This window comes from Chenggangzhangella methanolivorans, from assembly GCF_019797865.1.
Taxonomy (GTDB): Bacteria; Pseudomonadota; Alphaproteobacteria; order Rhizobiales; family Methylopilaceae; genus Methylopila; species Methylopila methanolivorans.
This window is the reverse complement of record NZ_CP081869.1, coordinates 3672501-3728612: the sequence shown is the minus strand read 5'-3', so window position 1 is coordinate 3728612 and position 56112 is coordinate 3672501. Positions and strand designations below refer to the sequence as shown.

The window sequence follows — 56112 nt, the reverse complement described above, 5'->3', positions numbered from 1 at the left end:
TGTTCAATACGGTCAACACGATCCTGGCCCAGGGCGCAGCGTTCGCGGGCCTTACCATGGTCGACCGCTTCGATTGCGCCGACGTCACCAAAGAGATCAGCAGCGGCGACTTGATTGAGGTCGATCCCTCGGAGGGATACGTCAGGATCTCACTGCGCTCTCGATGAACGACAGTTGCGCGCCAACAGCGGAAGTCGAAGGGCTTCCGGGAAGCGGACGTAGGTTCAGTCGGTCTCTTCAGGGAGCGGGCTGTCTGCTGAGCAACCTTTTTGCCAATATGTGACCGGCAGCACAGCCTTCCGGTCCATCTTCCCGTCTTCGATCAAGTAGCGCCGGATCGCTTGAACGCCGGCCGTGGCGTGGATGCGGACGCCGCTCGGGGGCATGTGCAACCCGCGTACGGCATCGACGAGCAGGCTATGAGTTCCTATGCCTCTAGATGTGGAAAGAAGTGCGTTGGGGGATTCGCGACCCGCATCACACCACGGTCTGGCCGCCTGCGATGGTGAGCAGCGCGCCCGAGGTGTAGCTGGCCTCGTCGGAGGCAAGCATGACGTAGGCCGACGCGAGTTCGGCCGGCTGGCCGGGGCGACCGAACGGCGTCTTCGATCCGAATGTTTCGACTGCATCGGGCGGCATGCCCGCCGGGATGAACGGGGTCCAGATCGGACCGGGCAGGACCGCGTTCACCCGGATGCCCTTTTCGGCAAGCAGTTGCGCAAGGCCGACTGTCAAATTCGCGATGGCCCCCTTGGTGGTGGCGTAGGGCAGGAGCTGCGGAGACGGATCCTTCGAGTTCACCGAAGCGGTGTTGATGATCGAGCCGCCTGGCTTGATATGGCGCGTCGCCAGTTGGGTCAGGTGGAACGTCGCGTGGACGTTGGTGTCGAATGTCTTGGTCCACTCCTCGAGCGAGACCTCGTCGAGCGACTTGAATGGCTTCTGGTAGGCCGCATTGTTGACCAGGATGTCGAGGCCGCCGAATTCAGCGATGGCGCGCTCCACAATCTGCTCGCGGAAGCTCGCGTCGCTGATGTCGCCGGGCGCCATCACGGCCTTTCGGCCGGCCTCCTCGATAAGGCGGCGGCAAGTCGCGCCATCCTCGCCCTCGCTCGGCAGGTGCACGACCAAAAGGTCGGCGCCCTCCCGGGCGAATGCGATCGCCACCGCGAGCCCGATCCCGCTGTCGCCACCCGTAATGATCGCCTTCTTGCCCGCCAGCTTCCCCGAGCCCTTGTAGCTCTCCTCGCCATGGTCGGGCCGAGGATCCATCTTCTCGGTCAGCCCCGGGAAGGACTGCGGCTGCTTGGGAAACGGCGGCTTCGGGAAGTGCTTCATCGAATGCTCCTGTGTCTTGGAGCAAACGGTCAGCGCCCGGAATTCGTTCGGACGCCGACCAGCGAAGAGCCCATCGCCGCGGTCACGCGACCGCGGCGATGGGCCCAGGCCGAGTTTAACCGATGAACTCGATCAGGTCGCGGTTCAGCCGTTCGGGATCGGTCGCGAACAGGCCGTGAGGCTCGCCATCGTACTCGATGTAGTTCGAACCCTGGATGCCCGCGGCCGCCGCCTTGCCGCTCGGCTTGATCGGGACGGTTGCGTCCGACGCGCCATGGATGATCAGGGTCGGCTTGGTGAACGACTTCAGGTCCGGCCGGAAGTCGGTCCGCCCGAACGCATCGACGCAATCGAGCGTCGCCTTCGGGCTCGCCATCAGGCCGAGCGTAAAGGTCCAGTCGAGGAGCGCGGAGCTGACCGGACGGGAAATCACTCCGACGCCGTAAAATTGCTTGGCGAAGGTCTGGAGGAAGGCGAAGCGGTCCTTACGGATCTCGCTTTTCATGTCCTCGAAGACGCTTGCGTCGACGCCATCGGGGTTGCTGTCGTCCTTCAACAGGTACGGCACGACCGAAGCCACCAGCACGGTCTTGGCGACACGGTCGGAGCCATGGCGGGTGAGGTAGCGGGCGATCTCGCCCCCGCCCATCGAGAAGCCGACGAGGTTCGCCTCGCGGATGTCGAGCTTGTCCAGCACCGCCGCCAGGTCGTCGGCGAATGTGTCGTAGTCGTATCCGGTCGCGGGGTGTGCGGACTGGCCGAAGCCGCGGCGGTCATAGGTGATGACCCGGTAGCCCGCTTCGAGCAGCGCCAGCGTCTGGTACTCGAACATGTCGCCCGTCAGCGGCCAGCCATGGATCAGGACGACAGGCTTGCCCTCTCCGGCGTCCTTGACGTGCAGATGCGCTCCGTCGCGGCTCTCAATGTGCATGCGTTCTCCCTGGTGCGATCAGTTATGAGGGGTCATGCCCCCGCGTACTGAAGCAACGCCAACGCGCGCCGAACGGTTCTCCGTCACCGCTCCTCGGGATCGAAACCTTGCCAGCGCCGTTGGTCAGGGCATTCGCATCCTGCGCCCGGAAGGCGCACTGCATCCGCATGGAAGGAGACAGCCATGAGCCTTCAAGGCAAGAAGATCGCGATCCTGATCGCGCCGAGCGGCACGGAGGAACCCGAGTTCTCCAAGCCCAAGGAGGCCGTCGAACAGGCCGGCGGCGAAGTGACCGTCATCAGCATCGAGAAGGGCGAGGCCAAATCGGTGAACAACGACTTGGACCCGGGCGGCAGCTACGCCGTCGACAAGACCTTCTCCGAGGTCTCCGCAGACGAGTTCGACGGCCTCGTCATTCAGGGGGCTGCGTTGGGGCCGACAAGCTGCGGGCCGACGAAGACGCGATTGCGTTTATCCGAGCGTTTTTTCGAGCAGTCCAAGCCCGTCGCCGCGATCTGCCACGCGCCTTGGACCCTGGTTGAGGCTGGCGTGCTTGAGGGGCGAACCATCACGTCCTTCCCGACGCTTAAGACGGACGTCGAGAATGCGGGCGGGACGTGGGTCGACGAGGAAGTCGTGGTCGACAAGGGCCTCGTGACGAGCCGGAACCCGGACGACCTTCCAGCCTTCTGCGCCAAGCTCGTCGAGGAGTTCGCCGAGGGCAAGCACCCCGAACAGGCCCGCAGTGCCTGAGTTCGGTCGCCATTCAGCGATGCGGCCGGCGCCCCGCTCGCGACGCGGGTCTTGCGTCACGTAGGGCTGAGCAACGCGCGGAAACGTAAGCATCGAGTTGCCGCATCCGCGTGGCGGTAGAGACCGATGGAAAGAACAAACACCGGAGACACACGATGCAGGACGGCAATAAACCCAATCCCGACGATGTCGAGATCGAACGTCAAGAATCCAGCGAGAGCATCAAGACGCCAGTCGATCCGGAAGCCCAGCTCGACGAGGTTGCCCGGACGCCGAACGAGAAGGCGGCCGGCGACCATGCGGGTAAGCAGGGGTCCCATGGCGGCGCACACGAGGCGTCTCCGGACGATCCCGACGAGGCGCAGTCGCCGACCTGACGGGGGTCGCCTCCGGACGAACCCGCGGCAGGCGTCGGGAGTTGGACCATCATGGCTCTCCCACGCAGGCTAATCGACCCGAAGACCATCTACCTCGAGCCGGAGGTGCGGAACTTTGCCCGCGGCCGCGAGGCGTTGGAGCGCTTCCCGGACGCGAGGCTGATCGAGGTCGCGAGCCACGCACGCATTCCAGAGTTGTTCGCCGACGAGGCGCTCGCCGCCGACTGGCTGCGGATGAAGCGCGACGTGCTGGTGCTGGGCGTGAAGAAGGGGCTTGCCCTGCGGCCCAACGGCCGCTCAGCGGACTTCATCGCGCCGTCCACGTCGAACGGCTGCGCGATGGCGTGCTCCTATTGCTACGTTCCGCGGCGCAAGGGCTACGCGAACCCCGTGACGATCTTCGTCAACGTCGAGGCGATCTCGGCCGCGATCGCGCGGCACGCCGCGAAGCTCGGTCCGAAGCCGTTGCCCAACAGCGTCGATCCCGTCGACTGGGTTTATGACCTCGGAGAGAACGGCGACCTTTCCGCGGACGCAACGATCACCGGTACGGTGCGCGACCTCGTCGCCGCCTTCCGCGACATCCCGAACGCCAAGGGCTCGTTTGCGACGAAGCTCGTGAACCGCGAGCTGCTGGACTACGACCCGCGAGGCCGGACGCGCATCCGCTTCTCGCTGATGCCGGAGGGGCCGTCCAAGGTCGTCGACGTGCGCACATCCCCGATCGAGGAGCGGATCGCGGCAATCAACGACTTCGTCGAGGCGGGCTACGAGGTCCACGTCAACTTCAGCCCGGTAATCGTGCACGAAGGCTGGGAGCCCGAGTGGCGCGGCCTGTTCGCCGCGATCGACGACACGCTGTCGGACCGGGCCAAGGCTCAGCTCAAGTGTGAGATCATCATGCTCACGCACAACGCGGGCCTGCATGAGATCAACCTCGCCTGGCACCCCAAGGGCGAGGACTTGCTGTGGCGACCGGATCTGCAGGAGACGAAGATCAGCCAGAACGGGATGGCCAACCTGCGCTACCGGACGCCGTGGAACAAGACGTGGCTGGAGCGACTGCTGCGGTGGCGCTCCGAGATGATCCCATACTGCGAGGTGCGCTACGCCTTCTAGGCGGTCAAGTGCCCTTGGCGTCATCGGACGATTGAGTGAGCCAGCAACGGCTCGCTCGGAAGAACGCTTCGCCAAGGTTTGCCGCGTGGCCGGACCTGCCGCCCGTAACATCGACCGCCAGACAGTCCTCGCGGAACTGATAGCGCCATCGGTCTGGCGAACCGTCGGAAAGGCGCTCCCGCCTGACTGTTCCGACCGCGGCGCCGTTGCAAGTCAGCGTGAAGCAGCCACTCTCGTTCAGGATTGGAGCGAGGTGAAGCGTCATTCTGCCGACCAAGCCTTGGACGGCCGCAGGAATCGAATCCCAGCATTGGACAAAGACGCGTAGACCACCGTGCGCTCCTCAGATCGAGACCGAACAACGCCGATACGCCGAAAGGATTCGTAGGCTGGTTTGCGCACCTCATCAACCGACGAACACAGCTCCACAGCCTCGCCGTCCTCAACCGCTCGTGAACCAAACCTCCGGTCCGGGAGTTTGGGCAGCACCCAGCGCCATCGCGCCGGGAGCTTTGCAAGGAGAACCACATGCGCACCCGGATCCGACTGATGGCTTCCACGCTCGTGACGGCGGCCGCCGTCGGGCTCGGCGTCCCCGCGGCTCTGGCGGACGACATGGCGGCGCAGAACGCCAAGGTCACCATCACTCAGGCGGTCGAGGCCGCGGAGGCGAAGGGCGGCAAGGCGACTGAGGTTGAGTACAGCGACGACAACGGCGGCCGCTGGGAGGTCAAGGTCGTGGCCGACGGCGGCAACAAGCTCACCGAGTACTACGTCGACCCGAACTCGGGCCAGGTGACCGGCCAGGAGGAGCAGACGTTCGAGAAGTACTTCACGATGCTGAAGCCGGAGAACTACGCCAAAGCGCAGACCCAGCTCAAGGGCGCGATCGCAGCCGCCGAAGCCTTCGCCAAGGGCAAGGCCGTCGACGCCGAGGTCGAGCGCGACAGCGACGCCGTGAAGTACGAGATCACCGTCGCCACTGCCGACGGCAACAAAGACGTAAACGTCGACGCGATGGGCAAGGCCAGCTCGGACTGATCGTCTGATAGCGCAACGGCGGCGCCGTGCTTGGCGGCCGCCGTTGCACCCTCTCAAAACCCTCTTCCACTTTCCGGAGATCGAGCCGATGGCCAAGAAGCCTTCCCCGCGTCAGCACGCCACCCGCAACGAAACACCCTCAAACGCCAAGAAGGTCGCGATCGAGACGCTGAACGCGCGGCTTGCCGACGGCATCGACCTCGCGCTTGCGGTCAAGCAGGCGCACTGGAACCTGAAGGGCCCCCAGTTCATCGCCGTGCATCTGATGCTAGACGGCTTCCGCAAGGAGCTCGATGGCTTCAACGACGACATGGCGGAGCGCGTCGTCCAGCTCGGCGGCACGGCGCTCGGAACCACCCAGGTGGTCGCGCAGTCGTCGAAGCTCGCGGCCTACCCGACCGACGTCTATGCGGTCGCCGACCATCTCGCGGCCCTCATCGACCGCTACGCGACCTTCGCCAACGCCGTCCGCGAGAACATCGACGAGGTCGACGAGGCGGGCGAGCCGGACACCGCCGACCTGCTGACGGGCCTGTCGCGCGCGATCGACAAGCAGCTCTGGTTCATCGAGGCGCACGTGCAGGAACCGATGGGCCAGCCTCGCGACGGCGACGGCAAGGGCTCTCGCTGAGGCGCGTCCCCCGCTAGATCAGCCGACGCCCGTCGGGCCGTCGATCACCCGGCGCACCCGACGGGCCAGCTCCAGCCGCTTGTAAGGCTTGATGGGTTTCGAGGGAGTAGTGGCGAAGCGCCAGGACGCCTCGTATCGGTCGGGCGCGAGCGAGACGTGGCTCAAAGCGAAATGTACCGAGATCGGCATATTCGGCGTGTCCGCCTACCTGCCAGGCCAACGATCCCTTAAGATATCCTGAAGGAGGGAGCGCTCGTCTTGGTCGGCTCAGTAGGGGCAGGTCTGACTGAGAGGGCCGCAGCCGACATCAAGGCGAAGATCGCTAGTTAGGGCTTCGCGTTGGTCGAGGTAGAGTACCGAGGCAGAACGCCGTCGGGCCGCCTGCGGCATCCAGCTTTAAAGGGTATGGCGTCGGGCTGACGCTGCAAACCCACCGATGTCGACTTGGGTCGTCTGGCGCGCTGCGCGTCGATCCCCGCCCATGGACGCGCGCCGCACGCCTCCCGCCACCTCTGGCGAAGCATTTCTTTCGCGGCAAGAATTTCACCGGCAGAACCCGTGTTTGACATTGATTGACACCGACTCCTGCACGCCTCACGAAGGCTGATGTCCTGCCGCCAAACACGCAACGTTTCGCTGACCCCAGAGCTTGAGGGGTTCATCAATGACAGTCTCGCGTCAGGCGATTACGCCAGCGCGAGCGAAGTGGTTCGGGCAGGCCTGAGGTCGCTCCGGAGCGAAGGCCGTGTCGGTCGGCCAGCTTTGGCCGATTGGCCGAAAGCGGGGGGCGAATGCGGCGCGTTGATCCGCAGCCGCGACTGGAGCAGCACGCCGCTTGGTCCGATAAACCGCTGGTCTCTCGAACTGCGGGCGACGGTCGCCAACATCGTCAACTCGCCCGTCGCCAAGGTGCTGATGTGGGGCCCGTCCCACACCATGATCTACAACGACGCCTACATCGCGATTGTTGGGTCGAAACATCCAGAGGCGCTAGGCGGCGCTGTCGACAAGGTCTGGCCGGAAATCTGGGACTGGAACCGCACGATGCTTGAAGCGGGTTTCCGCGGAGAGCTGTCGTCCTTCCACGACCAGGCAATGACGCTCGCGAGAGACGACGAGGAGACGACGTTCTTTTTCGACCTCTTCTACACGCCGGTCTACGAAGCCGACGCCTCCATCGGCGGGGTAATGTGCACGGTCGTGGACAACACGCAGCGTCTTGCGACGGAGCGGCGTCTGGCGGAAAGCGAGGCCAATCTGCGCCGCGTCACCGACGCGTTGCCGATGCTGATCGCATATGTCGACCGCGGTCATGTCTATCGGTTCGCCAACCGCGCTTACGAGGCATGGCTCGGAGTGTCGCCTGAGGACATGGTGGGGCGGCACGTTCGCGAGATCGTGGGCGAAGCCTATTATGAGCTGCGGCGCGAGTGGATTGACCGGGCTCTTGCAGGGGAGGCGACGAGTTCCGAGGCAGACTTGCCTCATCGCGACGGCGCGCGCCACCGATCCGAAATCCGCTATGTGCCAGATATCAAGGCGGACGGCTCGGTTCCTGGCGTCTACATCCTCGTGGTCGATCTGGAAGAGCGAGCGCACCGTGAGGCGATGCTCCAGGCGAGCGACCGTCGCTTTCGAACCGCTATGGGCGCGGTCCACGGCGTTCTCTGGACCAACAGCGCCGACGGCCGGATGCTCGGCGAGCAACCTGGCTGGGCCGCCCTGACAGGGCAGTCGATCGAGGAATATCAAGGATATGGCTGGGCGGCTGCCGTCCATCCCGACGATCGGGGTCCCAGCGTCGCGAGCTGGAACGAGGCTGTCGCTGCGAAGAGCATGTATGTGTTCGAGCATCGCGTCCGGCGCCATGACGGAGCGTGGCGCACCTTCGCAATCCGGGGCCTGCCGATCCTCGACGAAGCCAATGAGATCACCGAATGGGTCGGCGTTCATACCGACATCACGCACCAGCGCGCGGCCGAGGACGCTCTACGTGATCACGCCGCAAACCTGACCCGAGAGGTTCGCCATCGCGAGCGCGCGGAGGGCCAGCTTCGGCAGCTCAACGAAACGCTCGAAGCCCGCGTCATTGCGGAAATCGAGGAGCGCCGTCAGGCGGAGGCGAAGCTTCTGCAAGCGCAGAAGATGGAGACTGTCGGCAAGCTGACCGGCGGTGTCGCGCACGATTTCAACAACCTGCTGCAGGTCGTGTCGGGCAATCTGCAACTTTTGGGAAAAGACATCGCCGGCAACGAGCGCGCGGAGCGCCGGGTTGCAAACGCCATGTCGGGTGTCGCCCGAGGCGCGAAGCTTGCCTCTCAACTGCTTGCTTTTGGACGACGCCAGGCTCTCGAGCCCAAAGTCATCAATCCCGGCCGCTTCGTGCGTGACATGGATGACATGCTGCGCCGCGCGATCGGCGAGGCGATCGAAATCGAAACCGTGTTCGCCGGCGGGCTTTGGAACACCTTCGCCGACCCGGTTCAGATCGAGAACGCCGTCCTCAACATGGCGATCAACGCGCGCGACGCGATGGACGGGCGGGGCAAGCTGACGATCGAGCTCGCCAACGCCCACCTCGACGACGCATATGCGCGGACCCACGACGAGGTCGCCGCTGGCCAGTACGTCATGCTCGCCGTGACCGACACGGGCTGCGGCATGCCCGCAGACGTCGTCGACAAGGTTTTCGAGCCGTTTTACTCGACCAAAGCCGAAGGCAAAGGATCGGGTCTTGGGCTGTCGATGGTCTACGGCTTCGTCAAACAGTCCGGCGGCCACGTGAAGATCTATTCCGAGGTCGGGCACGGCACGACAATCAAGATCTACCTGCCTCGCGCCATGGAGGCGGAAGACGTCGAGGTCGTGGTCGACGCTGGCCCGATTACCGGCGGCGCTGAAACCGTGCTGGTGGTCGAAGATGACGCCGAGGTTCGGGAGACTGCCGTTTCGATGCTGACTGACCTTGGCTACCGCGTACTCAAGGCGGTCGATGCTCAAAGCGCCCTGATCGTGATCGAAAGCGGCATTCCGATCGACATTCTGTTCACCGATGTCGTCATGCCCGGCGCCCTGAAGAGCCCCGAGCTGGCAAGGAAGGCCCGCGAGCGGCTGCCCGGAATCGCAGTGCTGTTCACCTCTGGCTACACCGAAAACTCGATCGTGCATGGCGGCAAATTGGACGTCGGCGTCGAGTTGCTGTCGAAGCCGTATACCCGCGAGGCCCTGGCCCGAAAGTTCAGACATGTATTAGCCAACCAGCGCCATCGGGGATCGGTGAAGCCTGCGTCCGCGGAGGCTCCTAAGGCGGCCGCGCCAGTGTCGCCGGCCGCGCGTCAAGGCACGATCCTACTGGTCGAGGATGATGCGTTGATCCGAATGAGCAGCGCCGAAATCCTGCAGAGCGCAGGGTATGTCGTCGTGGAAGCCGGGAGTGCCGAGGAGGCGCATCTCGCGCTCCAGACAGCGCCGATCGACGTGCTCGTGACCGATCTCAACCTCCCCGGCGCATCGGGCGAGCATCTTGCGGAGTGCGCCCGCGAGATGAAGCCGGCGGTACGGATCGTCTATGCCACAGGCGACGCCACCGCTGTAAAGCTCGACGGTGAGATCGCTCTACTGGCTAAGCCTTATGATGCGACGCAGCTCCTTGATGCGGTTGTCACGACCGAGCCTGATGCTCTGTTGACACAAGAGGATCACGATGTTGGCGCCAAGTCGACCGTAAACGATTGAGAGAAGCGAACAGCGAAATCGGCGAAAGTGGAGCCTGAAGGCCCCTCCGCTGCGGATGGAGAAGGATCAACAGGCCTCATTGCCTCGCCGACTTAATCGTTGTTTCCAGCCGCGCGCGCCGGAATCTGATCTTGCCGAACTGCCGACAAGCGGACCGATCGCGCGTCGGCTAATGGGATGGACCGGCTGCTTCCCTCGGCGGGTTAGCCTTCAAGGCTGTTGCCCGCGAAGACCTGGAGAAGCAGCCCATGCAAACGACCCGCGAAACCACAACGCCCGCGCTGACATCCGTCGGAATCGATATCGGCAAGGACGTCTTTCACGTCGTGGGTTTTGGCCCCGACGGGAAGATCGCGTTCCGGAAGAAGATCCGACGGCTTGCCCTCGTCGAGACGTTCAGGGCGCTTCCGCCCTGCATCGTCGGAATGGAGGCCTGTCTGAGCGCGCACTTTGTCAGCCGGACGCTGCGTGAGCTCGGCCATGAGCCTCGGATCATTCCGGCGATCTACGTGAAGCCCTTCGTGAAGGGCCAGAAGAATGACTACAACGACGCAGAGGCGATTGCTGAGGCGGCATTGCGGCCGAACCTAAACCTGGTTCGGGAGAAGACGCAGGATCAGCTCGATCTCCAATCCTGTCATCGAGTGCGCTCGCGGCTGGTGTCCCGCCGCACCGCGACCATCAACCAGATCCGCGCCTTCCTGATCGAACAGGGCATCGCGGTCAGGACAGGTTCGCGCTCGCTGCGCAACTCGCTGTTCGAGATCTTGAGGAACAGGGAGAGCGAGATCTCGCCGCGCATGCACGACCTGATCGTTGGGCTTTATGAGGACTGGCTCTGGTTGGACGAACGCATCGAGACCATCACCCGTGAGATCGAGCAGATCAGCCAGACCGAAGAGAACTGCCGTCGGTTGATGAGCGTGCCGGGTGTCGGGCCGCTCATCTCCACCGGCGTGGTCGCCGCGATCGGAACGGGCGAAGCCTTCGAACGCGGACGCGATTTCGGCGCCTGGCTCGGCCTTGTGCCGCGGCAGTACAGCACTGGCGGGAGGTCGATCCTCGGGCGCATCTCGAAACGCGGCAGCCGCTATCTGAGAACGCTGTTCATCCAGGCTGCGAACGTCATCCTCATGCGGCCGCAGAACTGGGAGCGGTTCAGCTTCGGATCGTGGCTGAAGGAAGCGGCGACGCGCCTTCACCGCAACAAGCTGGCGACGGCGCTGGCCAACAAGCTCGCCCGCATCGCCTGGAGCGTTCTACGTCATGACAGGGCGTTCGACGCTCACCCTGTTGAGGCTACGGCGATCTGAAGCCGTAGCCTCGTTAAGTTCGCGACCGAGAACTGCATGGAACGGATCGATCAACGCGCTCGGAGTCTGATGACCCTTAGGGAGCGTCCCCATTAACGGGGTTTCGTTTTCGAGCGCGTGCTGATTCCATCTCCTTTGAAGGAGATGGGCATGCGACGACACGAACTGTCGGACGACGAGTGGCGGATCATCGAGCCGCTGCTTCCGCGGAACTCCCGGGGCGTCGCGCGGGTGGACGACCGACGGGTGATCAACGGCATCCTGTGGCGGTTCCGGACGGGCTCGTCCTGGCGCGACGTTCCGGAACGCTACGGGCCGCGAACGACGCTCTACAACCGCTTCAGCCGATGGCGGGCGGCCGGCGTCTGGGACCGGCTTCTGGCTGCGGTGTCGGAGGCTTACGACGGCGACATCGTGATGATCGACAGTTCCTGCGTCCGGGTCCACCAGCATGGGGCCGCGGGCAAAAAGGGGGCTCCGGCGATCCTTGCATGGGACGTTCCCGCGGCGGCCTGACGACCAAGATCCACGCCCTCGTCGACGCCGAGGGCTGACCGATCCGGATCGAGCTCACCGCGGGACAGGCAGGCGACGCGCCGGTCGCCGCGACGCTGCTGGCTGACATTCGGCCGGGGGCCGCGGTCGTCGCCGACAAGGCCTACGACACCGATGGCGTCCGCGCCTTCGTGCAAGACCGCGGAGCCTGGCCCAACATCCCGCCGCGCTCGATCCGCAAGGCGACCTTCAGTTTCAGTCGCTGGGTCTACCGCCAGCGCAATCTCGTCGAGCGCTTCTTCAATCGTATCAAGCAAATGCGCGGCATCGCCACCCGTTACGACCGCAGGGCCGACAACTTCCTCGCAGCCATCAAGCTCGTCGCCGCGCGTCTCTGGGTCAACGCGTTATGAGTCCGCTTCCTAGGGTCGCTTGGCGACCTGTCCGCTAATGAGACCAAATGCGCGTGCGTATTCCCATCAAGGCCACGGCCCGCGAGCCGATCAAACAGGCCGGATACATATCAGCGACTTCCGCACCAGCACGCCTCAGTTGCGAACAGCAGCCGGTCCATACATTCGGGTCATGAGGCGAAGTTTAATGAGCCACTCCAGTATTGCCACCTGCACACCCGCTCGCGGGTCCGCCAGCTAAATCGCGGTTGCAGCGCGGTTACCGTCACGAACCTCGCGGAGAATTCAGTCCGCTCTGCTCCAGTTCACTAGGGTTCAACAACGCAAGCCGAAGCGCTCGTTGAACTGCGGCGTCGGGAAGCTCATTCTGAGCTTCCCCTTAGCAAGGCAGCGACACGGCAATTTCTCGTTTGCCAAGGTTGGGGTCGAGGGTTCGAATCCCTTCGCCCGCTCCAGTCTCTCAAACGAAGAAAGCCGCCGGTCTCCGGCGGCTTTCTTCGTTTGAGAGACTGGAGCGTCCGGTTTCAATGAGTTCCAAAGGGCCGTGGTTGCACGCGGGTTACTTGTCTGCTCCCAACTGCCGATATGAAATCGTGCTGTCGCTTTGGCGTGCCGTAGTGTGTTTCATGATCAAGAGGGGCCGCGGGACGCGGAGAACGACACACGCGCCTGAAGTTCCGACAGCTTGTCTCGAGCCTCGAGAGAGATCGCCTTGATCTCTTCCTGGTCCTCGATCCGGTCGTAGCGCCTGGGGCCCGCGGCCGGCTTACCGGGGCCGTTCGGGCTGGACGCCACGCAGATAGCCGAGCGAGACGGCGGCGCGGACCTCCGCGAGCGCGATCAACAGCGCGCGGATCGCGGCTCGTTCATCCCCGCGGGCCCTTATGATCAGCTCGCCGACGACGGCTTCAGTCCAATCTAAGCTCTCATCTTCGAACAGTTTCTCGTCAGCGTCCAGCATGGCCTCCCTGGTAGATAGGAATTTATTCTGTTAAAGCAAAAATAGAACACGGCGATTTCAGCGTGGGCGAGTTTCGCGAGATCGCGGAAGCGATCCGTGCCTTTCAGGCTCAGGCGAAGCGCGCGAGGGAGAGCACGCTAGCGCACCTTCTGGAAATGGCGGCGCTCGAGGCGGAGGAGCGGGCCAGATCATGAATGGCGCCGGTTGAAGCGCGGGGGCTTTGTCCCCGCCGGGATGTTCCAGAAAAAGCCCGGCGCGTTCCCCTGAAGCGCCGGGCTTTTCTCCGTCCGAGACGCGCGCTCGGCGATCACGCCGATCTTAGCGCCGCAGACGGCGCGTCGACCTCAACGTGGCGGCTCCGGCGCCGGAAGCGCCTCGCTGCTAGTTCCCTGGCGCCAAACAGCAGCGTGCTCGTGCATTGACCGTTTGATCCGAGGCCGAGCCGTTTCTTGCCGAACAGACAAACGCGGTACCGTCACCGCTGATGTCGGTCAGCGCATAGGTGATCAGGAAACTCGAGCCCCTGCAGCCGCCGCCCACGATGGTGTAGCCCGAGGCGCAGACGGGCGAATAAACGTCGAGAGCGCCCCCGCTCGCACTGACGGTCCGCGTGGTGAAGGCCGTCGAATAGCAGCTGAGCGCTCTCGAAAACACAGGTCCAGCCGGACCGGTCGGCCCGGTTGGACCAACGGGCCCAGCCGGCCCTTGGGCCCCGTCCGCGCCTGCAGCGCCCTGGGGGCCCGTTGCGCCGTCCGCGCCTGCGGGACCGGCAGGTCCCTCAGCACCCTGAGGGCCAGTCGGGCCGGCGGCTCCCGTCGGACCAGTTTCGCCCGCAGGTCCCGTGTCGCCCTTGGTTCCCTTTGCGCCCTCGCGAGCGAACAGCGACCAAAACTCCGATTTGGCGCCCGGCTTTTCGCCTTTGTTGGTCTTTTTGTTTTCGACTGCGATCCAAGACGAGCCGTCGAAGTATACGACGTCATTTTCAGTATAGGTTTTCGAGCTAAGCCAGTTGTCGCGCGGGTTGATGCCGCGAGGCCCACAGTTGGCCACCACCGCCCTGGCGGTTTGGCTTCCTTGCGTTAGCGTCACGATGCAGTCAGCGGGCAGGTAGACGACCGAAAACTCGAATTTTCCTTTGCCGTCGGCCTTTTGATTGTATTGATCATCAAGCGTGACCCTGGCGCCCGCGGAGGTCTTGCCCGTCACAACGAGCCGACCGTTCGCGATCTCTGCCGAGACGACGTCGATCGCCGCGTGCGCCTGTCCAACAAACGCCAAGCTCGCCGCTGCGAGCATGCCTATCTGCAGACCGCGCATCTTCAATTCCCCACTGTTCGTACGACAGCGAGGATGACTCAGACGATTATTTTGAAAGTCAGTAGAAACACGTAGATCTACAAGTATTTATCTACCAGCGACGGCGCCGCCACCCATCGAACTTTAGTTGCAATGAGAGATGCGGCTGCGCTCGCACAGCCTTCATCTCGGCATCGCAGGTCTCGAGGTTGTCGAGTATGCTCCTCAGGATCTCGGTCTGGGCGAAGCGCGCGCCTGTCGACGCCGGGCAATGAGACCTCCAAACTCGCTTATGGATGAACCTGACGGCTCCCCTCTCCGGCCTGTTGCACGCGCCAATCGACGATCAGTCTCGTGCTCGCCGGGGGCCGTCGCCCGCTCGCGGCCTGCGCCGCCGCGGTCACGGAGCGCCGCGCGAGCGTGAACGACACCACGCCGTTCGGCGCGGCGCGGTCGATCCAGAGCGCCGAGCCGTAGGCCGCCAGAATGTCCTGCACGATGACGAGCCCGAGGCCTGCAGAGCTTTCGCGGTCGCCTGCGGTGAGGCTCGGGGGCGCGGCGTCCGAACCGAAGCCCGGACCATCGTCCTCCACCACGATGCGGGCGGAGGTGTCGGAGACCTCGATTCGGAGAGACACAGCGCCCTTCGCCCATTTGCGAGCGTTGTCGAGCAGGTTGCCCAGGATCTCGCCGAAGTCGTCCGGATCCATCTGCAGCATCAGCCTGTCCGGCGGGACGTAGCGCCATTCAAGCTCTTCGCCGCGTGGCAGACGGGTCATGACCCGCACGAGCCGCTCGGCCGTCTTCGAGGCGTCCACATAGGCGCCGAGCGCGGCCGTCGCGCCGTGGGTGCGCGCGCGGGCGAGCTCGCGTTCGACATGGGTCTGGATCGATGTGATCTGCTCGCGCAGGCGCTTCGCCGACTCGCCTTGCCCTTCGCTTTCGAGACGCCGGCATTCGGCGGAAAACACCGCGATCGGCGTCTTCAATCCGTGGGCGAGCGACCCTGCGCGCTCGCGAGCCTTCTTGACCAGTTCTTCCTGCCCATCGAGCAGACGATTGAGATCGATGGTCAGGGGCTCGACCTCGGCCGGCACCGCCAGATTGAGGCGCGCGGACTCGCCCTCGCGGACAGCGTTCAGCTCGGCGCGCAGCCGCGCCAGCGGCGACAGGATCACATGAAGCTGGAGGCCGGCTGCTGCGACAAGCACCAGCGCGATCAAGGCGAGGACGTAGAACATGTCCCATAGGAAGGCGGCCCGCGCCGCGACGATCTGGTCGTGGTCGAGCGCGACCGCGAGCGAGAGAGTTCGTGCCGAGCCCGGCGGCCCGACCGTGATCTCGCGCTCGGCGACATAGAGCTCCCGGCCGCCGGGCGTCTCGACCTCGTACCAGGGCGAGCCGTCGTGCATCGGCGCGTGGCGGGCGAGGTCGACCTGGCCGTCGCCGAGCGAGGGCGAGCGCAGCACGGGATGACCGCCCTCCGACACCTGCCAATAGGCGCCGCTGTCGAACCGGCCGTAGCGGGAGTCGCGCTCGGGCTGGGAGATCTTAAGCTCGCCGTCGGGCGCGACCGTGATGTCGCGCGCAAGGTCGGACCAGCGAACGTCGAGGTCGCGGCCGAGCGTCTCGAGCATGTGACGCTCGAAGACGATCACGGAGCGCGGGCCTGCGACCGAGCACGCGACATGCGACGGCCGCGAGCAGCATGCGACAGCGAGCGTTTGCTGTCCGCATTTCGCGACGGCCCGAGCACATGCGCCTTCCGGCACGCCTTGGCCGCGACGGGTCGCGATGGCGTCGGAGCCGATCTTCTTGCGGATGCGGGCGATCAGCACCTCGACCGCATTGCTGTCCGGCTCCCGCTCGGACCCGTAGACATGCTCGACGAGCTCGGATTGCGAGACCACGCAGCCTTTGTGATGGGCGAGGTAATTGATCGTCCGGAACTCGAGCGACGACAGGTCGACCGGCCGGCCCTCGCGCACGACCGAGAGCCGCCGTGTGTCGATCCGCAGGCCGCCCGCCTCGATCACCGAGGTCGCGTGCCCCGCGGCGCGGCGGACGAGCGCGCCGACCCGGGCGATCAGCTCCTCGATCTGGAACGGTTTGGGCAAATAATCGTCGGCGCCGGCGTCGATGCCCTCGACGCGCTCCATCCAGGCGCCGCGCGCGGTGAGGATGAGCACGGGCGTGGTCACGCCTTCGGCGCGGAGGCGCCGGAGCACGCTGAGACCGTCGAGCTTCGGCAGGCCGAGATCGAGGACAACGCAGCAGTAATTCTCTGTCCCGGCCTTGAACCAGCCGGCTTCGCCGTCGCCTGCGACCTCGCAGACATAGCCCGCCATTTCGAGAGCGCGCGCCACGTCTTCGGCGATCGACCGCTCATCCTCGACGACAAGAACACGCATGCACGGGCCTTTTCGCGCCGGCGGCGCTGCTGGCCAGAGCAACGTCGTCTGAAGCCGCAAGCGGCGGAAGACCCGAACACTAGCAAGCGCAAGCTGACGGCAGGCTGACAGGCGCCGTCAGGCGCGCAAGGGGCGGCGGGGGCTAGTCTCAGCGCATCGGTTGACGCGGCGCCGCCCGCTCCGCGTCAAGGCCACGAGATCGGCGCGGCTTCCCGCCCCTCGCCGACGCCGCTCTCGTGGCCTCCCGTGGCGTCGAGCATCGACATGCGGTCATCTTTCAATCGCGTTCAGCCGACAGACTCGCCGCCCGGCGGAGCTGCGCCCGCGTATCCTCGCCCGGCGCCATGTTCCTCGCACCGTGGCGGAATGCGGCCGTCTCCGGCGCGTCTCTCTTCGGGGGAACGATCACAGTCTCCGGCCATTCCACGGAGAGCGTCAGCCTGCGGGGACAGGCGCTCGAGAGGCAAACCGCTTGACCATCGCGTATCTCAACCGCGTCGCCACCGCGACGCCACGGAACGACGTCCACGACGCCTTCGTCGACTTCGCCGAACGACAGATCTCCGACCCACGGGTCGGCCGCGTGTTCCACCGCATGGCCGAGCGCGGCCAGATCGACCATCGCTGGTCGTCGCTCCGCCCGAAACGCGACGACGGCGACGGCGTGCTGGACCTCGACGGCTTCTACGAGCTCGGCCGCTTCCCCTCGACCGCGGCCCGCATGCGCCGCTACGAGGCTGACGCGCCCTCGCTTGCAGCCGAGGCCTTCGGGCGGCTCGGCCTCGGCGAAGAGGCGACGAGCCTCACCCATCTCATCGTCGTCTCCTGCACCGGATTTTCCGCTCCCGGCGTCGACTTCGACCTGATCGCGCGGTTCGGGCTCAATCCCTCGATCGAGCGCACCACGGTGGGCTTCATGGGCTGCTACGCGGCGATCAACGGGCTGAAGCTCGCCCGACACATCGTGCGTTCCGAGCCCGAGGCGCGAGTGGCGGTCGTGTGCCTCGAGCTCTGCACGCTGCATCTCAACGAGACGCCCAGCATCGAGCAGCTTCTGTCGTTCCTCGTCTTCGGCGACGGCTGCGCCGCCGCGCTCGTGAGCGCCGAACCGACCGGCGTTTCGCTCGACAGCTTCCACGCCGCGATGGCGCCGGGGACCGCGGAGGAGATCCGCTGGAACATCCGGGACCTCGGCTTTGACATGTTCCTGTCCGGCCAGGTGCCGAGCGAACTCGGCCGCACGCTCCGCGCGGGCGCCGAGGCGATCCTCGCAGGCCGGCGGATCGAGGAGGTCGACCTCTGGGCCGTCCATCCGGGCGGACGCTCGGTGCTCGACGCGGTGGAGACGGGGCTGTCGCTGAAGGAGGACGCGCTCGCGGCCTCCCGGCGCGTGCTCCGAGGCAACGGCAACATGTCCTCCGCCACGGTGCTGTTCGTGCTCGCCGAGATCATGCGCGAGGCCGAACCCGGCCAGACCGGCTGCGCGCTCGCCTTCGGGCCGGGGCTCGTGGCCGAGACCATGATGTTCAGGGTCGCGGGATGAGCGCCTTCAGCGCCGCCGCGCGCTCCCACGAACGCGAGTTGATGGACGACGACGCCACGGACTACGCGACGTTTCGCGGGTGTCTCAAAGACCTCGCCCGCGTGAACCGGCTGTCGCTCGGCTATCGGCCGACGCTCGACTTCTTGAAACGGCTTCAGCGGGAGGACCGGTTTCCGAGAAACCGTCCGCTCGCGATCCTCGACGTCGGTTCCGGCTATGGCGACGCCCTGCGGGAGATCGCCGCCTGGGCCAGGGGCTCGGGCGTCGCCGTGAGGCTGACGGGCATCGACCGCAACCCGTGGGCGGCGCGCGCCGCGCGCGAGGCGACGCCGGCGGGCGCGCCGATCGACTATCGCACGATCGACCTCTTCGACTTCGAAGCCGACGGCGCGGTCGACGTGGTGGTCAGCGCGCTCTTCACCCATCACCTCGACGACGCCGAACTGATACGCTTTCTCGGCTGGATGGAGCGGGTCGCTCGCGTGGGCTGGTTCGTCAACGACCTCCGCCGCGACCGTCTCGCCTTCCACGGTTTCCGGGCAGCCTCCTGGGCGCTGCGCATGCATCGCTTCGTGCAGCATGACGGGCCGGTGTCGTTCGCCCGATCCTTCACCGCGCAGGACTGGCGGCGCGCGCTCGGCGACGCCGGCCTGCCCGAAGGCGCGGCCGAGATCGAGCGCAAGGCGCCCTATCGGCTCTGCGTGTCCCGGGTGAAGCCGTGAGCCGCCACGACGTAGCGATCATCGGCGGCGGCCCGGCGGGCGCGGCGCTCGCCGCGGAACTCGCCGCGGCCGGTCGCGACGTCGCGCTCATCGAGCGCGAGGCGGCGCCGCGCGACAAGGTCTGCGGCGAGTTCCTGAGCCCCGAGGCTGTCGCCGTGCTCGACCGGCTCGGGATCGATCTCGCCGCGCTCGGCGCGGTTCCGATCCGCGGCGTCGGGATCTCGCGTGGGTCATGGCGCAGCGAACGGCCGCTGCCCTACCGGGCCATGAGCCTGTCGCGCCGCGCGCCGACGAGCAATGCTGCGGCGGGCGGAGACCAACGGGGCCCGCGTCCTGCGAGGCGCTTCCGCGCGCGGCCTCGCCCGCGACGGCGAGCGCTGGCGCGTCAGCCTGCCGGCAGGGGCGGTCACGGCGCGCGAGGTCGCGCTCGCGACCGGCAAGCACGACCTCCGCGGCCATCCGCGGCCGAGCGGCCCGCAAGGCGATCTCGTCGGCTTCAAGATGCATTTCAGGCTCGGGGCCGACGCCCGCGGGGCGCTTTCAGGCCGGGTCGAGATCGGACTTTTCCCGCGCGGCTATGGCGGACTCGAACCGATCGAAGACGACAGGGCCAACCTCTGCTTCGTGATCTCGCAAGCAGCTCTAGCGGCCTCGGGCGGCGGCTGGGCCGGGGCGTTCGATCGCGTCCGCGCATGCTCGGCGCGTTTCGAGGCGCTGCTCGCGGACGCGACGCCGCTGTTCGAGCGCCCGCTCGCCATTTCGCGCATTCCCTATGGGCTCGTCCGGCGCACGACCGAGGGCCCATGGCTCATCGGCGACCAGGCCGCGGTGATCCCGTCCTTCGCCGGCGAGGGCGTCACCTTCGCGCTGCACGGCGCGGCGCTCGCGGCCCGCGCGATGCTGGCAGGGAAACCGGCGGCGGCGTTCCAGGCGGAGCTCGCCCGTGACGTCGGATCTCAGATCCGGCTCGCGACCGCCCTCTCCCGGATGATCGTCCACGCGCCGGTCCAGCGCCTCGCGCAGCTCGTCGCCCCGGCGGTCGTGCGCTGGCTCGCGGGCGCCACGCGGCTGAAGGCCCCCTCGCCTTCTTCGGCTGCGCCGGTTTCGGCTGCTCGCGGCTAGTCCCTCTCGCAAGCGTTACGCCCTGCCATCGCCCACGTCGAAACGCGCGGCTTGAAAAGTCGCATGCAGACTTGTATGCAGATCTCCATGCAGGACATTACAAGCCGCGCCGAACCCGTTCCGACCCGTTACGAGCAGGCCTATGAGACCATCCGCGAGATGATCGTCTCGGGGCGCCTGCGCGGCGGCGACGTCATCTCCGAGGTCAAGCTCGCCGGAGAGCTCGCGATCAGCCGCACGCCCGTGCGCGAGGCCGTGAAGCGGCTGGTGGCGAGCGGGCTTGTCGAGAGCACGCCGCGGGGCCTGCGGGTGTTCCGGCCCAAGCCCCAGGACGTGGCGGAGGTCTATTTCCTGCGCGCGGCCATCGAGGGCGCGATGATCCGCGCCGCCTGCCTGCGGATCGCGCCCGACGAGATCACAGCGCTCCGAAAAATCCACACGAGGACGCTCGAGGCCAATGGGCGCGACGACATCGCCTCGCTCGTCGCGCTGAACGGCGAGTTCCATTCCGCGATCGCCGCGGTGGCGGGGAGCGTGCGGGCCGAGAACAGCCTGATGGCGCTCGATCCGCTGGTCGCGACCTATCGCCGGCTGTCGCTGTTCGCGCCCGGCCATCGCGCGGCGTCGATCGACGAGCACGGCCGCCTCATCGACCTGCTCGACGCGCGCGACGGCGACCGGGCCGAGGCGCTGATGCGCGCCCACATCGCCCGCGCCGGCCGCCGCATCACCGACGCGGTGCTGCAGATCGATCCGGCGGGCGACGACGGCGAGGCCGCCCGGCAGCTCGCCAATCTCGACAGCCTCGACGCCGACATTGCCGCCCGCTGAGCGCGCCAACGACAAAAATTCGCATGGGAGACGCGTGACATGGACGAGATGACTTTCGACGTGGTGGTGGTGGGCGGCGGCGTGACCGGCGTCGCGGCCGGCATCGCCGCAGCGCGCGCCGGCGCCAAGGCCGTGGTGCTGGAGCCGCGGCCCTTCGTCGGCGGCAACGCCACCACAGGCCTCTGCCTCCACAGCTTCCTGACCCGCGATCGTCGCCAGACCGTGTTCGGCCTCGCGCAGGAGATGGTCGACCGCCTGAAGGCGATCGGCGCCGCGGTCGGCCACATCCCCTATGACGGCTTCGTCAGCGCCGTGACGCCGGTTGACGGCGACTGGTTCCGCATCCTTGCAAGCGAGATGCTCGCCGAGGCCGGCTGCCAGGTGATCTACGGCGCGAGCGTCGTGGGCGTGGAGCGGGACGGCGACGCCATCGACGCTCTCACCGTCGCCATGAAGGGCGGGCTCCGCCGCGTGGTCGCGAACTCCTACATCGACGAGCGGCGACGCCGACATCGCCGCGCTCGCCGGCGCGCCGACGCGAAAGGGCGAGGAAGGCACCGGCAAGATGCAGCCGGTCTCGATGCTGATGCACTTCCACCGCGTCGACACGCGCCTCATCGCCAAGACGCTCGGCGAAGTCGGCCCGGCGATGGCCGACAAGCCCGGCGAGAGCGAGCCGATCCCGGTCTACTTCAACGGCACGTTCAGCGCCTGGAACGACGTCATCGCGGAAGAGAAGATCTTCCCGAACCGCGACCACAAGGTGTTCTTCAACACCGTCTGGCCGGACCGCATCAACGTGAACACCTCCGCGGTGTTCGGCGTCGACGGCACGGACCCGCTCGCCATGTCGCGCGCCTTCCAGGACCTGACCCGGCAATGCGTGAAGGCCGGCAATTTCCTCGTGAAGCACGTGCCAGGCTTCGAGCGCGGCTATTTCGCGCCGCAGGTGGTCGCGGGCGTGCGCGAGAGCCGCAACATCCTCGGCGCTACGAGATCACCAAGGAAGACGTGCTCGAGGGCCGGAAGTTCGACGACACGGTCGGCAGATCTGCTTCCCCGTGGACATCCACCACCCCGACACCGGCCAGGCCTATTTCGTGGATGTGGGCGGCGACGGCGCGTTCGACGTGCCCTACCGCTCGCTGCTGCCGCAGGGGATCGACAACCTGATCGTCGCGGGCCGCTGCCTCTCGGCCACCCACTTCGCCCATGGCGCGACGCGCAACATGGCGCCCTGCATCGTGACCGGCCAGGCGGCCGGAACGGCGGCTGCGCTCGCCGCGCGCGGCAACGCGCCGGTCGCCCATCTCGACGTCGCGGACCTGCAGAAGCGGCTCGTCGCCGACAACGCGTTCCTCGGCGAGACCACGGAGACGCGCCAGCGCCGAACAGCCTGACGATCGAACTCAAGACTCAAAAACAAGAAGCCGCACATTGGGAGGACTGACATGAGGCGTAGGGAGTTTCTTGCGCTTGGGGCCGGCGCGCTTGCGGCGCCGGCCTTCATCACCAGGGCGCATGCCGTCCGGTCGGACTGGCCGACGAAGCCCGTCCAGATCACCGTGCCGTTCCCTCCGGGGAGCGCTTCCGACATCCTGTCGCGCGCGCTCGGCGCGCCAATGGGCGACATGCTCGGCCAGCCGATCGTGGTCGAGAACAAGCCCGGCGCCGGCGGCGCGATCGGCACCGGCTCGGTCGCGGTCGCGCCAGCCGACGGCTACACGCTGCTGATGGCGACAGCCGCCCACACCATCACCGCGGTCACCATGAAGAAGCTGACCTTCGATCCGCGGAAGGACTTCATCCCCGTGATCGAGCTCACCACCATGCCGCTGGTGCTGGTGGTGCACCCGGACGTGAAGGCGAACTCCGTGCAGGAGCTTGTCGCGCTCGCGAAGGCAAAGCCCGGCGGCATCAGCTTCGCCTCCTCCGGCCCCGGCACCACGCACCAGATGGCGAGCGAGTTCCTAAAGCTCACCGCCGGGATCGACATCGTCCACGTGCCCTATCGCGGGAGCGGTCCGGCGCAGCTCGACCTCACGACAGGTCGGGTCGACATGATGTTCGACAACATCGTGGCCTGCATCGCCAACATCCGCGCGGGCAAGCTGCGGCCGCTCGCGGTCAGTTCGAAGCAGCGCTCCTCGATCCTGCCCAACGTGCCCACGATGGCGGAGTCCGGCTATCCGGACTTCGACGTCGGGGCGTGGTTCGGGATCATGGTGCGGGCCGGCACCCCGCAGCCGATCGTCGAGCGCATCGCGAAGGTCTCGGGCGAAGCCATGCGCCAGCCCAAGGTCTCCGACCTCTTCACCAAGGACGGCGCGGTGGTGACGTGCAGGACCGGAGCGGACTTCGAGAAGCTGCTGGAGGCCGACTACGCCCGCTGGGAGCCGGTCGCCAAGGAAAGCCGGATCCAGATCGAATGAGCATCAGCTTGCTGGGACGGTGTTGGATGTATCAACTCCGTCCCGGCAGGATCGGCGCTTTAGGGCCGATGAGACGACCGGCGCTCCATGGCTTCTTGGGTAAGCGGGAAAGTCGGGTCGGCGTAAAGCCTCCTCTTAGAGGCGGCCCCTACATGATCATACACCCGCAACCGTTCGGCGGAGCGCCAGAAGCGGATGCGATCGGCTTGTCCGAAAACAAACCTTCGCCACACGCGCTTGGATAGAGAGGCGCGCAAAACTCGCTCGCTCTGCATCGCCGACGCGAGTGGCGGCTTTGCTTGAGGACGGCGTTATCGGGGCCGCTGCCCGGCGGTCGGAATTGTCGTCTCCATCCCGACTGCCGCCATCGCCTACAGGACGAAACCATCCCTCTTCGTCCCGAGCGCCGCGATATAGTCCCGGAGCGAGGCCGGCAGGGCTTCGAACCACTCTTGCTCCTTGCCCGGCAGGGGCAGGACATGGCCGTATTCCACCATGTCGGTCGGCTCGAGATTGCAGAGATAGACCCAGATTTTCTCCTCCTCGACGCCGGCGATCCGGGCGACATCCCGCATGATCGCGAGCATCAGCCCGCTGCGTTGTTCGACCGTCCGGCCGGAGCGGATGTCGGCCCTGATCCAGATCTGTTCCGACGCGGGCTCGCCGCCCAGGTAGCGCTGCGCGCCGGCCTTCTCCTCGATGACCACCTGCACGAAATAGGCGGGCGCGCCCGTCGCCTCGTGATGGTTGCGGGTGATGGCGCGCGCGATCTCGGCCTTCTTGGCCTCATCGAGCAAGTTGGGGCGCACGGAGCAGACGTAAGTCGGCATGACGTTCCTCCCTTGTGGGCGCATGGATTTGCGCCGCTGTTTTCATGCGAGGCGGCCGCCGGGAGCTCCGGCGCGCCGTTGTCTTCTAGCTCTCGCCCGGCTCCCATTCCGGGCTGTAGCCGCCCAGCGCCGGATGATACATCTCGTCCCCGGAGTGCTGGGTGAACTCGACGTTCAGCCGATCCTCCTCGAGGCCGAGGATCTTGACGCAGTGGGCGCAGAGCGCCTTCGCGACCTCCATCCTCAGCTCCGGCGGCCGACCGCGGCGCACGTCCAGCATCATGACCGAGACCGGGACAGGATCCGTCCCGGCCTCGACCACACGCCAGACCCCGCCTTCCCCCAGTTCCCGGATCGCCACGCTGATGCGCCGGACGTCGACGGACATCATGGCGGCGTAGGTCTCGCTCATGCGTCTCGCGAGACGCCTTTTGTCAGCCCAAGGATGCGGGCCGGCCACGTCGAGCTGCAGATATGGCATCGGGAGCGCTCCGGTTCGCGATCGCGCCGAGGGGCTCAGCTCAGCCCGTAGCGCGGCGAGGGCTTTGCGTTGTTGAACTTGGGCGCGAGCGCGAGGCGGCCATCCTCCCAGCGCGACCAGTCGTCGTCGTCCTGAAGCCCGGGGATGGTGACGCGCTCGCCCTTGTCCAGGCCGGCCAAAGCCGCGTCGACGAGATCGGCCGCCGATCGTGATCGGCGAGGTCTTCTGCGCCGCATAGCCGGCCACGTCCCAGAACTCCGTCGCGGTCGCGCCGGGAAGGACCGTCTGGATGCGGACGCCCTTGCCGGCAAGATCCTTCTGCAGCGAGTGGCCGAAGCTCAGCACGTAGGACTTCGAGGCGCCGTAGACGCCGTTCAAGACCTCGACCGCGACCCCGACCACCGACGAGATGTTGATGATCGTCCCCGAGCCGCGCGCAGTGAAGCCCGGGACGACCGCGTAGGTCAGCCTCGTGAGCGCCGTGACGTTGAGGAAGATCATGGCCTCCATCTCGTCGACGTCCGCGGTCTCGATCGAGGCGACCGAGCCGACGCCTGCGTTGTTGACCAGCATGGCGACGCTCGCGTCCTCCTTCAGCCGAGCCTCGAGGCGGGCGAGATCGGCCTTGTCGCCGAGGTCCGCCCTGAAGGCCTCGACGGCCCGCCCCGTCTCTGCGGTCAGCCGCGCGGCGAGCGCGCGCAGCCGCTCCTCGTTCCGCGCGACGATCAGAAGGTCGTAGCCCCGTCTCGCGAGCCGCTCCGCATAGACGGCGCCGATGCCTGTGGAGGCGCCGGTGACGACGGCGACGCCCTTTGTGGTCTGGGTGTTCATTTTCTTGGCTCTCTGAATGCCTCTTGGCGGCGCGGCCGCCGTTCCATGCACAGACGCTACCGTTGATCTATTCCGTCTCAAATGTCATATGTGCGTCGTTTTAAGACATAGTCGAGGGCGTGATGAGGCGCATCGGTTTCGTTGTCTATCCGGACCACTCGCTCATGGGCCTCGCGGCCGTGACGGCCTTCGAGATCGCCAATCTCGTCGGCGACGAGGCGGCCTATGACCTGCGTTTCGTTTCGGAGCGCGGGGGAGGAGTCCGCACCTCCGTCGGCGCGAAGCTCGACACCGAACCCTTTGGGGAGGAGGCCTTCGACACGCTGCTGATTGGCGGCGGCACGCTCGTCAGTCCCTCGACCGAAGGCCTCATCGCTTTCGTGCGCGCCGCCGCCGGCCGAAGCCGCCGCGTCGCCGCGATCTGCACTGGGGCCTTTGTGCTGGGCGAAGCAGGGCTGCTCGACGGCCGGCGCGCTACGACGCACTGGATGCACGCCCGGGACCTTCAGAGACGGTTCCCGAAAAGCGTCGTCGACGAAGACAGGATCTTCATCAATGACGGCCCGGTCTGGACTTCCGCCGGCATGACCGCGGGCGTCGATCTCGCGCTCGCGCTCATCGAGGAGGATCTCGGCCGGGAGGTCGCCAGGTCGGTCGCGCGCAAGCTCGTGCTCTACCATCGCCGCGCGGGCGGCCAGTCCCAGTTATCGACGCTTCTCGAGCTGGAGCCCAAGTCGGACCGGGTGCAGAGCGCGCTGACTTACGCCAAGCGCAACCTCGACAAGCCCCTCACGGTCGAGGATTTGGCGGAGGCCGCGCGTCTCAGCCCGCGCCAGTTCAGCCGCGTGTTCCACGCCGAAACCGGCCAGTCGCCCGCCAAGGCCATCGAGAACCTGAGGGTTGAGGCCGCGCGCGAGCTGATGGAGAGCAGCCTCCATCCGATCGACGTCATTGCCGACCGGACAGGCTTTGCAGACCGCAACCGGATGCGGCGGGCCTTCGTGCGCGCGTTCGGCCAGCCGCCCCAGGCCATCCGGCGCAATGCGCGCGCCGAAGCCATCGACGCGACAGGACGTTGAAGCAGGGCGACCCGTCGATGAGCGCGGATCAGACGGGGCTGCGCCTGACGTCATGCAGCGAACCATGAAGCAACCTCGCGACACGGCCATTCATCGCTTGCGAAGGTTGGGGCCGAAGGTTCGAATCCCTTCGCCTGCTCCAGTCTCTCAAAACGAAGAAGGCCGCCGGTCTCCGGCGGTTTTCTCTGGTTCCGGACTCGATTCGAACGGCGGTCTGAGAGGCTGTGGACGCAGCTCGGTCACATCGAGCTTTCCTGCACCCGATGGGCGCCACGCCGACCTTGGCGACGATCGCCGTGGGGACGGCGAACGCGGCCGCGAGCCACGCCCAAGCAGCCGGAACCCGCCCGCGCGCCCGCTTCATGCGGCTGGCGCGGGCAGCGGCAGGCTTATGGTGACGCGGAGACCGCGCGGCTCGGCCGCATTCTCGAGCCGCACCTCCATGCCCGATCGCGCCGCCGCCGCCTTGACGATGGCGAGACCAAGGCCCGCTCCCCCGGAGGTCGCCCGCCCCGCTCGCACGAAGCGTTCGAACACACGCTCCAGCTCGTCTTCGGCGACGCCCGGACCGGTGTCGCGAACAGCGATCTCGACCCGGTCGCCCGCCAGCGCGCTCGAGACGTCGACGCTGCCGCCGGACGGGGTGTAGCGCACGGCGTTGTCGACCACGTTCATCAGCGCCGCGGTCAGGTCCTGCTCGCGGCATCCCACGGTCGCATCGATCTCGGACACAACCCCGAGATCGACCCCGCGCTCGTCGGCGAGCGGCAGCGCCGTCTCGATGACTTGCCGCAGCGCCGCCGAGAGGTCTGTCGAAGGCGAGACGCTCGGATCATGCGGCGCCTCGGCGCGCGCGAGGTCAAGAAGCTGGGATGTCAGGCGGCTCATCCGCAAGATGCCTTGACGGATCTCGGCGATCTCGCCCGAAACGGCCTGAGCGCCCGGAGCCCGCGCAAGATTGCCGACTTGGAGCTGGAGCGCGGCGAGCGGCGTCCGCAACTGATGGGACGCGTCGGATACGAACCGCTTGCGCAGCTCGAGCAGTTCGTTCTGCCGGGCGAGCAAGCCGTTCACCTGCTCGACCAGCGGCACGATTTCGCTCGGCAGCCCCTCGGTCGACAGCGGGCTGTCATGCTCGGCCTGAGCTTCGCGAAGCTCGTCCGTGAGACGCTCGAGCGGGCGGAACAGGCGGGTCACCAGCACCCCGAGCACCAGCCATGACAACGGGATCAGGATCGCGATCGGCGCGACCGCCTGGATCGCGGCCTCGTTGGCGAGCTCGTCGCGCGTCTGCTCGCGCTGCGCGGCCTGAATGACCCGGTCGTCCGTCACGATCGCGTAAGAACGCCAGCCCTCGCCCTTCACCACCTCGTCGCTGAAGCCGGTTTTCTGGGTGGCCGGAAGATCGACGCTGTCGTCTGACCGGCGGATGATCCGCCCGGTCGCGTCGCGAATGACGATCAGGATCGCGTCGTCGGCCTCGATCGGCGGGTCGGGGGGCGGCAGGGGCCTCGCGACGTCCCCGACGTTCATGGCGATCTGGCGGAGCTGATCGTCCAGAAGCTCGTCCGGCTCGCTCTCCACCACCAGGAACGCCGCGCCCACGGCGGCGATCCCAACCGCGGTGAGCAGGAGGAAAAGCGCGAGCGCGAGCCGTGCGCGCAGCGACTTCATGCGAGGGCGCCGGCGGTCGCCTTCGGGATCACCCAGCCGACGCCGCGGACGTTGCGCACGATGTCCTTGTCGAACTTGCGGCGGACGTAGTGGATGAGCACGTCGACCGCGTTGCTCTCCACCTCCTCGCCCCAACCGTAAATGCGGTCCTCGATCTGCGAGCGAGACAATACCGCGCCGGGTCGTTCGGCGAGCACCTGGATGAGGGCGAACTCCCGCGCCGACAAGGCGTGATGCTGGCCGCGATAGGCGACCTCGCGGGTCGCGAGGTCGAGAGTCAGCTCGCCGCACTCCATCAACGAAGCGGAGCGGCCGGCGTTTCGGCGGACGGCGGCGCGGATGCGCGCCTTGAGTTCGTCGACCTCGAACGGCTTCACGAGGAAATCGTCGGCGCCGCGGTCGAGCCCGTCGATCCGGGTCTCGAGGTCGTCGCGCCGTCAAAATCACGATCGGAGTGTCGTCGTTGCGCTTTCGAAGCCGATCAAGGATCGCAAGCCCGCAGCCGTCCGGAAGGCCGAGATCGAGCAGGATGACGGCGTAGGACGACGTGTCGAGAGCGGCAAGGCCCGTGGCGGCGTCCTCGACCCAGTCGACCACCACGCCGGCGTCGGCGAGCGCCTGCTTGAGGCTCGGTCCGATCATCCGGTCGTCTTCAATCAGAAGCGCGCGCATCGCTTTGGGGTCTGTGTGAGAACCGGACGCGCCGGCAGGGACAGCAGAGCATCGCAGGACCAGAATTATAACTCGATTAGGAGCCGAAGCATCTGCTCGGGCGGCTTCGCGCGCCCCCTAAGTCGCGCCTAAGTCGCTCCGCTTATCCCGATCGTCATCGCGCCATCGAGCAGGTCGACGGCGCCTCCATCGATCGGACGCCCAATGAAGACCATCAAGCTCGCCACAGCCGTCGCGACCCTCGCCTCGGCCGGCTGTTTCGCATCCTTCGCCTATGCGGCCGCAGTCCCGTGCGAGGACAAGCTCGTCGAACTGCGCGCGGCGATCGCAAAGACGACGCTCGGCGACGCCGACATGAAGCCGGTCAAGACGCTCGAGGCGAAGGGCGTCGAGCGCTGCAACGCCGACGACGACAAGCGCGCCGACGCTTTCTTCGACGACGCGCTGAAGCTCCTCAAGAACTGACCGTCCAAAGCGACATTCGACAGACAGGAGACGTCATGACGGCGCTCGCCCGCAAGACCCAGACCAAGGCGCTCAACCGGGCCCCGGAGGTCACGCTCGAATTCTGGCTGATCAAGCTCATGGCGGTCACCATGGGCGAAACCGCCGCGGACTACCTCGCCGTCAATCTCGGGTGGGGCCTGACCGCGACGTCGCTCGTGATGAGCGCGTTCCTGGTCGCGGCCATCGCGCTGCAGTTCGCCCACCGGCGCTACGTGCCGTGGGTCTATTGGCTCGCGGTGGTCATGATCAGCATCGTGGGCACGCTCGCGACCGACACTCTCGTCGACACGTTCGGCGTCGCGCTGACCACGACCACGGTCGTGTTCACGCTCGCGCTCGCCGCGACATTCGCGATCTGGCGGCTGTCGGAAGGGACGCTGTCGATCCACGAAATCTTCACGACGCGTCGCGAGGCGTTCTACTGGAGCGCGATCCTGTTCACATTCGCGCTCGGGACGGCGGTCGGCGACCTGATCGCTGAACATTATGAACTCGGCTACCTGACGACGGGTCTGCTGTTCGCGGCCAGCGTGTCGGTGATCGCCTGCGCCTATTACGCATTCCGGCTGAACGGCGTCGCGGCTTTCTGGCTGGCCTATATCCTGACGCGCCCGCTCGGGGCCTCGTTCGGAGACCTGCTGTCGCAGCCTACCGAATATGGCGGCCTCGGCTGGGGGACCATCGTGACCAGCGTGGGCTTCCTGCTCTGCATCGCCGGCTTGGTGGCTTTTCTTACCTTCAAAGGCCGGGTCAGGTCGGGAACGCCGGCGCGGAGCTCGGCGGGATAGCGCCCTCCACCGCCTCGCGTGGACGCCGGCATCCTCAGACCCAGCGGCCGCCCTCACAGGCGGCCGCTTCCTTTTGTTCAGTTTGGCCTCCGAACTGTTCGTTTTTCAGAGCTTTTCGGGCGTCGCGCGCAAAAGCCGGCGCCTCCGCCCGCCAGCTAATTCGTGCCTAAGTCGCCGGTCTCAGTCTCCGCCGCAGCGTGAAACGAACGGTGAAGGCGCGTCGATGATGGGGTCTCGAACCAATCCAAACCAGTCGGTCCTACGGGCGCTGATCGTCGCCTTGAGCGCGCTCGCCGCGGCGGCCGCCTTCGGCGCGGTCGTCGCCTCGGCGCTGTCGATCGGCGGCTCCCGGATCAAACCCTCCCTCCAGAATCCCTTCGAGTCTTCGAGGTCGTCCCAGTGAAAGATTTCGCCAACGCGGTCCGCAGCGCGTCGAGCACCCTGCTGCGATCCGGCTACGCCATCGTCCGCACGGGCGGGCTGATGAAGGCCTGTCTCGACGAGACGTTCGACGACGCGGACGGCTTCTTCGCGCGAACCGCGGCCGAGAAGGCCAGGTTCTCGAGGCCCGACATCCTGGAGGCCACCGCGCCTTCGGGGCCGAATTTTCGGGCGACGCCTCCCGGCCCGATCTGAACGAGACCTATTCGCTCGTCCTGCGCAACCAGACCCGCCCCGACATCGCCGGATGGCGCGCCGCAAATCCTCTGCACGGCGACCTCTGCCGCGCCGCGCCGTTCTACGCCACGCTCGCCAACGGCGTGCTCGACGACCTGCGCGACGCCGTCGACCCGGAGGGCGACCGCATCGACGCGGCCGAATTCTCCTACCTCCAGCTCAACTACTATCGGCCGGGCCGGGAGACCCGCGACCTGCTGCAGGACGCGCACGAGGACGGCCATCTGCTGACGATCGTCACGTCGCGCCAGCCGGGGCTCGAGTTCGAGGTCGACGGCCGGTTCGAGCCGGCCAATCTCGCGCCCGACGAGCTGCTGATCATGCCGGGAGGCATCCTGACGCTCATGACCGGAGGCCTGATGCAGCCTCTCGTCCATCAGGTGCGCAACGTGCCGGGCCTTCGCAAGCGGGCGTCGCTGATGTTCTTCGTCAACGCCAGCGTCGCCAATCCGCCGCGCGCATGGATCGCGGCGCGGGACGGAACCTACCCGGACATCCGCCAAGCCACGATCGAAAGCTCGCAGATGTTCGGGCTCGGCTCCATCGGAGCGCTCGCGCAATGATCGCTCCCCGCACGTCTGTCGCCGGCCAGTTCGGGCCGTTCCTGCTCGCCTTCGGACTCGCGCTGCCGCTCTTGGCGCTCTCGGGCCGGGTCGCGCCGCTCGGGCCCGAGTCGGGCTTCGAGATCGGCAACGACTTCGTGGCGCTGCTCGGACTGAGCTTCGCAGGGATCCAACTCGTCGCGCACCGGCGATCCGCCAGCTTGCGTGCCGCTTGGGGCTGGGCCGCGCTTGGAACCCTGCTGATCGCGGTCGAAGATCACCTCGAACCGCTGGTCGCGCCTGTCGTCCCGAAGCTCCTTGAGGTCGGCCTCTCGAACGTCGCCTGGATCCTGGCGGCTTCTCTGATCGTTCTCGCCGGCCGCCGCTACGCCATGCGCCGCTACGTCATGATCGTGATGCGCCTGGGCCTTGCGATCACCCTCGCGGCGGTCGGCCTCAACTTCGCGCTGCACGCCTTCGGGTTCGACGAAACTGCCCATGGGATGGCGAAGGCGGAGGATCTGGCGGAGCTCGCAGCCACGACCACCTTCGTGCTCGGCCTGCTGCTCACCCAGATCGCGCCGATGAAATCCTACCATTTCGCCCCGGACCAGATCGGTCTCAGGGCGCGGAGGCTGTTCTACGATTTCGGCCTCGAGACCCGCCGGCGCTATCCCGCGCCGCAGCCGATCCTGGCGCTGCCGGTCATCCGGCATCTTTTCATCCTCGCGATCATCGCGCGCTTCATGCCGGGCTCCGCGGGCGCGGTGCGCGACGTCTATGGCCGCGGCGTCCTCGCGCAACTGGGCGATCTCCTGCGCATGGGCTTCGTGCACGGCGTCGACGCCAAGAGCTATTACGTCCACGAGCTTTACCGGCCCGAGCCCGGCCTGTTCGAGGCCACCATCACCCGCGTCGAGACCAAGAACGGGCTGAACCGCCGAATCCAGTTGCTGCGCGCCGCCCAGGGCGGGCCGAGCGACATGAACGACAAGCTCGAATTCTTCCGCGTGTGCGAGGAGCACGGCGTGGCGACCGCGCCGATCATGGCGACCGTCGAGGACGGCGCGCTCGTCTGGATGGCGTCCCGCGACGACTTCGATCGTGACCTCTTCGTCAAGGATCGCAGAGGCCGCGGCGGGCGCTTCACGTTCAATTTCGAGAGGGCCGGCCGGTTCCTCTACCGCGCGGACGACGGCGCCATCGTCAACCTCGCCGAAGTCCTTCAAACGCTTCGGCTCTCCTCCGCCGACCGCAGGCTGATCATACAGCCGAAGCTCCGCAACCATCCCCTCATCGGGTCGCTGGCCGAGAAATCCCTGGTGGTGTTCCGCGTCATGACCTGCCTCGACTCTCGCGGAGAGCCGCAGGCGACGCACGGCGTGCTCAGGCTGCTGCGCCGCTTCGAGCCCGGCTGGCCGAAGACGCCGGACGCCGACTGGGGCTGTGAGATCGACGTCGAGACCGGCGCGTTCGGCCTGATGACCGGCGACGCGCCGGAGACCGCGACGCGCTGGTTCACCGACCATCCGGCGACCGGCGAGCGGCTCTCCGGGCGAATTCTGGAGGGCTGGCGCGAGATTTCGGAAGCCGCGCTCGCCGCGCATCGCGTGTTCTCCGCTCGCGTGCTCGTCGGTTGGGACATCGCCTGGACGCCTGAGGGGCCTGTCATCCTGGAAGGCAACTCCAATCCGGACGTCTCCTATTTCCAGCGCGTCTCCCGGACGCCCGTCGGACGTTCCCCGCTTGGGCCCCTGCTCAATGTCCATCTCGGCGCGCTGACCGCGAAGCTGCTCGACCAGACGGCGCGCGAACAAAGGCGGCCGGACGCCGATCGACGTGACGCCAAGCCGGGGCCCCGGTCGTTTGTCGCGGCGAAGCTTGCGGTGGATCGCTTCTTCGAACGCGGAATCGGCGGAAGGGCCGCCGGAACCTTGGCCGACATGCGCTTCGCGCGCTGGCGTCGGGCGAACCCGGGCGCGACCTACGCCGACTTCTACGCCCATCGCGCGACGCTGCGGCTCGAACGCGGCGGCGCGCACAAGACGCTTGGCCTGCGTCACTACCGGGCGGATCCTCTCTTTGCGTCGGTGACGCACGAAACCGCCCAGTTCTCGAACCGCGGCCGCCGCTATTTCAGGTGGTTCGAGGATCGGGCGCTTCGGTCCGACATGGTCTGCGTGGACTATGGCTGCGGCAGCCTTCGCGTCGGACAGCATTTCATCCGCCATCTCGAGCCAGGCAGGTACATCGGGCTCGACGTCGTCGATCGCTTTTTCAGGGACGGGCTGACCTTGCTCGGACCGGAGCTCGTCGCCGAGAAGCGTCCCTATCTGTCGGCGATCGACGCAGCCTCTCTCGAATTCGCGGCGCGCCGCAATCCCGACCTGATTTACAGCACCGCCGTGCTCCAGCATGTGCCGCCGGCCGAGCTCGACGCCTATTTCGGCGCGATCGTCGGCATGATGGGGCCGCGCGCCGTCGCGGTGGTGAACTTCAAGTCTGCGGACAGCACGGTGCGCATCGGCTCAAGCGCCTGGGCGCATTCCTTCCCCAAGCTGCTGTCTTCGCTCGATCGGGTCGATCCGAAGCTCATCGTCTGGCACGAACCGCAGCCGGCGGGCGACGGCGACGATCATGCGCAGGCCATGCTGATCATCGCGCGCGCGCCGGACCAACTCGCAAAGTGGTCGGCGCGCCCAGACTGATCGACGTACGACGAGCCGCCGCGCAGGTTTTGCATGTTCGACCGCTTCCGGGACAGATCCCGGAAGCGGTCGAATTCTTATTCGTCTTGCTCGTGGCGCGACCGCCTAAGTCGGATCTAAGTATCGACAACGATCCTCGGCGACCGAAGAGCGCCGGCCATCACTGCCGGCGCCCCAGTTTGCGGAGACGTCCCATGCATCGTTCGATTGAAGACGGCCTGAGCAAAACGCCTCATGTCACGTTGCTCTTCTGGATCATCAAGATCGCCGCCACAACGCTCGGAAAAACCGCCGGCGACGCGCTCTCCATGAGCCTGAACTGCGGCTACGCCGCGAGTTCGTTCGTGCTTTTCGGGATCTTCCTTGCGCTCTGCGTCGCGCAGATCAGGGCGGAGCGCTACCGGCCATTCCTCTACTGGGCCGTCGTCATCGCCACCACGACCGTCGGCACGACGATCGCCGATTTCGCAGACCGCTCGCTCGGCTGGGGCTATCTCGGCGGCGTTGCGGTTCTGGCGAGTTTCCTCGCCGTCGTGCTCTTCGTCTGGCGACGGACGCTCGGAACGATCTCGGTCGCGCGCATCGTGGATCGCAAAGCCGAGGGCTTCTACTGGCTGGCGATCCTCGCCTCCAACATGCTCGGCACGGCGCTCAGCGACTATTTCGCCGACGGCTCGGGCCTCGGCTATGACGGCGCCGCACTGATCTTCATCTCGGCGCTCGCCATCATCGTGGCTCTCATGCTCGCGACCGACATGTCCGTGACATTGCTGTTCTGGGCCGCGTTCGTGCTGACCCGGCCGCTGGGCGCGGCCCTCGGCGACCTGCTGACCAAGCCGCTCGATCATGGCGGACTGGATCTCAGCCGGTTCTCGTCGTCGGGGGTCTTGGCGGCCCTGATCCTAGCGCTCGTGCTTTTTGGGACGCGTTCGGGCGGATCTCCTCACGCCGACGCGCGGTCGTCGGTCTGACCAAGCGCGCGGCGGGCGTCCGAGAAGTCGAGCCCCGACCGCCTGCCGGTTGGGGCTTCCGGCGGGTGAAGATCGAAGCGACGTCGCTGGCGTTGCGCGGCCGGGATCACTCCGAGCTTGAGCACGCCGGAAAGCCGCTCGCGCGAGCCCGTGAGGCCGTCCTTCAGGCTGTTGTCGTCCGTCAGGATCTGGCGGCCCAGGCCAGCACCTTCTCGCCCTCCGGCGTCAGCCCGACGAAGCGGCGGCTGCGCTGCACGAGTTGAACGTCGAGATCCTCCTCGAGTGCAGCGCTCCCCGGAGCCGATCGACGACGGAGCCGGCAACCAGTCGCCGACCTTGATCCTCTGATCAGTCCCGACGACGCCTCGAAGGTCGCAATTGACGGCACCGTCATATTCTTTGAAACATAACGATCTTAATGTCGCCGTATCATCTCCACTTCGGCGCCCGCTTTCGTCCGACGTCCGGACCGCGCCCAGATCACTCCAGGATTCGACGATGACCCGCTTCCGCACGCTCGCCGCCGCCGTTGCTTTCGCCGCCCTCGCCTTCGGAGGGACCGCTCAGGCGGCGTCCTGCGACGGCGGGTTCTCCAGTAGCTTCAAACTGCGCGGCGAGGTCGAGAACCCGACGACCTTCAAGCTCAAGGACCTGAAGAAGCTTCCGTCCTCGCGCGTGACCGTGACCTACTTCTCGGGCAGCGCGGGTCTCGTCACCCAGACCTACACCGGCGTCTCGCTCAACGACATGCTGGCCGCGGCGGTCATCAAGCTCGATCCTACCCGCAAGAACGACATCCTGAGAAAGTACGTCGCCGTCCGCGCCACCGACTGCTACGAGGCGATCATCGCGGTGGCCGACCTTCTGCCCAACTTTGGCGCCCAGCAGGTTCTTATCGCCTATGCCGACGGCAACGGCCAACCGCTCAGCGAAACCGAGGGCATGGCCCGGCTGATCATCGCTGGCGACAAGCAGGGCGGGCGTCTGGTGTCCAACGTCAAGGCGGTCATCGTCGGCAGCGCCGAGGACTGACGGTCCATAGCGCCGCAGGAGAGTTCCGGACCTCAATCATCCGGAAGCTTCGGCGCCTGGCGGAGAGCGGAACGCGGCGGGATCCGGAAGAGCATGCGGCGCCTCCGGACCCCGCCCAGGCCGACGCCCGCTCACAACGCGCTGGCCCACCACTAGACGACCGGTCTAATTCGTTCTATATGGCTCTCCATGAGCCAAGGGCATGAAACCATCGACGTCCGGCAGCACATCCTCCACACCGCCACGACCATAATGGCGGCGAAGGGGTTTTCGGCCGTCGGCCTGAACGAGATCCTCGTCTCGGCGCAGGTCCCGAAGGGTTCGTTCTATCATTACTTCGGCTCCAAGGACGCGTTCGGCGAAGCAATCCTGAAGGACTACTTCGAGGACTATCTCGCCGATCTCGACGCGACGCTCACTGCGGCAGACAAGACGCAGGCCGAACGCCTGATGACCTATTTCGCCGGCTGGCGCGAAACCCAGGGCAGTTTCGACCACCAGGGCAAATGCCTTGCAGTGAAGCTCGCGGCCGAGGTCTCCGACCTCTCCGAGGCGATGCGGCTCGCGCTCAAAGCCGGCGCCGCCGGTATCGTCGATCGGCTGACCGGCGCCATCGCGGCCGGCGTCGCCGAAGGGTCGCTCTCGGTCGAAGACGCCCCGGCGTCCACCGCTGAGAACCTCTATCAGACCTGGCTCGGCGCAAGTCTGATGGCGAAGATCGAGCGGAGCCCGGCTCCCTTCGACGCCGCCATGGCCGCGACTCGCCGAACTCTCAACCTCCCGGCGCGCTGATCGGAGCAACGTCCTGGCGGAACTCGCGCCGAGTTTCGCCAATTTTATAGACGACCGGTCTACTCAAACAGGCGCCGGTCGAACCGCTGAAGAGGAGTTGACGATGAAGATCCTGATGGTGCTGACCTCGCACGACCAGCTTGGCGAAACCGGACGCAAGACTGGCTTTTGGCTGGAGGAGCTCGCCGCGCCCTACTACGCGTTCAAGGACGCGGGCGCGGAGATCATCCTTGCCTCGCCCAAAGGCGGCCAGCCGCCGCTCGACCCGAAAAGCAACGAGCCGGACTTCCAGACCGACGCCACGCGGCGGTTCGAAGCCGACGCGGACGCAAAGGCGGCGCTTGCCTCCACCGTGCGTCTCGACTCCGTCTCGCATGACGGCTTCGACGCGGTGTTCTATCCGGGCGGCCACGGCCCGCTCTGGGATCTGGCGGAGGACAGGGACTCGATCGCTTTGATCGAGACCACGCTCTCGGCCGGAAAGCCAGTCGCGCTCGTCTGTCACGCGCCCGGCGTGCTGCGTCACGCCAAGGCCCGAAGCGGCGCGCCACTCGTCGAAGGCAAGCGCGTCACCGGCTTCGCCAATTCGGAAGAGGACGCAGTGGGGCTGACCGACGTGGTGCCGTTCCTCGTCGAGGACGAGCTCAAGCGCAACGGCGGCGACTTCTCCAAGGGAGCCGACTGGGCGCCCTATGTGGTCGAGGATGGTCTGCTCGTCACGGGGCAGAATCCCGCCTCGTCGGAGCCCGCCGCCAAGGCGCTGATCGCGCGCCTGAACGCCTGAGCGTCAACGGGAGCGGCCGGCGCTCGTTCGCCGGCCGCTCAGTGAACTCAAACGGAGAGGACCTTCCATGAAGACCTTCATCGTCGGGATCGCGGGCAATGTCGGGTCGCGCCTAGCAGCGAAACTGGCGGCCCACGGCGACGTGGTCGACGGGCTCTACCGCCGCAAAGAGCAGGGCGAGCGGCTGAAGGCGCTCGGTGTCGGGGCGACGCATGGCGACCTCGTGGCGATGAGCGCTGAGCAGCTTGCGGACGCCGTTTCCGGCTCAGACACGCTGGTGTTTTCCGCGGGGGCCGCGGGCGAAGGCGGCGCGGCCATGACGACCGCGATCGACGGCGAGGGCCTCACCAAGTCGATCGAGGCCGCGCGCCTCGCGGGCGTCTCGCGGTTCCTGCTGGTCTCGGCCTTCCCGGAAGCCGGCCGCCACAAACAGCTCTCGGAGACGTTCGAGCACTATATGGCGGTCAAGAAGCAGGCCGACATGGAGCTCGCCGAGAGCGACCTCGACTGGATCATCCTCCGCCCCGGAACGCTAACCGATGATCCGGGCTCAGGCAGGATCCGCATCGGCCCCGCGCTGACCTACGGCTCCGTCCCGCGCGACGACGTCGCGGAGACGCTTGCGGCGCTCGTCCATGCGCCGCGGATCTCGAGACGGATCCTGGAGCTGACCGAGGGGGAGACGCCGGTCGCGGACGCGATCGTCGCGCTGTGACTGGCGTCAGTTCGTCGCCGCGGCGACCAGGGTCGGCTTGGTCCTGTAAAGGTCCGGAAACATCGTCTGCAGCGCCTTCACCTTCGGGATGTCGTTGATGGCGATGTAGGGCTGGTTGGGATGCAGGGTCAGATAGTCCTGGTGGTAGGCCTCGGCCGGATAGAAGGACTTTCCGAGCTCGATCCTGGTGACGATCGCGGCGTCGTAGACGGGCCTGATTGAGCTGAGCGATATAGGCCTTGGCCACCTTGGCCTGCTCGGCGCTCGCGGCGAAGATCGCCGAGCGGTACTGCGTCCCGCGGTCCGGGCCCTGCCGGTTCAATTGGGTCGGGTCATGCGCGACCGAGAAATAGACCTGCAGGATCTTGCCGTAGGTCACCTTCTTCGGATCGAAGGTGACGCGGACCGCCTCGGCGTGGCCCGTGGCGCCGCCGCCGACCGCCTCGTATTGCGCCGTCGACTTGTCGCCGCCGGCATGACCGGACATCGCCTCGGTGACGCCCTCGAGGTGCTGGAACACGCCCTGCACGCCCCAGAAGCAGCCGCCCGCCAGCACCGCGGTTTCGAGGCCCGGGCCGGCCGGCGCGTCGATTGCGGGCGCGGGGATCGCCACCGCCTCCTCGGCGGAGCATCGCGCGACCGAAAGGCCAGTCGCGGCCGAAAGTGCGATCGCCGCGACGACGCCGGCAGCCTTGATGCGTGAACTCGTCATGTCAGCCTCCCTCAGCCAAAGGTGAACGCGAAGGCCCGCGGGCCCGGATCCAGGATCTCGCTCTCGAACGCATGGCCGCCGCCCGGCCCGCTCTGACGCACGAACTGCTGGAGCCAGTGATCTTCACGACGCCCTCGCCGTTCTCGTCGACGTCGCCCCAATGATTGTCTTCGGCGCGGCCCTGTCGATCGTTACGCGGAAACGCGCCGGCGCGCCGTTTTCTTCCGAGCCGTGGACGAAGGGCCGGTCGGCCTACGCGAGCACGAAAAGCGGCATAGGTTACGCGGCAGCCGGCCGGAACGTCATCGCGACGCCGTTCATGCAATAGCGCAGGCCGGTGGGCTTCGGCCCGTCGTTGAACACATGTCCCAGATGGCCGCCGCAGCGGGCGCAGTGGACCTCCTCGCGTTCCATCCCGAAGGCGGTGTCGCGCCCCGTGCCGATCGCCTTGTCGAGCGGCGCCCAGAAGCTCGGCCACCGGTGCCGCTGTCGAATTTCGTTTCGGAAGAGAACAGCGGATTCTCGCATCCCGCGCAGGCGAAACGGCCTTTGCGGCGCTCGTCATTGAGCGGGCTCGAATAGGGCCGCTCCGTGCCGGAAAGCCGAAGCACCGAGAACTGCTTTTCGGTCAGGCGCTTGCGCCATTCCGCGTCGCTCATCGCGATCTCGAAGGAGCCCTCCGCCGCGACCGCCGGCCGGCGGCCCCAAACGCCGAACGCAAGAGCCCCGGCGGCTGCGCCGACTACAAGAACACCCCGCCTGGTGACCATTTGGCCTGCTCCCGTTCTGACGCGTCTCACAACAGGTACGTGCGGAGACGCCTTATCGTTACGAGCATTTCGTCCGCCCGCGCTCGTAATGTCGCAGGCCCAACCTATCGAACGACGCGCGTCCTCGATCGGTTGCGCGCCGCGCAGGTTTGCAGACATCGGAATCCTACGTGATTTTACAGTCTTGTCCTTGGAAGCCGGGGTCAGCTAATTTGCTGTGGTGGCATAGTAGGAGAGCGTGCGTTCGATGAGTGCGGCGGCGACGGCCCGCTCGGTCGTCAGCTTCTCGACGGCGAGCGCCGACGACGGCGGTCGTAACGGATTCGAGGCGTATCACGACCTTTACGGGCCGGTGGCGGACGTCGTCGGTCTTGATGGGCGTTTCGCCGTCAGCGTCGAGGCGCAGCGCCTCGACGAGATGATCCTGTTCGATCGCCGGCTTAAGAGCGTGCGCCATGTGAGATGCGCGCGGCGCGTCGCGCGGAACGGCTTCGATCATTTCACGGCGCAGCTCGTGCTCGACGGCGAATTTGATGTCGAGACCGACGCAGGCGCGCGTCGGGTCCAGCGCGGCGAAATGGTCCTGATCGACATGACGCGGCCGATGGCGACCACCGTGAGCGACGCTCGGGTGCTGACGCTGTCCACCCCGCGCGCGCTGATCGAACGAATGGGCGGGCCGGACGGGCTTCATGGCGCGGTGATCCCGGAGAGCCGGTCGGCCATGCTCGGCGGGCTGCTCTCCTCGTTCCTCCGATTTCCGGACGACCCCGCCCCGTCGGACCGCATGCGCATCGCGCAGGTCGCGGTCGAGCTTCTGTCGCTTGCTCTGAAGGCGAAAGCGGGCGCGCGCTGACCGCCTCCGACCAGGCCTGCCGACTTCGCGCGCGACGGTTCATCGACGCTAACCTCGCCGCCGGTCCTGACGAGGTCGCGCGCGCGGGTCGGCCAGTCGCGCTCGGCGCTTTACCGCGCCTTCGCAGACTTCGGCGGGGTCGCGCGCTTCATCCGGACGCGTCGTCTGGCCCGCATGCGCCTTCTGTTGGGACGGACAAGCGACGGCCGCCGCATCGGCCAGATCGCCTTCGACTGCGGCTTCGTGAGCGAAAGCGACGCCTCTCGCACGTTCCGCGAAGCCTTTGGCGTCACGCCGGGCGAATACCGGTCCGCGCGCATCGGAGACGGCGCAACGTCCGGGGAGCGGTCGGAGATCGCGCTCTGGTGGGACCAGATGCGCTGACGGCGCCGGTCCCGTGACGAGCAGGGCGTATGAGGCGTCGCGCCGCGGGTGGACCGTGGCGATCGTGCTCGGCCTCGTGCATCTTGCGGCCTTCACCGACCGCTATCTGATCGCCCTCGCCGCGCCCGCGCTCAAGGCTGATCTCCGCCTCAGCGACTTCCAGATCGGGCTGTTGCAGGGCTCGGCCTTCGTGCTCGTGTTCGCGGTCGCCGCGCTCGCTTTCGGATCGGTCGCGGACCGCTCCCGCCGCACGTTGGTGATCGCCGTCAGCCTCGCCTGCTGGAGCGCGGCGAACGCCGCCTTCGCGTTCTGCTCGACGTTCGGCGAGATGTTTTCCGCCCGCGTCGCGCTCGGGCTCGGCCAGGCGGCGCTCTCGCCGGCGGCGCTCTCGCTGATCGCCGCCACCGCGCCACACGGACGCATCGGCCAGGTCGTCTCGATCTACACCTCCGGCTCGACGCTCGGCCGCAGCGCCGCATTTCTCGGCGGCGGAGCGCTGATGTCGGTTCTGGCCTCCGCGCCGCTCGCCTTCGCGGGCGATCCGCAAGCCTGGCGCGCGCTGTTCATCGTGAGCGTCATCCCGAACTTCGCTGATCGTCGCCGTGCTGGCGTTGCGCGAGCCTGCGCGCGCGGCCGGGAGCGCGCAAAATCCCTCCCATGCGTGGCGCGGCTGGCTCGCCCGCCACTGGCGCCGCTACGCCGTCCATATCGCGGCGGCGGGAGCGGCCACGATGGCGATCCAGGCGGTCACGGCCTGGACGGTCACGGCGCTGGTGCGCCGGCACGGCTACGACATCGCACGCGCCGGCGCGGTCTTCGGTCTGGTCGTGCTGGCCGCAGGGCCCGCCGGCCACCTGACCGGCGGCGCTTTGCTCGACGCCTTTCGCCGCAGCGCCGGAAGTCGGGCGCCCTACATGGTGCTGGCCTTGAGCCTGACGAGCGCGGCGCCGGCCGCCTGCCTGTTCTGCCTCGGCGAGGGACCAACCGCGATCGCTGGCTTGCTCGCATTGACCTATGCGCTGGGCCTCGCCACGCCCGCCGGCTTTTCGGGCGTGCAGACCATGACGCCCCGCGCGATGCGTGGGCGGGCGAGCGCGCTCTTCCTGTGCTGCAACACGCTGATCGGGTTCGGGCTGGGGCCGCCCCTTGTGGGCCTTCTGACAGACCAGCTGTTCGGGGACGCCGCCGTCCATCTTTCGCTTTTGAGCGCGATCGTCGGCGGATGCGCGATCGGCGTCGCGGTCTGCGCCGCAAGACTGGCGTCGCTCCAAGCGCATATGAAAAATCACGTACGGAAAACGGCTTAGCCCTATCCGACCAGCTTCGATCTGGGACGCTCCGTCAAGGCTCCAATTCGGCCGCGCTGCTAATTCGGCGCCTGTCACCCGGCGGCATGAGCACGCGCGGGTCGATGATCTTCAGAGCGCGACGGTGAAACAGGCCACGCTGATCGAGACGTTTGCGGCGCGTCTCGACTCTCTCTCTCTCTCTCTCTCTCTCTCTCTCTCTCTCTCTCTCTCTTTGCCAGCCCCTCATGCGCGCCAGCGCCGAGTAGCGGTGGACCCTGCCGGCGCTGATCCCGCCCCGCAAACCGGCGAAGGCCGTGGGCGGTCAGACTTCGACGAGATCGGCTGAAACTTTGGAGCGACATCGGCGTTTCGCTCTGCGATCCACAGACCAACTCTCTCGCACCCGAGAACTTCAGTGGCAATCTGCGGCTCGAGGCCTCGCCGAGTTGGCGTCTGTTGGAATGCGTCATGACGAACGTGCTCTATATTGATCCGGCCGGCTCTCGCTCCGCGCCGCCCTTCGTCACAGGCGCCCTGTCAGACATCGAGCTGCTGCACTCCATTAGCGTGGAGTTGATCGGCTAGAAGGACCGCGCCGAGCTCTACGGCAAGATTGTCGACGCCGCGATCTCGATCACGCAGTCGCAGTTCGGCACGATGCAGCTCCTGTGCCTGACGAACGACCACCCCGGTCGCTCCGGTCATCTGCAGCTTTTGTGCTCCCGCAATCTGCCGCCCGAAGCGGAGCGTTTCTGGCAGTGGGTGAGCCCTTCTGCGCTCAGCAGCTGCGCGATGGCGCTCAGGTCCGGCCGGCGGGCCGTCATCCCCGACTACGAACAATGGGACGAGATCGTCGGAACGGAGGAACTCAACGCGTTCCGGCGCACCAACATCCGCGCCGCCCAGACGACGCCTCTGCTGTCGCGTAGCGGCGCCCTGCTCGGGATGATTTCGACGCATTGGAGCGACGCGCACGAGCCGTCCGACCGCGACCTTCGCCTGCTCGACATCCTTGCCCGTCAGGCCGCCGACCTTCTCGAGCGCGCCATCGCCGACGAGGCGCTGCGGGAGCGCGAACAGGAGCTCGACCGCAAGTGCGAGGCGCTGCGAGAGTCCGAAGAGCTCCAGAGGATGCTCACCGGCGAACTCAGCCACCGCGTGAAGAACATGCTTGCGACCGTGCAGGCGATCGCATCGCAAACTCTGCGCCATAGCGCCGAGCCGCATGATTTTGTCCAAAGCTTTGGCGGCCGCATCCAGTCCATGTCGCGCGTGCATTCCCAGCTGAGCGCCAACGAGTGGAAGGGCACGCAGCTTCGAGACGTCGTCCAGGACCAGATGAAGCTTGGACCTGTCGACGAAGCGCAGATCTCGGCGCGCGGTCCCGATGTCTATCTCGACGCGACCGCCGTGCCGAAGGCGATGATCCTTCATGAGCTCGGCACGAACTCGCTGAAGTATGGCGCGCTTTCGAAGACCGATGGCGCGGTTGGGATCGCCTGGAACGTAGTCGGACGGGGTGCTGGAGATCCGGTGGACCGAAAGCGGCGGCCCGAAGGTCGAGGAGCCGATCCGTCGCGGGTTCGGCAGTCGCCTGATCGAGATGAGCGTTCGCGGCGCCGGCGGCGATGCGGCCCATGTCGGTCGAGGCCGGCGGCGTGCGTTGGGACATTGCGTTTCCGCTCGCCGCCAACCCGGCCTTGGCTGAGGCGCCGGCCGGCGCCCGCCGCGGAAGATCCCGCGCGACGAACGCCTCTCGGACGTCGCTGGACGCCGACCGTCTTGCAGGCAAGCGCATCTTGGTGGTCGAAGACGAGCCTCTGCTCGCAATGGATATCGTCGGCCAGCTCGAAGACGCCGGCGCGATCGTGGTCGGTCCGGCCGCGAGCGTGATCGCGGCGCTCGGCCTGATCGAGCAGTACCGGTTCGACGCCGCTCTTCTCGACGCGAACCTTGATGGCTTTGCGGTCGACGACGTCGCGGCGTCGTTGGCGCGGATCAACGTGCCATTCGCGTTCATGAGCGGATATGGCAAGGAGTCGCTGCCTGCATCCTTCGAGGACGTGCAACTGCTGCCGAAGCCGTTCAACGCCGGTCAGCTTCTGGATCTAGCGGGCGAACTCGTCGTCTGAAATGCCCTGAAGAGCGCCTCGTCGCGTTCGAGTTCCCCCGCACTGGCAAGAGGCGGAAGCGGGGCGGCGGCTTCAGAGGCCGAAGGCGACGTGCCCGTCCGAGCTGATCGGGAAGGCAGGGTTCCAGGCGATCTCCCAAACGTGGCCGTCGGGATCCGCCAAATAGCCGCGACAGCCGCCATGTGGCGGCTCGTCGGCCGGTCGCAGGATCACGCCGCCATGTTTTGCGAGCCGGGACATCACAGACTCGACGTCGTCTCGGTCGGCGACATTGTGCCCGAGCGAAAAGCCAGCGCTCGGTTGGGCGGCGCGACGGGCATCCTCGGCGAGACGGTCGGCCGCCCAGGTCCCCAGCACAAACCCGTTCATCTGATAGAACACGATCTCGTCGTTCTCAAAGACCGGCCGCCAGCCGAAGCCTTCGACGTAGAAGCGCTTCGAACGCGCGAGATCGACCACGCCAAGCGTGACCACTGACATCTGCTGCTGCATTTCAACATCCCTCTCGAAGCCCCGCCGCGGAATGCGCTCGGATCTCGTCTCGGGACTTGGACGCTGTCGCGCGTCAGCCAGAACTCCGCGCATTCTTGCGGGAGCGACCGGGCTAACCAAAACCGGTCCGCCTTTCCAGACGGGCGAAGGCTACGCTCCATGTCGCGGGCGTCAACCTCCGATTGGGGCCAGCGCGCATCGCATGGTCAGCGAGACGGTCATGCAGGAGAAGACCGGCCGGTCCTTTTCGAGATCGCCGAGCCTGCGCGAGACCGCGCATAGCCTGGCCTTCGGCGGCCGCAGGCAAGGGTGGCTTTCGACCGTCGCAGACACTGCGATGAACGGCTGATCGTCGCTTTATCTTGTGCCGGCGCGGAAACGCTAAGATTTCTGATAGAAGTATGTGCTAAATTATTTGAGGTTGGATCAGGAAACGCCGACCCACTCCCTCAAAAGACAGACCTCGGTTTTTCAAGCCTGAGCCGTCGACTGTCTCGCGTGAAGTCGTCCATTAAGGCTGATTTTGGATATCCATTGGCAAAACTGATCGAAGTCAAAAGTCTCGGCGGCACGAATTTCGTTCGCCCCGATCGGGTCATCGCCGTCCAGACGTCGCCCACGGGCTCCACGGTCATCGTGATGGAGGGCGGGGCTGTGGTGAACTCTTCGGAGACCACGCTGGCGGTGGCGGCCAGACTGAGGGCGGCCGAAGACGACAGCTAAGGCCCAAACGAAACCTACTCGACGATCCGGGGCGGGCTCCACCTCACTCCTCACTCCCGTCGCGTGGCCCGAAACGCGCGGCGGGTCATGCGGCTATGCGGGATCGGTCGACGCCTCCTCGGAGACGTCGACCGGCGCGCCGGCGTCTTCGGCCAGACCTGCTCCGGGCCCTTGAACCACCTCGTCTCCACGGCGGCATACGCCCCGCGTATGGGTCTCGATCGCCGCGAGAGCGTCGTCGAGCGAAGCGAACGGTCCGCAAACGCATTTCCTTCATCGTCTCACGAGCCTTTCCCCGGGTTCGACGGCGAACGCGTCGCCTTTCGCGCGGATCACGCCCATCGATCGACCGAGAAGATCCGTCAGCCGCCATTCGCTTCGGCCGGCGACCGGGTTCACCATGACGTCCAAGCTGTGTCCCATCTCAATATCGAAAGCTGCGCCTGGCGCGCAGCCTCATTTATTTATGCGAAATAATTTATCGGCGTCCTTGTAAAACGTCACAGTCGCGCGCATTTTAAGTCGTCGTTCAAAAGAATTACGATTTGAGATGCAGGGCCTGCAAGGCTCGCACGTCAGATTTTATTTCAGATCAATTGAGATACGACCGCGTCGTCAGACAGGGCTGCGCGCAGTTTTATTTTTTTAGAGGAAGTCCCATGTCCACGGGAACAGTTAAATGGTTCAACGCCCAGAAGGGGTTTGGCTTCATCGCGCCTGACGACGGGTCCACGGATGCGTTCGTGCACATTAGCGCCGTCGAGCGCGCCGGGATCTACGATCTCCGGAGGGCCAGAAGGTCGAGTACGAGCTCGTCGCCGATCGCAAGACCGGCAAGATGTCGGCCGACCAGTTGCAAGTTCAGGTCTGAGCGCGACGTCCTCCGGGCCCGGAGGACGTCCGCGCCGTTGCTAAAGCGAGGTCGACCACGGATGTACTGGCGAACCTTGCCGGCGGCGTCGCCGCGCCAGATCGGAAGAGACGCTTAGGCGTCTTCGACCCCGTCGCCTCGAGAGGCGGCGGGGTTTTTTCTTCCGGCCCCGCGTTCGGGACCGGCCAACCCGGGAGCACGGCGCATGGCGAAGGCCCAAAAACGCGGCAACAAGGAAGCCAAGAAGCCGAAGAAGATCAAGGAGCCGGTCGCGGCTCCCACGGCGTCGTCTCGCGGCGTCCTCGCGACCGCCGCCGGATCGCCCAAGGCCAAGAAGTCCTGAAGGCCGAGGACGTGGCCACCCGCACCACCGAGACCACCGTGACGTTCCGGCGCTCGTTCGACCTGACGGCGATCGAGGAGCGCCAGCCGGCCGGAACCTACCGCTTGGTCATCGACGAAGACGAGATCCTCGGGGTCTCGTTTCTCGCTTACCGCCGCACCGCCACGATGCTGCAGACGCCGGCGTTGTCTTCGCGCGGCCCGGTCCAGTCGCATCTGGTCGACCGCGCTGATCTTGAAGCCGCCCTCGAGGCGGACCGGAAGACCGAGGCCGACCTTTGACCGGCTCGAGCGCAGCGACCGTCGCAGCCTGGGTGTCGGACAGGCTGATCCCGCTGGTCGTCCTCGTGATCGTCGCGGCGATGTTCTGCTTTGCGGGTTGGATCAATTGAGGCCTCGCCTCTCACCAAAGAGCGATGACTGCATCGCCGACGAAATCCGGCGATCCGGACAGGAGACGATATGAAATATCTTGGCGCGATCAGAAGAGACGGAACGCTTGGGTCTACGGCGGTGGCCAGCAGGCTCGAGCTTGAACTGTACCAGCAGAACGGCGGGATGATCACCGCGTCGGGCGAAATCGAAGCCCAAAGCTCGACCATCGCCCAATTCAAGAGCCGCCAGGCGATCGAGTTCGTGACGAGCGACGGCCACAGGATCAATCTGGCGCTGTCCGATCCGAAGCGCTCGCCGACCGGCACCATCGCCCAGATCACGGCGACTGGCGATCTGCCGTCGATGAAAGGCGGGCGCTCGGCTGGCGTTAGCCGGTCGGGGCGCTCTTCATCGTTTCCTTGGGGCGGCCGCGCGCCGCCTCAGGAGCCGGCCGTGCTTCGCATGGTCCGGCTCACAAGGCTTGAAAGATCCTCGGCCGCGAGGGTTTTTGCAGCCGGTCGAAGCCGAAGACTTGTTTGACCTGGACCGGCGCAACGCCGACGCCGGTCTCCTCGATATCGATCCGGACCAAGCGTCGCCCGAAGCGTCTTCCGCCGGGCCCAAGACGCGCTTGGTCAAAAGCCTTCGCCGTTCATCGCGTCGCGTGGATCGACCTTAAGGTCGACGGCGGCTGTTTCGAACTGGCTGGCATCCGCCTCTCCCCCACGCTTTGCGCCGATTTCCTGGCTCTGCACGTGTCGGCGCCGCGCTTGAGGCGGCGCTTGCGGCCGCCCTTCTCGCATCTGCGAAATTTGGCGCGCCACGCACTGGACAGCGCCACCTGATTCATTATAGCGATTTGATAGATTATTAGCCGACGGTTTCTGGAGGCTGCTGATGTCGCATGTTTGTTTTGGCGTGTGGGCCCCGGTCCATGGCAACCGCGCCGCCGCCCATGATCCGCTCGAGCCCTATGACGCTTCCTGGGCGCACAACCGCGATACGGTGCTCGAAGCCGAGGCGCTCGGCTATGACGCGACGCTCGTCGCGCAGCATACGGTGAACCCGCATTTCGCCGAGCGTGACCAGATCGACTCCTGGACCGCGACCGCCGCGATCGCCGCTTTGACCAGCCGCATCGAGCTGATCTCCGCCATCAAGCCCGGGCTGTTCCACCCGGTCGTGCTCGCCAAGATGGCGCTGCAGATCGAAGAGATTTCGGGCGGCCGCTTCGGCCTCAACCTCGTCAACGCGTGGAACCACGCCGAATTCGAGAAGGCGGGGATGCCCTTCCCCGAACACGACGCGCGCTACGCCTATGGATCCGAATGGCTTTCAGTGGTCGAACGCCTCATCCGCGGCGAGACCGTCACGCACAAGGGCGAGAACTTCTCGCTCGACGCCTACACGCTTCGCCCGGCGAGCCGCCACCGCGCGCGGCCCAAGATCTACCTCGGCGGCGAGTCCGAGCCGGCGCGGGCGCTTGCGGCCGGATTGAGCGACGTCTGGTTCATCAACGGCCAGCCGATCGAAACCGTCGAGGCTCTGATTTCGGACCTGAAAGCGCGTCCGCGCAAGGGTCCGCCGCTGGGCTTCGGCCTCTCGGCCTTCGTCATCGCGCGCGAGACCGAAGCCGAGGCGAAGGCCGAACTCAGCCGCCTCGTTGAGCTCAAGGAAAAGGACAAGCCCGCCAAGGCGATCCAGGAGTCGAACACCGACGCGAAGGTCGTGATGTTCCAGACGATGGCGAAGCGCAGCTTCGTCGGCACCAATGGCGGCACGGCCGCCGGGCTCGTCGGCTCCTACGATCAGGTGGCCGAGCGCGTCGACGCATTCGCCAAGGCCGGCGTCGAGCTGTTCATGCTGCAGTTCCAGCCGCTGCGCTCGGAAATGCGGCGCTTCGCCGAAGAGATCTTTCCGCGCTTCGGCAAGGCCGTGGCCGCGCCCGCGCCGCGCTATTCGGAGACGGCGCGATGAGCCTCGCCGAAGATCGCGCCTCGGTCCCGGTCGCGGGGTCGTCCGCCGCGCCGCGCAGACGTCCGGCGAAGGCGCCCGCAGGCGGCCCGTCCAAGCGGGCCTCGCGCCAGGCGCTGGCCGCGCTTTCCTGGGCCGCGCCTGTCGCGTTCCTCATCGTGTGGGAGACGCTCTGCCGCTCGGGCTATGTCGCGCCGCAGATCCTTCCCGCCCCGAGCAAGGTCGCGCTGACCGCCTGGAAACTCGCGACCACAGGAAGCCTCTTTCACGACCTCGGCGTCAGCCTGTTGCGCGCCGCGACGGGCTTTACGATCGGCGGCGCGCTCGGCTTCGCGCTCGGGGTCGCGGTCGGCTTCTCGCGGGTCGCCGAAGCCGCGATCGACCGCAGCGTCCAGATGGTGCGCGCGGTGCCGTTCCTGGCTGCGCTGCCGCTCACCATCATCTGGTTCGGGGTGGGCGAGACCCAGAAGATCTTCCTCGTCTCCCTCGGCGTGCTGTTCCCGATCTACGTCAACACGGTTCTGGGCATCAGGCAGGTCGACCCGAAGCTTCTCGAGCTCGCCCGTGTGCAAGGGCTCTCGGCCTGGACCACCATTGCCCGCGTGATCCTGCCCGGCGCGCTGCCCTCCGTGCTGACAGGCGTGCGCTATGCGCTCGCGGTCGCCTGGCTCGCGCTTGTGGTCGCCGAGACGGTCGGCGCGCAGGCGGGGCTCGGCTTCCTGGCGATGGACGCGCGCGAGTTCCTGCGCACCGACGTCATCGTGCTGACGATCGTGATCTACGCGGCCATCGGCGCGGGCTCCGACGCGATCGCGCGGCTGCTCGAACGCCGCCTCCTGCGCTGGCACCCGAACTACGCGGAGGGCGCCCGATGAGCCTCTCGGTCGTCGCCTCCCGCCCCGCGGTCGCGGTCCGGGGGCTTGTCCGCCGCTATGGCGCGCGCACAGTGATCGCCGGCCTCGACCTGACGATCGAGCGCGGCGAGTTCGTGGCCCTGCTCGGCGAAAGCGGCTGCGGCAAGACCACCCTGCTTCGCGCTCTCTCCGGCCTCGATCCGATCGACGGCGGCGCGGTCGACGCGCCCCGTCGGCCCGCGGTCGTGTTCCAGGAGCACCGCCTGCTGCCTTGGGACAGCCTCTGGCGCAACGTCTCGCTTGGGCAGCCGGAGAACGGCGCGCGCGAGCGGGCCGCCGGTGCTCTCGCGGAGGTCGGGCTCGGCGAGCGCCTCGACGACTGGCCGCGCAACCTGTCCGGCGGACAGGCGCAGCGCGTGGCGCTCGCCCGCGCGCTGGTGCAGGAGCCGGAGCTGCTGCTGCTCGACGAGCCCTTCGCGGCGCTCGACGCGCTGACGCGGCTCAAGATGCAGGCGCTCGTGAAAGAGCTCGTGGCGCGCCACCGGCCGGCGTCCTGCTCGTCACCCACGACGTCGACGAGGCGATCGCGCTCGCCGACCGCGTGCTGCTGATGCGCGGCGGCGCGATCGCGTTCGAACGCCGGATGACCGGCGGGAGCGCGTCCGCGGCGATCCGCGAAGAGCTTCTCGAACAGCTGGGCGTCCCATCGTCCGCGCGCCGCGTCGCCGCCCGCCCCTCCCCTTCCCACCCGTCGTCTGAGGCCTTAAAATGTCGTCCCTGCCCAAACTCTCGCGCCGCGCGCTGCTTGCGACCTCGACCGTCGGGGCCGGCGCTCTCGCGCTCGGCCTGAAGCCCGGCGCCGCGCTTTCCCGCAACACCGACAAGGTCCGTCTGACCTTCGGTCCCTCGGGCCAGCTGACCCAGATCGCCAAAGACCGCGGCGCGCTCGAGAAGACGCTCAACGACCAGGGCGTGAAGGTCGAGTGGATCGGCCCCTTCCCGAACCACGCCCCGACATTGCAGGCGGTCACCGGCGGCAGCGCCGACTTCTCGTTCGGCGGCTCGACCACGCCGGCGCTTGCGGCGATCGCCGCCGGCTCGCCGCTCGTCTTCACGCAGTTCCTGATCTACCGCCCGCGCACCACCTCGATCATCGCCAAGGACGGCTCCGGCATCGACAAGGTCGAGGATCTCGTCGGCAAGTCGGTGGCGGTGAACCGCTCTGGGCTCGGCGAGTTCCTGCTGGTCGCGGCGCTCGAGAAGCACGGGATCGACCGCTCCAAGGTCAACGTCGTCTATCTCAACCCGCCGGACGCCGCGCCCGCGCTCGCTTCCGGCAAGGTCGACGCCTGGTCGATGTGGAGCCCCGGCGTCGACATCGCGCGCCATGAATACAAGGCCCACAACGTGTTCTTCGAGGAGACCGATCTCGACTTCCAGATCGACTTCACGACCTGGCTGACCTCGAAAAAGTTCGCGGCCGAGAACGCCGACCTCGTGCGCCTCGTGAACAAGGCGCTCAAGGACGAAGCCGACTGGGCGACGGCCAACCCGCAAGAGTCGGAGAAGATCGCGCAAGGGTCGCCGCCCCGCTACGTCGACGCGGTGCGCGAGCGCTTCCTGACGCTGAAGCGCACCTATGAAATCTACCCCGTCACCGACAAGGCCTTCGTCGAGCGCCTGCAGAAGGCCGCTGACTGGCTTGTCGAGCGCAAGGTGCTGCCCGAGCCCGTCGCGATCACGGACCTGCTGGCGCAGGTCTGAGGAGGCGACATATGCGAAAGCTTCTCCTCGCCGCGGTCGCCGCCCTCGCGACGCTGACGGCCGCCCCGGCCATGGCCGGCAAACTCAAGATCGGCACGGTGCCGGGCGGCTACGGCGACTCGATCGCCGCGGCCGCGGAAGACGCCAAGACGCAAGGCCTCGACGTCGAGGTCGTCGAGTTCACCGACTGGACGACGCCCACGTCGCGCTTCAGTCGGGCGACATCGACATCAACTACTTCCAGCACCGCCCGTTCCTGAACAAGGCGATCGAGCAGCGCGGCTATGACTTCACCGACGTCGGCGTCGGGGCGCTGGCCAATGTCGGTCTCTACTCGCTGAAGCACAAAAGCTTCGCCGACATCCCTCAGGACGGGAAGGTGGCGATCGCCAACGACCCGGTGAACCAGGGACGCGGCCTCCTGCTTCTGCAGAAGGCCGGCCTCGTGAAGCTGAAAGACGGCGTGGGCTATCTCGGCTCGCTCGACGACATCGTCGAGAACCCGAAGAACCTGAGCTTCACCGAGGTGGAGGGGCCGCAGCTGGTGCGCGTCACCGGCGACGTCGACCTTGCGCTCGGCTACCCGCATTTCATCGTCGCCTCCAAGGCCTTCGACGCGCGCAGCGGGCTGATCTTCTCAGGCATTGAGGACAAGCAGTTCGCGATCCGCTTCGTGGTGAGAAAAGACCGCGCGGCCGATCCGGACATCGCCAAGTTCGTGAAGGTCTACCAGACCTCCCCAAAGGTCCGGGCGGTGCTCTCGAAGGCGTTCGCCGACGATCCAAAACTCTACGCGCTGGCGTGGGTCGATGACTGAGGCGTTCGCGCTCGCCCGGAACCCGGCCTCCACGGGCAGACGGAGCGCGGAGGTCGTCGACATTCGGCCGGAGCCCGCCAAGGCTGCGATCTCGTTCCGCGGCGTCGCCAAGACCTATGTCTCGCCGCGCGGCGAGATCGGGGCGTTGAAGAACATCGACGTCGAGGTTCCCGAGGGACGCGTCTTCGGCGTCATCGGCCGCTCCGGCGCAGGCAAGTCGAGCCTGCTGCGTCTTGTGAACCGGCTCGAAAGCGCGACGACCGGACAGGTGATCGTCGACGGCGAAGACGTCGGCGCGCTCGACGGCGAGGCGCTGATCGCGCTTCGCCGCCGCGTCGGCATGATCTTCCAGCACTTCAACCTGCTGTCGGCCAAGACCGTCTACGAGAATGTGGCGCTGCCTCTGAGGGTCGCGGGCTGGAGCCGCGAAGACACCGAAAAGCGCGTCACCGAGATGCTCGATCTCGTTGGGCTCTCGGACAAGCGCGACGCCTATCCAGGGCGGCTCTCGGGCGGCCAGAAACAGCGCGTCGGCATCGCGCGCGCGCTCGCCGGACGGCCCAAAATCCTGCTGTGCGACGAAGCGACATCCGCGCTCGACCCAGAGACCACGCAGTCGATCCTCGCGCTGCTCAGGGACATCAACCGCCGGCTCGGCATCACCATCATGCTCATCACCCACGAGATGAGCGTGATCCGCGAGGTCTGCGACGAGGTGCTCGTGCTGGAGAAGGGCGAGGTCGCCGAAGCCGGCCTCGTCTGGCGCGTCTTCGGCGATCCGCGACATCCCGCAACCAAGGCGATGCTCGCCCCGCTCTCCCACGGCCTGCCGGACGATCTGGCCGGCCGGGTTCAATCGACGCCGCCGCGCGACGTCGGAGAGGCGCTGGTCGAACTGTCGTTTCGCGGCGAGCGCGATCCTGATCTCGGCGCGATCACGGCGTCGCTCGGACTTTCCGCGCGGGTGCTTTCCGCAAATCTCGACCGCATCGGCGGCCACACCCAGGGCCGCCTGCTGGCCGCGCTTCCCGTAAGGGCCGGCGCCGGCCCCGACCTTCCCGAAAACGCGAGGGTGATCGGCTATGTCGCCTCAAATGATTGAGCGCCTCTGGCGCGCCTTGTTCGACACCGTGCAGATGGTCGGACTCTCGGCGCTGATCGCGCTTCTCGTCGGCGTGCCGCTCGCAGTGCTGCTGGTGATGTCGCAGCCCGGAGGGCTGACGCCCGCGCCGAAACTCCACCGCGCGCTTGGCTCCGTCATCAACGGCTTCCGCGCCATTCCCTTCATCGTGCTGCTGGTCGCGCTGCTGCCGGTGACGCGCTTCCTCACCGGCACGACGATCGGCGTCTGGGCGGCGATCGTGCCGCTCGCGATCTCGGCCACGCCCTTCTTCGCGCGGATCGCGGAAGTCTCGCTGCGCGAGGTCGACAAGGGGCTGATCGAGGCCGCGCAAGCGATGGGCTGCCGGCGCCGGCACATCGTGACCCATGTGCTGCTGCCCGAGGCGCTGCCGGGGCTCATCGGCGGCTTCACCATCACGGTCGTCACCATGATCGGCGCATCCGCCATGGCGGGCGCCGTGGGCGCGGGGGCTTGGGCGACGTCGCGATGCGCTACGGCTATCAGCGCTTCGACACCACCGTGATGGCGGCCGTGATCGTGATCCTGATCGCGCTCGTGACGCTCGTGCAGGTCGCCGGCGACCTCGCGGTGCGCCGTTTGAAGGCGCGCTGAGGTGGCCGTCATGCCGAACGAGATCCTGCTCAACGCCTTTTCGATGAACGCCGTCGGGCACCAGTCGCCGGGGCTGTGGCGGCACCCGCGCGACCGATCGGGCGAGTTCAATCGCCTCCCGTTCTGGACGGAGCTCGCCAGGACGCTGGAGGCGGGCCTGTTCGACGGGCTGTTTCTAGCCGACGTGCTCGGGATCTACGACGTCTACGGCGCTTCGCCCGACGCCGCGCTCCGCCACGGGACGCAGGTGCCGGCCAACGATCCGTCGCTGCTCGTTCCGGCCATGGCGGCGGTGACGAAAAACCTCGGCTTCGGCGTCACCTCGAACCTGTCCTACGAAAACGCCTTCCCGTTCGCGCGGCGGATGTCGACGCTCGACCACCTGAGCGAAGGGCGCATCGGCTGGAACGTCGTCACCGGCTATCTCGACAGCGCCGCGAGGGCCGCGGGACTGAACAAGCAGCGCGCCCATGACGACCGCTATGCGGTGGCCGAAGAATACATGGACGTCGTCTACAGCCTCTGGGAAGGCAGCTGGGACGACGACGCGGCGGTGCGCGACGTCGCGCGCGGCGTCTTCACCGATCCAGATCGCGTGCGTCCCGCAGTGTATCGCGGCCGGCACTTTTTCGCTCGACGCGGTGCATCTTTCCGAGCCCTCGCTCCAGCGCACGCCGGTGATCTACCAGGCGGGCACATCGCCGGCCGGCCGGGCCTTCGCGGCCCGCCACGCCGAATGCGTGTTCATGTCGGGACCAAGCGTGACGGCGCTGAAGCCTCGCGTCGCCGATATCCGGCTCGCCGCCGAGGCCGGTCGTGATCCCGCAGCGATCAAGATCTTCGCCATGGCGACCGTGGTGACAGGCCCGACCGACGCCCGCCGCGGAAGCCAAGCTTGCGGACTATCGGCGCTACGTCAGTCCCGAGGCGCGCTGACGCTGATGTCCGGCTGGACCGGCGTCGACCTGTCGACCTTCCGGCTCGACGACGAGGTCCGCCATGTCGAGACCGACGCCGGACGCACTGCGATGGAGAACATCACCCGCGCCGACCCCTCGCGCGTCTGGACCGTGCGTGAGGTCGCGCAGCATGTCGGGATCGGCGGCATCGGCCCGGTGTTCGTAGGCTCCGGACGCACGGTCGCGGACCTGATGGAGGCGTGGATCGCCGAAACCGGCGTCGACGGCTTCAACCTCGCTTACGTGGTCGCGCCCGAGAGCTTCGAGGACGTGGTCGAACACGTCGTGCCCGAGCTTCAGCGACGCGGCCGCTACAAGCGCGCCTACGCGCCCGGAACGCTGCGCGAGAAACTCGGCGGCGCCGGGCCGAGGCTGCCCTCAAGCCATCCCGCATCCGGCTTCCGCTCGCCCCGCGCGCATGCGCAGGCGGCCGAATAATCCCCGATCGAGGAGACGCCTGCCATGAACGTCATCGCCCGGGCCGCCAGCTTCGCGACTCCCGAGATCCCTCGACT

Annotated in this window: 51 protein-coding genes and 16 pseudogenes (2 of these 67 running past the window's edge); 52 read left to right on the top strand and 15 right to left on the bottom strand. The window is 66.7% G+C overall.

Annotation, left to right across the window (positions count from 1 at the left end; translation table 11 throughout):
* Positions 1–167: the end of an aconitase X swivel domain-containing protein gene (locus K6K41_RS19520; protein WP_261401878.1), read on the top strand. 253 nt of this gene lie to the left of the window's left edge; the window shows 167 of its 420 coding nt (coding positions 254–420); its start codon lies off the left edge, out of view; it ends in the stop codon at positions 165–167.
* A gap of 310 nt (positions 168–477) precedes the next feature.
* On the opposite strand, the gene K6K41_RS19515 is transcribed toward K6K41_RS19520, so the two are convergent.
* Both K6K41_RS19515 and K6K41_RS19510 read right to left on the bottom strand, forming a co-directional pair.
* Complete coding sequence (locus K6K41_RS19515; protein ID WP_261401877.1) at positions 478–1338, bottom strand: SDR family oxidoreductase; 861 nt, start codon at positions 1336–1338, stop codon at positions 478–480.
* A gap of 115 nt (positions 1339–1453) precedes the next feature.
* Positions 1454–2269, bottom strand: coding sequence for an alpha/beta fold hydrolase (locus K6K41_RS19510; RefSeq protein ID WP_261401876.1), 816 nt, complete (start codon positions 2267–2269; stop codon positions 1454–1456).
* A 183-nt stretch (positions 2270–2452) separates the two neighbouring features.
* Here K6K41_RS19510 and K6K41_RS19505 point away from each other — a divergent pair, with 183 nt between their 5' ends.
* The 5 genes from K6K41_RS19505 to dps all read left to right on the top strand — a co-directional run bounded on the left by K6K41_RS19505 (position 2453) and on the right by dps (position 6190).
* Complete coding sequence (locus K6K41_RS19505; RefSeq protein ID WP_261401875.1) at positions 2453–3022, top strand: type 1 glutamine amidotransferase domain-containing protein; 570 nt, start codon at positions 2453–2455, stop codon at positions 3020–3022.
* Between the two features lie 110 nt (positions 3023–3132).
* Entirely contained in the window at positions 3133–3399 is a 267-nt protein-coding gene (locus K6K41_RS19500; RefSeq protein WP_261401874.1) for a hypothetical protein, read from the top strand.
* A gap of 51 nt (positions 3400–3450) precedes the next feature.
* A complete protein-coding gene (locus K6K41_RS19495) occupies positions 3451–4518 on the top strand; it encodes a spore photoproduct lyase family protein (protein ID WP_261401873.1) in 1068 nt (355 codons plus the stop codon).
* Positions 4519–5046: 528 nt separating this feature from the next.
* Positions 5047–5559: a PepSY domain-containing protein gene (locus K6K41_RS19490; protein ID WP_261401872.1), complete on the top strand. Its 513-nt coding sequence runs from the start codon at positions 5047–5049 to the stop codon at positions 5557–5559.
* An 88-nt stretch (positions 5560–5647) separates the two neighbouring features.
* On the top strand, positions 5648–6190 hold the full coding sequence (gene dps / locus K6K41_RS19485) for a DNA starvation/stationary phase protection protein Dps (RefSeq protein ID WP_261401871.1): 543 nt from the start codon (positions 5648–5650) through the stop codon (positions 6188–6190).
* Between the two features lie 18 nt (positions 6191–6208).
* Here the strand turns inward: dps and K6K41_RS19480 are convergent, their stop codons facing one another.
* Positions 6209–6379: a hypothetical protein gene (locus K6K41_RS19480; protein ID WP_261401870.1), complete on the bottom strand. Its 171-nt coding sequence runs from the start codon at positions 6377–6379 to the stop codon at positions 6209–6211.
* 417 nt (positions 6380–6796) lie between these two features.
* On the opposite strand from K6K41_RS19480, the gene K6K41_RS19475 reads away from it, so the two are divergent.
* From K6K41_RS19475 to K6K41_RS19465, 3 genes and pseudogenes are all read left to right on the top strand, one after another.
* A complete protein-coding gene (locus K6K41_RS19475) occupies positions 6797–9925 on the top strand; it encodes a type II toxin-antitoxin system ParD family antitoxin (RefSeq protein WP_261401869.1) in 3129 nt (1042 codons plus the stop codon).
* A gap of 248 nt (positions 9926–10173) precedes the next feature.
* A complete protein-coding gene (locus K6K41_RS19470; protein ID WP_261401868.1) occupies positions 10174–11238 on the top strand; it encodes an IS110 family RNA-guided transposase in 1065 nt (354 codons plus the stop codon).
* A gap of 144 nt (positions 11239–11382) precedes the next feature.
* Positions 11383–12146: pseudogene (locus K6K41_RS19465) on the top strand (IS5 family transposase).
* A 766-nt stretch (positions 12147–12912) separates the two neighbouring features.
* On the opposite strand, the gene K6K41_RS19460 reads toward K6K41_RS19465, so the two are convergent.
* The gene (locus tag K6K41_RS19460) at positions 12913–13107 is read right to left on the bottom strand and encodes a hypothetical protein (RefSeq protein ID WP_261401867.1); all 195 of its coding nucleotides are present in this window, start codon (positions 13105–13107) and stop codon (positions 12913–12915) included.
* A gap of 62 nt (positions 13108–13169) precedes the next feature.
* Here K6K41_RS19460 and K6K41_RS19455 point away from each other — a divergent pair, with 62 nt between their 5' ends.
* The gene (locus tag K6K41_RS19455) at positions 13170–13301 is read left to right on the top strand and encodes a hypothetical protein (RefSeq protein ID WP_261401866.1); all 132 of its coding nucleotides are present in this window, start codon (positions 13170–13172) and stop codon (positions 13299–13301) included.
* Positions 13302–13488: 187 nt separating this feature from the next.
* Here the strand turns inward: K6K41_RS19455 and K6K41_RS19450 are convergent, their stop codons facing one another.
* The 3 genes and pseudogenes from K6K41_RS19450 to K6K41_RS19440 all read right to left on the bottom strand — a co-directional run.
* Entirely contained in the window at positions 13489–14424 is a 936-nt protein-coding gene (locus K6K41_RS19450) for a collagen-like protein (protein ID WP_261401865.1), read from the bottom strand.
* 269 nt (positions 14425–14693) lie between these two features.
* Positions 14694–16040: a sensor histidine kinase gene (locus K6K41_RS30020; RefSeq protein ID WP_346433459.1), complete on the bottom strand. Its 1347-nt coding sequence runs from the start codon at positions 16038–16040 to the stop codon at positions 14694–14696.
* A 135-nt stretch (positions 16041–16175) separates the two neighbouring features.
* Positions 16176–16814 (bottom strand): annotated as a pseudogene (locus K6K41_RS19440) (response regulator transcription factor); the annotation flags it as partial.
* 472 nt (positions 16815–17286) lie between these two features.
* On the opposite strand from K6K41_RS19440, the gene K6K41_RS19435 reads away from it, so the two are divergent.
* The 9 genes and pseudogenes from K6K41_RS19435 (at position 17287) to K6K41_RS19400 (ending at position 23464) form a co-directional block, all read left to right on the top strand.
* Positions 17287–18357, top strand: a complete 1071-nt coding sequence (locus tag K6K41_RS19435; protein WP_261401864.1) for a type III polyketide synthase — start codon at positions 17287–17289, stop codon at positions 18355–18357.
* The gene (locus K6K41_RS19430) at positions 18354–19079 is read left to right on the top strand and encodes a methyltransferase domain-containing protein (RefSeq protein WP_261401863.1); all 726 of its coding nucleotides are present in this window, start codon (positions 18354–18356) and stop codon (positions 19077–19079) included. Before K6K41_RS19435 ends, K6K41_RS19430 begins: the two co-directional genes overlap by 4 nt.
* Positions 19076–19204, top strand: a pseudogene (locus tag K6K41_RS19425) (FAD-dependent oxidoreductase); the annotation flags it as partial. The gene K6K41_RS19430 and the pseudogene K6K41_RS19425, both read left to right, overlap by 4 nt.
* A gap of 172 nt (positions 19205–19376) precedes the next feature.
* Positions 19377–20201, top strand: coding sequence for an NAD(P)/FAD-dependent oxidoreductase (locus tag K6K41_RS19420; RefSeq protein ID WP_261405894.1), 825 nt, complete (start codon positions 19377–19379; stop codon positions 20199–20201).
* Positions 20202–20276: 75 nt separating this feature from the next.
* Complete coding sequence (locus K6K41_RS19415) at positions 20277–21032, top strand: GntR family transcriptional regulator (protein WP_261401862.1); 756 nt, start codon at positions 20277–20279, stop codon at positions 21030–21032.
* A 39-nt stretch (positions 21033–21071) separates the two neighbouring features.
* Positions 21072–21467: pseudogene (locus K6K41_RS30635) on the top strand (FAD-dependent oxidoreductase); the annotation flags it as partial.
* Positions 21468–21543: 76 nt separating this feature from the next.
* A pseudogene (locus K6K41_RS30630) lies at positions 21544–21966 on the top strand (hypothetical protein); the annotation flags it as partial.
* A gap of 127 nt (positions 21967–22093) precedes the next feature.
* On the top strand, positions 22094–22432 hold the full coding sequence (locus K6K41_RS19405) for an FAD-dependent oxidoreductase (protein ID WP_261401860.1): 339 nt from the start codon (positions 22094–22096) through the stop codon (positions 22430–22432).
* Positions 22433–22483: 51 nt separating this feature from the next.
* Positions 22484–23464: a tripartite tricarboxylate transporter substrate binding protein gene (locus tag K6K41_RS19400; RefSeq protein ID WP_261401859.1), complete on the top strand. Its 981-nt coding sequence runs from the start codon at positions 22484–22486 to the stop codon at positions 23462–23464.
* A 371-nt stretch (positions 23465–23835) separates the two neighbouring features.
* Here K6K41_RS19400 and K6K41_RS19395 read toward each other — a convergent pair whose 3' ends face one another.
* The 3 genes and pseudogenes from K6K41_RS19395 to K6K41_RS19385 form a co-directional block, all read right to left on the bottom strand.
* Entirely contained in the window at positions 23836–24294 is a 459-nt protein-coding gene (locus tag K6K41_RS19395) for a tautomerase family protein (RefSeq protein WP_261401858.1), read from the bottom strand.
* An 85-nt stretch (positions 24295–24379) separates the two neighbouring features.
* Positions 24380–24706, bottom strand: a complete 327-nt coding sequence (locus K6K41_RS19390; protein WP_261401857.1) for a tautomerase — start codon at positions 24704–24706, stop codon at positions 24380–24382.
* A 104-nt stretch (positions 24707–24810) separates the two neighbouring features.
* Positions 24811–25606: pseudogene (locus tag K6K41_RS19385) on the bottom strand (SDR family NAD(P)-dependent oxidoreductase).
* Positions 25607–25728: 122 nt separating this feature from the next.
* Between K6K41_RS19385 and K6K41_RS19380 the strand changes: the two are divergent.
* Positions 25729–26685 (top strand): GlxA family transcriptional regulator, encoded by a 957-nt coding sequence (locus K6K41_RS19380; protein WP_261401856.1) that lies wholly within the window; start codon positions 25729–25731, stop codon positions 26683–26685.
* A gap of 360 nt (positions 26686–27045) precedes the next feature.
* Here K6K41_RS19380 and K6K41_RS19375 read toward each other — a convergent pair whose 3' ends face one another.
* Both K6K41_RS19375 and K6K41_RS19370 read right to left on the bottom strand, forming a co-directional pair.
* Positions 27046–28359: an ATP-binding protein gene (locus K6K41_RS19375; RefSeq protein ID WP_261401855.1), complete on the bottom strand. Its 1314-nt coding sequence runs from the start codon at positions 28357–28359 to the stop codon at positions 27046–27048.
* Positions 28356–29031, bottom strand: a pseudogene (locus K6K41_RS19370) (response regulator). Before K6K41_RS19370 ends, K6K41_RS19375 begins: the two are co-directional and overlap by 4 nt.
* Before the next feature lie 204 nt (positions 29032–29235).
* On the opposite strand from K6K41_RS19370, the gene K6K41_RS19365 reads away from it, so the two are divergent.
* From K6K41_RS19365 to K6K41_RS19310, 12 genes are all read left to right on the top strand, one after another.
* Positions 29236–29496: a hypothetical protein gene (locus K6K41_RS19365; RefSeq protein ID WP_261401854.1), complete on the top strand. Its 261-nt coding sequence runs from the start codon at positions 29236–29238 to the stop codon at positions 29494–29496.
* Positions 29497–29531: 35 nt separating this feature from the next.
* The gene (locus K6K41_RS19360) at positions 29532–30326 is read left to right on the top strand and encodes a COG4705 family protein (protein WP_261401853.1); all 795 of its coding nucleotides are present in this window, start codon (positions 29532–29534) and stop codon (positions 30324–30326) included.
* A gap of 223 nt (positions 30327–30549) precedes the next feature.
* The gene (locus K6K41_RS19355; protein ID WP_261401852.1) at positions 30550–30729 is read left to right on the top strand and encodes a hypothetical protein; all 180 of its coding nucleotides are present in this window, start codon (positions 30550–30552) and stop codon (positions 30727–30729) included.
* Complete coding sequence (locus K6K41_RS19350; protein WP_261401851.1) at positions 30726–30962, top strand: hypothetical protein; 237 nt, start codon at positions 30726–30728, stop codon at positions 30960–30962. Before K6K41_RS19355 ends, K6K41_RS19350 begins: the two co-directional genes overlap by 4 nt.
* Positions 30963–31087: 125 nt before the next feature.
* Entirely contained in the window at positions 31088–31567 is a 480-nt protein-coding gene (locus K6K41_RS19345; protein WP_261401850.1) for a 2OG-Fe(II) oxygenase family protein, read from the top strand.
* Positions 31564–34254, top strand: a complete 2691-nt coding sequence (locus K6K41_RS19340; protein WP_261401849.1) for a sugar-transfer associated ATP-grasp domain-containing protein — start codon at positions 31564–31566, stop codon at positions 34252–34254. The genes K6K41_RS19345 and K6K41_RS19340 overlap by 4 nt, the downstream gene beginning before the upstream one ends.
* A gap of 194 nt (positions 34255–34448) precedes the next feature.
* Positions 34449–35225, top strand: a complete 777-nt coding sequence (locus tag K6K41_RS19335; RefSeq protein WP_261401848.1) for a COG4705 family protein — start codon at positions 34449–34451, stop codon at positions 35223–35225.
* A gap of 65 nt (positions 35226–35290) precedes the next feature.
* On the top strand, positions 35291–35488 hold the full coding sequence (locus tag K6K41_RS19330) for a hypothetical protein (protein WP_261401847.1): 198 nt from the start codon (positions 35291–35293) through the stop codon (positions 35486–35488).
* A gap of 235 nt (positions 35489–35723) precedes the next feature.
* Complete coding sequence (locus K6K41_RS19325) at positions 35724–36257, top strand: molybdopterin-dependent oxidoreductase (RefSeq protein ID WP_261401846.1); 534 nt, start codon at positions 35724–35726, stop codon at positions 36255–36257.
* A 189-nt stretch (positions 36258–36446) separates the two neighbouring features.
* Complete coding sequence (locus K6K41_RS19320) at positions 36447–37049, top strand: TetR/AcrR family transcriptional regulator (RefSeq protein ID WP_261401845.1); 603 nt, start codon at positions 36447–36449, stop codon at positions 37047–37049.
* Between the two features lie 103 nt (positions 37050–37152).
* Positions 37153–37833: a type 1 glutamine amidotransferase domain-containing protein gene (locus tag K6K41_RS19315; protein WP_261401844.1), complete on the top strand. Its 681-nt coding sequence runs from the start codon at positions 37153–37155 to the stop codon at positions 37831–37833.
* Positions 37834–37900: 67 nt separating this feature from the next.
* Positions 37901–38548: an NAD(P)H-binding protein gene (locus tag K6K41_RS19310; protein ID WP_261401843.1), complete on the top strand. Its 648-nt coding sequence runs from the start codon at positions 37901–37903 to the stop codon at positions 38546–38548.
* 6 nt (positions 38549–38554) lie between these two features.
* Here K6K41_RS19310 and msrA read toward each other — a convergent pair.
* Together msrA and msrB are read right to left on the bottom strand one after the other, a co-directional pair.
* Positions 38555–39260 (bottom strand): annotated as a pseudogene (msrA, locus tag K6K41_RS19305) (peptide-methionine (S)-S-oxide reductase MsrA).
* A gap of 279 nt (positions 39261–39539) precedes the next feature.
* Positions 39540–40030: pseudogene (gene msrB, locus K6K41_RS19300) on the bottom strand (peptide-methionine (R)-S-oxide reductase MsrB).
* 247 nt (positions 40031–40277) lie between these two features.
* On the opposite strand from msrB, the gene K6K41_RS19295 reads away from it, so the two are divergent.
* From K6K41_RS19295 to K6K41_RS19270, 6 genes and pseudogenes are all read left to right on the top strand, one after another.
* Positions 40278–40886: an AraC-like ligand-binding domain-containing protein gene (locus tag K6K41_RS19295; protein ID WP_261405789.1), complete on the top strand. Its 609-nt coding sequence runs from the start codon at positions 40278–40280 to the stop codon at positions 40884–40886.
* A gap of 66 nt (positions 40887–40952) precedes the next feature.
* Positions 40953–41270 (top strand): helix-turn-helix domain-containing protein, encoded by a 318-nt coding sequence (locus K6K41_RS19290; protein WP_261405788.1) that lies wholly within the window; start codon positions 40953–40955, stop codon positions 41268–41270.
* A 13-nt stretch (positions 41271–41283) separates the two neighbouring features.
* A pseudogene (locus K6K41_RS30625) lies at positions 41284–41793 on the top strand (MFS transporter); the annotation flags it as partial.
* A 79-nt stretch (positions 41794–41872) separates the two neighbouring features.
* Entirely contained in the window at positions 41873–42577 is a 705-nt protein-coding gene (locus tag K6K41_RS19280) for an MFS transporter (protein WP_261401841.1), read from the top strand.
* A gap of 594 nt (positions 42578–43171) precedes the next feature.
* Positions 43172–43885: pseudogene (locus K6K41_RS30620) on the top strand (HWE histidine kinase domain-containing protein); the annotation flags it as partial.
* A 311-nt stretch (positions 43886–44196) separates the two neighbouring features.
* Entirely contained in the window at positions 44197–44691 is a 495-nt protein-coding gene (locus K6K41_RS19270; RefSeq protein ID WP_261401839.1) for a response regulator, read from the top strand.
* 72 nt (positions 44692–44763) lie between these two features.
* Here the strand turns inward: K6K41_RS19270 and K6K41_RS19265 are convergent, their stop codons facing one another.
* Positions 44764–45183, bottom strand: coding sequence for a VOC family protein (locus tag K6K41_RS19265; RefSeq protein WP_261401838.1), 420 nt, complete (start codon positions 45181–45183; stop codon positions 44764–44766).
* Between the two features lie 309 nt (positions 45184–45492).
* Here K6K41_RS19265 and K6K41_RS19260 point away from each other — a divergent pair, with 309 nt between their 5' ends.
* From K6K41_RS19260 to K6K41_RS19195, 14 genes and pseudogenes are all read left to right on the top strand, one after another.
* Positions 45493–45906: a hypothetical protein gene (locus tag K6K41_RS19260; RefSeq protein ID WP_261401837.1), complete on the top strand. Its 414-nt coding sequence runs from the start codon at positions 45493–45495 to the stop codon at positions 45904–45906.
* A 659-nt stretch (positions 45907–46565) separates the two neighbouring features.
* Positions 46566–46777, top strand: a pseudogene (locus tag K6K41_RS19255) (cold-shock protein).
* Between the two features lie 205 nt (positions 46778–46982).
* Positions 46983–47120: a hypothetical protein gene (locus K6K41_RS19250; protein ID WP_261401836.1), complete on the top strand. Its 138-nt coding sequence runs from the start codon at positions 46983–46985 to the stop codon at positions 47118–47120.
* Positions 47121–47131: 11 nt separating this feature from the next.
* The gene (locus tag K6K41_RS19245; RefSeq protein ID WP_261401835.1) at positions 47132–47401 is read left to right on the top strand and encodes a hypothetical protein; all 270 of its coding nucleotides are present in this window, start codon (positions 47132–47134) and stop codon (positions 47399–47401) included.
* A gap of 231 nt (positions 47402–47632) precedes the next feature.
* Positions 47633–48034, top strand: coding sequence for a hypothetical protein (locus K6K41_RS19240; RefSeq protein ID WP_261401834.1), 402 nt, complete (start codon positions 47633–47635; stop codon positions 48032–48034).
* Between the two features lie 357 nt (positions 48035–48391).
* Entirely contained in the window at positions 48392–49471 is a 1080-nt protein-coding gene (locus K6K41_RS19235; protein ID WP_261401833.1) for an LLM class flavin-dependent oxidoreductase, read from the top strand.
* Positions 49468–50343: an ABC transporter permease subunit gene (locus K6K41_RS19230; RefSeq protein WP_261401832.1), complete on the top strand. Its 876-nt coding sequence runs from the start codon at positions 49468–49470 to the stop codon at positions 50341–50343. The genes K6K41_RS19235 and K6K41_RS19230 overlap by 4 nt, the downstream gene beginning before the upstream one ends.
* Positions 50340–51172, top strand: a pseudogene (locus K6K41_RS19225) (ABC transporter ATP-binding protein). The gene K6K41_RS19230 and the pseudogene K6K41_RS19225 overlap by 4 nt, the downstream one beginning before the upstream one ends.
* The gene (locus tag K6K41_RS19220; protein ID WP_261401831.1) at positions 51091–52086 is read left to right on the top strand and encodes an ABC transporter substrate-binding protein; all 996 of its coding nucleotides are present in this window, start codon (positions 51091–51093) and stop codon (positions 52084–52086) included. Before K6K41_RS19225 ends, K6K41_RS19220 begins: the two are co-directional and overlap by 82 nt.
* Before the next feature lie 11 nt (positions 52087–52097).
* Positions 52098–52903: pseudogene (locus K6K41_RS19215) on the top strand (MetQ/NlpA family ABC transporter substrate-binding protein).
* Positions 52896–54005: a methionine ABC transporter ATP-binding protein gene (locus tag K6K41_RS19210; protein ID WP_261401830.1), complete on the top strand. Its 1110-nt coding sequence runs from the start codon at positions 52896–52898 to the stop codon at positions 54003–54005. The pseudogene K6K41_RS19215 and the gene K6K41_RS19210 overlap by 8 nt, the downstream one beginning before the upstream one ends.
* A pseudogene (locus K6K41_RS19205) lies at positions 53986–54638 on the top strand (methionine ABC transporter permease). The gene K6K41_RS19210 and the pseudogene K6K41_RS19205 overlap by 20 nt, the downstream one beginning before the upstream one ends.
* 10 nt (positions 54639–54648) lie before the next feature.
* Positions 54649–56035, top strand: a pseudogene (locus K6K41_RS19200) (LLM class flavin-dependent oxidoreductase).
* Between the two features lie 24 nt (positions 56036–56059).
* Positions 56060–56112, top strand: the 5' portion of a protein-coding gene (locus tag K6K41_RS19195; protein ID WP_261401829.1) for an acyl-CoA dehydrogenase family protein. Its footprint extends 1180 nt past the window's final position; the window shows 53 of its 1233 coding nt (coding positions 1–53); it begins with the start codon at positions 56060–56062; the stop codon falls past the right edge of the window.

Coding starts and splice junctions, on each gene's coding strand:
- K6K41_RS19315 (WP_261401844.1), top strand. CDS start 37,153: ATGAAGATCCTGATGGTGCTGACCTCGCACGACCAGCTTGGCGAAACC.
- K6K41_RS19515 (WP_261401877.1), bottom strand. CDS start 1,338: ATGAAGCACTTCCCGAAGCCGCCGTTTCCCAAGCAGCCGCAGTCCTTC.
- K6K41_RS19495 (WP_261401873.1), top strand. CDS start 3,451: ATGGCTCTCCCACGCAGGCTAATCGACCCGAAGACCATCTACCTCGAG.
- K6K41_RS19265 (WP_261401838.1), bottom strand. CDS start 45,183: ATGCAGCAGCAGATGTCAGTGGTCACGCTTGGCGTGGTCGATCTCGCG.
- K6K41_RS19510 (WP_261401876.1), bottom strand. CDS start 2,269: ATGCACATTGAGAGCCGCGACGGAGCGCATCTGCACGTCAAGGACGCC.
- K6K41_RS19475 (WP_261401869.1), top strand. CDS start 6,797: ATGTCCTGCCGCCAAACACGCAACGTTTCGCTGACCCCAGAGCTTGAG.
- K6K41_RS19230 (WP_261401832.1), top strand. CDS start 49,468: ATGAGCCTCGCCGAAGATCGCGCCTCGGTCCCGGTCGCGGGGTCGTCC.
- K6K41_RS19295 (WP_261405789.1), top strand. CDS start 40,278: ATGAGTGCGGCGGCGACGGCCCGCTCGGTCGTCAGCTTCTCGACGGCG.
- K6K41_RS19430 (WP_261401863.1), top strand. CDS start 18,354: ATGAGCGCCTTCAGCGCCGCCGCGCGCTCCCACGAACGCGAGTTGATG.
- K6K41_RS19480 (WP_261401870.1), bottom strand. CDS start 6,379: ATGCCGATCTCGGTACATTTCGCTTTGAGCCACGTCTCGCTCGCGCCC.
- K6K41_RS19490 (WP_261401872.1), top strand. CDS start 5,047: ATGCGCACCCGGATCCGACTGATGGCTTCCACGCTCGTGACGGCGGCC.
- K6K41_RS19335 (WP_261401848.1), top strand. CDS start 34,449: ATGCATCGTTCGATTGAAGACGGCCTGAGCAAAACGCCTCATGTCACG.
- K6K41_RS19420 (WP_261405894.1), top strand. CDS start 19,377: ATGCTGCGGCGGGCGGAGACCAACGGGGCCCGCGTCCTGCGAGGCGCT.
- K6K41_RS19340 (WP_261401849.1), top strand. CDS start 31,564: ATGATCGCTCCCCGCACGTCTGTCGCCGGCCAGTTCGGGCCGTTCCTG.
- K6K41_RS30020 (WP_346433459.1), bottom strand. CDS start 16,040: ATGCTCGAGACGCTCGGCCGCGACCTCGACGTTCGCTGGTCCGACCTT.
- K6K41_RS19415 (WP_261401862.1), top strand. CDS start 20,277: ATGCAGATCTCCATGCAGGACATTACAAGCCGCGCCGAACCCGTTCCG.
- K6K41_RS19235 (WP_261401833.1), top strand. CDS start 48,392: ATGTCGCATGTTTGTTTTGGCGTGTGGGCCCCGGTCCATGGCAACCGC.
- K6K41_RS19380 (WP_261401856.1), top strand. CDS start 25,729: ATGAGGCGCATCGGTTTCGTTGTCTATCCGGACCACTCGCTCATGGGC.
- K6K41_RS19375 (WP_261401855.1), bottom strand. CDS start 28,359: ATGAAGTCGCTGCGCGCACGGCTCGCGCTCGCGCTTTTCCTCCTGCTC.
- K6K41_RS19390 (WP_261401857.1), bottom strand. CDS start 24,706: ATGAGCGAGACCTACGCCGCCATGATGTCCGTCGACGTCCGGCGCATC.
- K6K41_RS19270 (WP_261401839.1), top strand. CDS start 44,197: ATGTCGGTCGAGGCCGGCGGCGTGCGTTGGGACATTGCGTTTCCGCTC.
- dps (WP_261401871.1), top strand. CDS start 5,648: ATGGCCAAGAAGCCTTCCCCGCGTCAGCACGCCACCCGCAACGAAACA.
- K6K41_RS19395 (WP_261401858.1), bottom strand. CDS start 24,294: ATGCCGACTTACGTCTGCTCCGTGCGCCCCAACTTGCTCGATGAGGCC.
- K6K41_RS19400 (WP_261401859.1), top strand. CDS start 22,484: ATGAGGCGTAGGGAGTTTCTTGCGCTTGGGGCCGGCGCGCTTGCGGCG.
- K6K41_RS19325 (WP_261401846.1), top strand. CDS start 35,724: ATGACCCGCTTCCGCACGCTCGCCGCCGCCGTTGCTTTCGCCGCCCTC.
- K6K41_RS19210 (WP_261401830.1), top strand. CDS start 52,896: ATGACTGAGGCGTTCGCGCTCGCCCGGAACCCGGCCTCCACGGGCAGA.
- K6K41_RS19250 (WP_261401836.1), top strand. CDS start 46,983: ATGGCGAAGGCCCAAAAACGCGGCAACAAGGAAGCCAAGAAGCCGAAG.
- K6K41_RS19505 (WP_261401875.1), top strand. CDS start 2,453: ATGAGCCTTCAAGGCAAGAAGATCGCGATCCTGATCGCGCCGAGCGGC.
- K6K41_RS19355 (WP_261401852.1), top strand. CDS start 30,550: ATGATGGGGTCTCGAACCAATCCAAACCAGTCGGTCCTACGGGCGCTG.
- K6K41_RS19220 (WP_261401831.1), top strand. CDS start 51,091: ATGTCGTCCCTGCCCAAACTCTCGCGCCGCGCGCTGCTTGCGACCTCG.
- K6K41_RS19310 (WP_261401843.1), top strand. CDS start 37,901: ATGAAGACCTTCATCGTCGGGATCGCGGGCAATGTCGGGTCGCGCCTA.
- K6K41_RS19470 (WP_261401868.1), top strand. CDS start 10,174: ATGCAAACGACCCGCGAAACCACAACGCCCGCGCTGACATCCGTCGGA.
- K6K41_RS19360 (WP_261401853.1), top strand. CDS start 29,532: ATGACGGCGCTCGCCCGCAAGACCCAGACCAAGGCGCTCAACCGGGCC.
- K6K41_RS19320 (WP_261401845.1), top strand. CDS start 36,447: ATGAGCCAAGGGCATGAAACCATCGACGTCCGGCAGCACATCCTCCAC.
- K6K41_RS19450 (WP_261401865.1), bottom strand. CDS start 14,424: ATGCGCGGTCTGCAGATAGGCATGCTCGCAGCGGCGAGCTTGGCGTTT.
- K6K41_RS19460 (WP_261401867.1), bottom strand. CDS start 13,107: ATGCTGGACGCTGACGAGAAACTGTTCGAAGATGAGAGCTTAGATTGG.
- K6K41_RS19365 (WP_261401854.1), top strand. CDS start 29,236: ATGAAGACCATCAAGCTCGCCACAGCCGTCGCGACCCTCGCCTCGGCC.